This is a genomic window from Streptomyces sp. NPDC059909 (assembly GCF_042730885.1).
Taxonomy (GTDB): Bacteria; Actinomycetota; Actinomycetes; order Streptomycetales; family Streptomycetaceae; genus Streptomyces.
On the sequence record NZ_JBHWKX010000015.1, the window covers coordinates 88,753 to 130,003 of the forward strand.

The following is a 41,251-nucleotide window of genomic DNA, read 5'->3' on the forward strand; positions in this document are numbered from 1 at the left end:
GGGGCTCGTCGACGAGGATGCGCCGGACCCGTCCCGGCCCTCCTGCACGGCACTGGGCGCGGCCGGAACGGCGGAGCCGTCGCGCTCCTGCCCCCCGCAGGCCGACACCAGAACCATGGCTCCAGTTACGGACAGAACACCAGAAAAGCGGCGCGATGGGGGCAGCACGAAGTCATCCTCGGGTCGTGGGAACGGCGCGGCAGGACGTGGCCGCGCGACAGGGCGGGCCGGTTATACACGGCCTGACCAAACGAAAACCAGGCGACGCGCATTGCGGGCGGAAACCGCCGACGCAACAGTCCTGCTGATCAGTCGGACAGCGGCAGAAACCCATTGGGGTCCGTGATGTTTCGGCGACCGGGATCGCTGGATCGAACGTGCCGGCATGAGTCGGCGCTCGCTCCGCACCCCTAACCCGTAACCCGCAGGACTGACAGGAAGACTCATGCGCATCCGAACCACCGCCGTCGCCGTCGCCACGGCCGCCGCCCTGCTGGCCGGCTGCTCCGGCTCGGGCTCCGACACCGGCTCCGAGGGCGCCGGCGGCGCCAAGAGCCCCGCCACGGAGCAGCCTGCCGACGAGCAGCCCACCCAGCCGGCCGCCGCGGGCCCGGTTCTCACCGAGGCCCAGCTCAAGCAGGCGCTCGTCGCCAAGACCGAGATCGCCGGGTACGAGGCCGAGGACAACGACGTCGCGGCGGTACGCCCCAAGGCCGACAAGGAAGCGTGCCGTGCGCTGGCCGACATGACCGCGTCCGGAACCACCCGTACCCCCGTGGCCGGCGCCTGGGCCAGCCGCAACTTCAGCCCGGCGTCCGCGCCCGGCATGTCGGTGACCACCAGCCTGCTCTCCTACGAGGGCGACGGCGCCCGGCAGACCGTCGCCGACATCCGCAAGGCGGTCGAGGCCTGCTCCGACGGCTTCTCCACCACGGGCAACAACGGCGGCGCTACGGTCACGTACACATCGGTGACGGCCGCTCAGCAGCCGCTCGAGGGCGGCGATGAATCAGTGTCCTGGGTCATGACCGGCGAAGCGCAGGGCCAGCAGCTGCCGATGCATCTCACCGCGGTGCGCGAGGGCAACGCCCTCGCGGTCTTCTTCACGATCCACCTTCTGTCCCCGAAGGGGGCGAAGCTGCCGCAGGACCTCTTCGACGCGCAGCTCGCCAAACTGGCCGAGGCGGTCGAGTCGGCGTAACGCGGCCCGCTTGTACCAGATGTCGTTGGCGACGTCCGCGGCTTCGCCGATGACCGGGACCATGCCCGCCACATGGGACGGTGACGTGCACCGGATATCAGTCAGTCGGGTGGCCCGAGGGGGTCTCACCCACGGGCCACCCGACTGTCAATCCCTTCAGTTGGGAGGTCGAGCAACTGCTGTAGTTCGAGCCTGGAGACGCCGCCGGAGTGACGGCCGGGACGAGGGGACGATTCATCGGCCCGGCCGCCGGAACTCACCGCTCCCACGAGGATCCACCGCATCGGCTGCCACGCGATCTACAACTACTGCGAAGCCTCCCAACTGAAGGGTCAGTGCCCTGCCCCGTCGCCCCGCTGCCGACCGTGAACGAAGCCGAGCTGGAGCCTCAGGGCCCTTGTGCGGTTCGGCGTGCGACGCCCAGGCCGTCCAGGAATTCCTGGAACAGGTCCTCGACGAACGGGTCGGACTGCTTCGACAGGACCTCGGCGAGCGCCTCTGGCAAGGGGGTCAGGCCGGCCGCCCGGGCCCACGCCACAGCGTTCTCCGCAGCCTCCTCCGGCCCCAGGAACCATTCGTCGACGGACTGGCCGCTCTCCGCCATGTAGGCGGACATGGCCGTCCGGTCGAGACAGGTGCGCCAGGTGGCCCGGTCCTTGGTCCGGCCCTCCAGCACGATGCAGTCGCTGTCCATCACGAACCCGACGAGGACCGGCCCGCCGGTGGTCTCCACCAGCCCGGCGAGATCCTCGTCGTCGAGGGAACCCTGCCCCTCCAGCGACCAGATCCGCCAGTCACCGGCGCGCTCCTGGAGAAGCTCCACGCGCTGTCCGCCAGCGAAGGCAGGCGTCCCGCTCGGCGGCTGCGGGTGGTTGACGAGGATGAGGGAACCCCAGTACCCCATGTGCGTACTCCCTACACGAGGGCTGCCGGGTGGCGGCGGCTCACCGCCACCCGGTGTGCCCTGGATTGTGGCGATCTTACGGTGTGGTGCCGACGGTCCTACAGGGTGGCGCCGACGGCGGCACCGGCGATTCCGAGCACCGACACCACGGCGATTCCGACGCCCGTGGCGATGCCCTTGCCGATCTCACCGGCGGTGTCCCAGTCGACTTCCAGGTCGCTCACCCAGCCGTCGGCGTCGACGTACGTGCCGCCACCGGTGACCGCGGGCGCGGAGCCGGGCGGTGCCACGGGAGCCGGGCCCGGTGCCGGGGCCGGCGTCGGGACCTTGACCGGCTCGGGCGCCATCGGCGGTGGGCCCGTCCACCTGCCGGTGGTGTAGACGATGACACCCTGATCGGTCGGGTGCGAGGTCGCGATGACGCCCTCCAACTGCCGTGGCGGCAGAGCGTGCAGGTGCCGGTCGGCAAGGCCCCCACCGTCAATGTCGTCCTGGGGGCAAAGGGCGGTACGGCGAGCTGCACACTGGCGATCCGCGGCAAGCACGTCCAGCGTGCCACCGCCATGGGTGCCTACGGGCGTGCGACCTGCACCGGCGAGCTGCCCGCGCGCGCTGACCCGGAAGCGCGGAGGTCATGCCCTGCCCTTGCAGAAGCCGGCGGATCAGCCGAAGGTCTCCAGCCTGATGAACTCCAGCGGGTCGTCGTCCACGTCGAGCCCGGGGAAGCCCTCCCACCGGAACCGTCCCCGCAGCCACTCCAGCAGCGTGTCCGTCAGCCCCATCGGCAGCGGCCCGCCCTGGTCCGCGTGCCGGGGCACCACGATCAGCGGCCAGTCGTCGGGATCGTCGCCTTCGGTCAGCCAGCAGATCTGGTCGCCGTCGATGGTCGACGCGAACGGCAGGAAGCCACCCTTCTCCGGCCAGACCGGCAGGGGGTGGTACTGGGGGAAGTCCGCCCGCAGCCCACGGTAGGCGTCGCGGTACCACTGCTCGGCCACGAGCCCGGAGCGTCCCGTGTCCAGCGGCGTGGCCAGTTGCAGCCAGCCCAGCCACGCACTTCCGCCGTACGTCTCCATCAGCGTGACGTACTCGGCGGGCAGCCGTGTGCCCAACTGCTCGTACAACCACGGCCAGTCGGCGTCGCCGAGGTGCGGCTGAGCGGGCGGCGGCAGCAGGATCCGCAGCGCCTCCAGCCCCTCCCCCTCGGTGAGTGCGGCCCGGCGGCGCGCCTGCGCCGCGGCGTCGTCACTCCGGCTCGGCGGCGTCCAGGCCCGCGCTTCCGTGAGGAACGCCGTCCGCCGTGCCGTGGCGGGCAGCGGCCCGAGGGTCCCACCGCCGGGGAGCGGCAGCCCTTCCCGTACGAGCGCGACGAGGGTCTCCGCCAAGGGCATCCCGTAGCTGTGCCAGGGGTTCACGCCCCGGTACACCGCGTCCTTGTGGAAGATGACGACCGGCCAGGCGTCGGGATCGTCGGACGCCGAGGTGTCCCAGAACAGACAACTGGTCGCCCGCGTGTCCCCCAGCGCCAGCAGCCCGCCCGGCTCCGGCCAGAAGACGGGCGGCTCGTGCGGCGGGACGCCCCGCGAGCCGATACGGCAGCTCCGGTGGGTCGCCTTCAGCCAGGAGCCGTAGTCGAAGCCGCCTTCCTGCGCACACGGGGTGTGCAGCCAGACGAAGTCGCCGATGTCGAGCGGCCCGTACGCGGCCAGGGTCTTGTAGTCGGCGGGAAGCCCGACGCCGAGCCATGACTCGACCGCATCCCAGTCGACGGGTACGGGCTCGGGCGCCGTCGGCCCCAGCAGATCGTCGAGGAAGGAAGAGCGCGGCACGAGGTGACCCCTGACTCGTCGGAACAGCGCGGCGGAACGGGACCGCGCCTCAAGGCGGGCCGGTTATACCTCGCCCACGCGCCCGGGAACCAGGCCCCGGACATTCCGGACGCGGGCGCCGGCCGCGATGTCAGTGGGGTGGGGTACGTTCCCCTCCCCGCGGCCTGGCCGACAGGCCGCCGTCCGGGTGGCTCCCGTACATGTCGACGGGAGGTCGGCACAGAGACCGTCGCAGCGTGTCTTGTCGTCAGGCGCGGTCGTCCTTAGAGGTGTACTTCTCCTAACCACACTCCTAAGAGCCCTGGGCCTTCGAACGGCTCCGGCATCCCGCGGCCGACCGGGGTGAGGTCGTCCTCGTGGATCTGGAGCGGATGCACAGCGGCTCGTAGGACACCACGCGGGACGGGACCGTCGTCGCCCGGCAGTTCGCACCAGATCGTCTTGGTGCCGGCTCCCTGCCCTTGGTCCACGCCCCAGCGCAGAGTCAGGGCACCGAGCAGGGCGAGACCGCGGCCGGTCTCGTCGTCGGCGGCGGCCCGGCACAGCACGGGCCAGGCCCGGGGGTCGGGGTCGGTGACCTCCAGCCGCGTACGGCCCTGGACGCGGGCCAGACGAACGGTGATCGGTACGCCCTCGCCGAGATGGCGGATGACATTGGTGATCAGCTCACTGACGCAGAGCTGAAGGTCGGCGCAGGGCGCGCCCACGTGCTCGCGCACGGTGCGGCGGACGTCGGGCACGGCCTTCGGCGTGGCGAGGAGCTCCAGGGTCAGCGGTCGCATCAGGCGGCTCCCTTGCGCAGGGCGGCGACCAGGGCACAGGCGGTGGGCAGATTGCAGTTGCCCAGCGCGATCAGCGGCCGGGTGGGGCAGCGGGCCGCGAAGCTCGGCAGGTCGATGCCGAGGGAGGGCAGCGCGATGCCGTGGGCTGCGAGGGCGGCGCGGAGCTGGTCGGTGCACTCGTCCGCGTCCGTCGTGTCGTACATGGGGTACGCCTTCCTGTGCGCTGTGTGACGAACTGCTCACACAGTGACGTGGCGCGGCGTACCGTGAAAGGGTTTCGGCTTCCCGGCCGTGAACTGCGCCTATGCGCTGGGGTCGTTGGCAGTGCGCGGGAACACAACGGGGTTCGGCCGGACATCCTGTGGAACGGGCAGTACGCGTAGTAACGGCGGTGAACGATGGCACCACGCAAGGACATCGACGGCTCGGCGGGAGTCCCCACCTTCTACGGCAAGGAATTGCGGTGGAAGCGGGAGGAGGCGGGGCTCACCCTCCAGCAGCTGGTCGAGGGCAGCTTTTACGGTCCGAGCCACCTCAGCGAGATCGAGCGCGGCGAGCGGCGCATGCCGGCGGAGCTGGCCGAGCACGTCGACCGCGTGCTCAAGACGGACGGCTTCTTCACACGTCGCTGCGAGGACGTACGGAAGGCGAGACGGCGAGGGCACGCCAGGTACTTCGAGCGCGTGCTTGAAGCGGAGAAACACGCGAAGACGATCGAGGAGTGGAGCCCGACCCTGATTCCCGGTCTGCTGCAGACGGAGGCTTACGCGCGGGCGGTGGTGCGGGCGACGCATCCCCTGGCCCTCGACGAGGAGGTGGAGGAGAAGGCCAGCGCCCGGATGTTGCGAGCCCGTCTCTTCGAGGACGACCACAAGACACCGATGTACTGGTCGATCCTGCCCGAGACACTGCTGCGCCAACCGATCCTCCTCCCGGCGGAGATGGCCGAACAGCTGGACCGCATTGCGGCATTGGCGAAGCGTCGCCGGATCGTTCCACAGATCCTCCCGTGGAACTGTGGAGCGCATCCCTTCATGCTCGGCACGGCCAAGATCATGACCTTCCCCGACGCCCCGCCCCTTGTCTACACGGAGGCATTGCACAGCGGTGACACCCTCGACGATCCGGCCCTCGTGGAGGAGTACCGCAGGTCGTACGATCTGCTCAGGGCCGCCGCACTGCCGCCGGAGGCGTCCCTCGCCCTTATCGAGGAAGCGGCTGAGGATTACCGCAATGGCAAGCAACAGGATTGACTTGAGCTCTGCTGTCTGGCGCAAGAGCAGCTACAGCAACGGCAGCGGCGGAGACTGCGTCGAGGTCGCTGACGGCTTCGTCGGCGCCGCCCGCTGGCGCAAGAGCAGCTACAGCAACGGCACCGGCGGTGACTGCGTCGAGGTCGCCGACGGTCTCCCCGGCGTCGTCCCCGTCCGCGACTCCAAGGTCCCACACGGGCCGATCCTCACCATCCCCGCAGCCGCCTGGACCTCCTTCGTCACAGCCCTCCAGGACGACAGCCGCTGATCCGGCCTTGCCTCCCCGGACGGACGGAACGCGATTGTCAGCACCCGGGGGTAGGTTCCCGGCCCATGAGCTTCCACATGCACCTCCGTGCCGTGACCGAACCCGAGATCCACGGACGCGACTTCGCGTGGCTGCTGGAGTTCATGGGGGCGGCCTGGGACTGGGACGTACGCCAGGCCGAGCAGGCGGCCGGCATCGCGGAAGCCATCGAGAAGGATTTCGCCATGGTCCACGAACTGTGCGAGGCGGGCGCCGCCCTCCCCGAGGGTGGCCACGGAGCATGGGAGCTCCCGATATTCGGTGGCCGCGTGGTGCACGACCCCTCTGGCGAGCAGCCGCCGTTCGCCCTGCTCACCGCGGCCGAGACGCGGACGGCGGCGGCATTCCTGACGGACGTGCCGTACGAGACGCTGTGGGGCACCGCCGGTACGAAGATCCACGACCGGTTCGGCCCCGGCTGGGACGAGGGTGAGGTCAGAGACATCTTCGCCAGGCGCCACAGGAAGCTGCGCACTTTCTACGGCCGCACGGCCGGGGCGGGGCAGGCTGTCGTGAAGGCGTTCTGGTACTGAGGCCGTTGGGGCGTACGGGCCGTCAGTGCAGATCCACCCGGAACGGATGGTCATGACCGGCGGGGCAGACGAAGATCCGCAGGTCGCCGTACCTGCCCACGACCACGCCCGACTCGGCGTCACTGGCCGCGGTGAACAGCAGGGTCATCTCCGAATCGCATGTGGTGCAGCGGAAATCTCTGGGGTGATTCAAATGCCAGGTCGGCCAGCCGCCGAGCTTCCACCCCGCGACACGGGTGATCACGTCGCCGCCGTCACCGGTCCTGTGTACGAGCTCCTCCAGCGGCGGGCGAAGGTCCGGGGGCAGCACCTCGCGGAACGGGAAGTCGACCAGAGGCTCCACAGTGAGCGTGCACGGCTCGGGCATGCATCCCTCGCCGTGCCGTGAGGGCTCCGGCGAAACCCGCGGCGGCGTCCCGGCCATTTCGGCGGCCCGCCGCCATCGCACCTCGACGATGGGGCTGCCGTCGTCCTGGGGAGGCGGAACGTCCCAGTGCTCGTTGGGACACCACAGGATCTGCAGGAGGTCGATGCCGTCGGGCCACCAGGGCCCCGGCACGTCCCGTCGGAAAATCTGGGCGACGGGCACCATCGCCGTGGCGGGCATCCCCGTGGGGTCCTCCTCGTCGGGTACGGAACAGGTGGGCCACGGATCCTGACCCGGCCACAGCAGCGGCCCGCCGATCGAACTGTCCCCCGGCCCCGGCTCACCCCGCTTCGGATGCAGTCGCACCGCCTCGCGTGCGAAGGGCGCGAGGCCGGGCAGGGCGTCGAGTATCTCTTCGGCCGAAGGTCTCGGGGAGTACGTCATCACGCCTTCTTGTCGTCAGCCGGCCACGGGGCTCGCCACGTACAGGCCCATGCGTCACACGAGGTCTTCCACATCGGTGGACACACTGAGATCCTCTCGCCGGGCGGGCATGTCGGACCCCGCCAGTATGGTCGCCTCATGACACATGAGTTCGACCTGACCCGGTCGCTGGCAGCGGGCGTCGAGGACCGGCAGGGTGCCTGGCGGTTCATCCGCGACTTCGCCGCGCACTGGACGGACGACATCCTCGGCGACGCCGACGGATGTCCCGAGGCGGACCTCGCCGCCGCCGAGGAGCGGCTGGGGCTGCGGCTGCCGGCCGCACTGCGCGAGGCGTACGCCCTCCTCGGCAACCGCCGGGACCTGACCAGCAACCACGACGAGCTGCGCGCCCCGGCCGAGCTGTACGTCGACGAGAGCGGCGAAGCGCTCGTCTTCCGCGACGAGAACCAGGGCGCCGCACGCTGGGGCATCCTGCTCACCGATCTCGCTCAGGACGACCCCGCCGTCGTCATACGCCTCGACCTGGCGGACAAGAGCGCCGAAGCATGGGAGAGCTGGCTGGACCGCGTCTCGCTCACCTTCGTCGAGATCGTTCTCTCGGAGTCGCTGCACGCGCCCGACGAGCTCGTCGCCTACCTGGACGCGCCGGACGAGGCGGACCTCGACGAGCTGGAACGGCGCGGCAAGCGGCTGCCGTTGCCCGCCTACCCGCCGGACGAGGAGGGGGCCACCCGCTGGTTCCTGCGCGACGACGTCCTGCTGCGCGACGACGCCGGAGCCTGGCTGATGGCCCGCGGCCGTACGGAAGAGGCCCTGGACCGCGTCCGCGACCGGATCGACGGCGACTGGCTCAACGGCTGAGACAAGGACATGCGCACGCTCGCTGAACCGGTCGGCGTCGAACGGCCCGCCTGGCCCCTGCGCTTTGAACGGCTCGGCAGGACACACAACCACGCTTCAATGTTCCGGGCACGGCAGGACGATGGCCGACGTGGGCAGGTCGTCCGCGTCGCGCGCGGTCAGCACGCTGAACCCGGCGTCGGGGAAGACCAGTTCCGCTTCCCGGTCGACCACATGCAGCCCCTGCTCCAAGGCGTGCGCCCGCACGTCCCGCCGCGGGCGTCCGAGGAGCCGTACGCCGCTGTGGCCGACGGGCGCCCGTCCCGTGAAGGCCATCCGTACGACGGTCTCGTCCGCGTCGTACGAGAGCACAACCCCGGACGAGAAGAAGTTGTCCTGCCGGGCGGCGCCGAATTCGGGGACGGACCCGATGCCACCGCCCAGGAGCCGCCGCATGTCGCTGCGCGCCGAGCCGAGCCGTACCGGCCCGATCCCCTGGAACCGGACCACCTCCACGCCGCCGACGACTGCCAGGCCGCCCGCGCCCTCGTCCGTGCCGTCGAAGAACTCGAACGCATCGTCGCCTGCGGCCACGGCACGAAACCGCACGCTCTCGAAGCCGTCGTTGTCCTGCGCCGTCCCGCCGAGGACGACACCGAGGGCGGGCAGCGCCCATCCGGTGCTCCCCAGCTCCCCGACGGCCACCACGTCGTGCCTGGCGGCACGCAGCTCCGCGACCACCTCGTCCTGGGGCCGACCGAGCAGCCGGATCCCGGCCAGGGTGACGGGAGCGGGCGAGGCCACCTCTATTGCGTGGAGGGCGTCGGCGTCGTCGTACTCGAGAAAGACGACGGCGTGGTCGGCGTACATGTCCGTCAGCGTGGCGGCGGCGCCCCGCCGGAACGCGGAGCCGGGCACACCGCGCGCGGCCCGCACCGCGGCGCGAGACTGCCCGAAGGACACATCGGACATGCCGATCAGGGGAACGATCTCCATCGCTGTGCGCTCCGGGCCCGTGTCAGCGCGCGTCGGCGGGGAGCTCGATCTTCCCGCTGAAGGTGCCCTGGTTCTCCTGCAGCACCTTCTGCTCGAACGTGATGCCCTGTCCGCCGTACGGGACCAGGAAGCCGAACTCGAAGCGGTGACTCCTGATGCGGTACGTCTTCGCGTCCAGGACCAGCACCTCCTCCAGACCGGACAGCGTGAGTTGACCATCGTTCACCGGGATGCCCGCCTCGCGGAGCTGGTCGGCGGTGGGGTCGAACTCCCGTACCGCCTTCTTGACCCAGGCCCGGTCCCGGACGGCCGTCAGCTTCTGCTTGTCGCCGGCGACACGGAGCTCGATCGTGCCGTCCGCCCTGGTCAGTGTCACGTCGTCCCCGGTGGCGGCACGCGCGTACGCCCGGAACTCCTCGATGACCCCGACCGGGTCCTCGATCTTGTTCTGCATCTCGGGGTCGGAGGCAGGCGCGTCCTTCCAGGAGCCGCCCTCCTTGAGGTACGCCGTGCCGTCGACGACGTAGATCTCCTCGTTTTTCGTGGTGCCCTTGCTGCTGGTGCTGACGCCCTGCGAGTGAAGCGCCTCCGGCTCCATGCCGCGCCGGACCGTGGCCCGGTAGGTGGCGGCGCTCTTCCGGCCCTGGAGCGTCAGCCCTTCCTGGCCCTTGACGGAGAACGTCCACGCGCCTTCCTCCGCCATCGCCCTCTCGGCCAGGTCGAGGAAGTCCTCCGGGGACTCGGGCGCCGCCTCGGCGGGCTCGGAGGACCGCGTCACCTCAGGGCTCCCGGCCTTACCGGCCGGCTCCGCCGGCTCCTCTTCCTCCGCCGCCCCGCAGGCGGCCAGCGAGAGTGTGAGCGGGAGAACCAGTGCAGCGCACCTGAAACGAGTTCGCATGGACATCTTCCTTGGGTCACGACGGGGCGGGCGGACTGTACAGCAGCGATCGGCCCGCGATCACCCCGATGACCATTCCTCGCGAACCATCAGGAATGCTCTGCAACACCACCACACGGCCTTGCCGCCAGGCCCCGGAGGACGCCGCGTGGACGAGCATCGTCGTCTTCGCCCCCACGAGACCTCCACCACCGCGTCGACAGTCGCTCGAAGGTTGTCCAGCGGGACCGGCAGCAAGCGGCCGGGGTGCGCCGGCTCCCAGAGGAGATCCGGCACACCCCGGCCGTCGGGCACTGTGCGGCGCGATGTCAGCTGCTGTAGACGCCGATCTCATGGAGGGAGTAGCCCCATCCGGTTCCGCGCTCCAGCCCGTGGACGCGCACGTAGCGGGCCGATGTCGCGGCGAACTGCGCCGTGTCCAGGCCACCGTCACCGCCGGTCGTGGACCAGACGGACCGCCAGTCCGTACCGTCGTTGGAGACCTCGATCCGGTACGCCTTCCCGTAGGCGCGCTCCCAGTCGAGGACGACTCGCTTGACCGGTCTGGGCGCGCCGAGGTCGATCCGGAGCCACTGGTCGTCACTCCAGTCGCTCGCCCAGCGGGTGTCGGTCCTGCCGTCCACGGCCCTGTCCGGTGCGTAGCTCGTGAAGAGGCTCCACTCCGACGAGCTGGCCGAGGCGGAGGCCCCCGCGGCGAGGTTCACCCCGGCCTTGTGGTTCTCGGACGCCTCCCAGGTGGTGAGGTAGGACTCGGCGCCCCGGAAGAGGTCGTCCACGACGTCCTGGCCGCCGACGACCCGTATGTCCTCCAGCCAGTCCGGGACGAGCCCGTAGTGCGCGGCACCGTCGGTGTTGATGTCCCAGGTGCGCTGTCCGGTGGTCTGGCGGTCGATGACGGCGCCGCCGTCGGCGCTGCGGAAGGGGTAGCGCACCGGGTTCGGGGTGTCCGCGCCGCGCGGACCCGGCCAGCCGCCGACGCCGTTCATGTCGGTGCCGTAGCCGTACCCGACGCCGTACCTGTCGCGCAGCGCCTCCGTGCGCTTCGCCTCCGCGATGAAGCCTTCGGAGCCGTGCATGTACTGGGCGACGAAACCGCCGAGACCGTAGACCCGCTCGGTCCAGTCGAGGTCCATCCAGCTGTGCGAGGAGATCACGCCGGCGTAGGACGCCGAGTCGAGGATGTCGAGGGCGCGACCCGTGGCCTTGACGCTCATGTGGTCGATCTCCAGCATCATCCCGCGCTGCATCATGCCGCGTACGGCGTACTCGCCGAGCTCGGTGAGACCGCGGGTGTTGCACTGCGCGTCCGCCGCGTATGACGGGACCGTCACGCCCGGTGGAAGTTCCTTCTCGGCTTCGGGTGCCGACGCGAGGCCGATGGGGTTGTCGTGCTGCGGGCCCGCGCACTTCTCCGTCTTCCAGAAGGTGCCGGTCGACAGGAACTGGCCGACGTTGATCGCCGTGCCGAGGGTCCCCGAGTCGAAGCGGACGCCGCACAGCGCGTTGTCGAACTTGTGGCACAGGAACATGCTGCGTACGCCCAGGCCGTACAGCTCGTCCAGACCGCGGTCGATGTCGTCCTTCCCGCACTGCGCGATGTCCAGGATCTGCTTGCAGCCGAACGGTTCGGAGGTCTCGACCCCCAGGACCACGGCCAGCTTGCCCTGCTTGACGACCTCGCGGGCCTGCGCGCTGTCGGTCACGATCCGGAACCAGCCCTTGCCGGGGCCGCCGTACATCCGGTCGATGTAGGCCTGCAGGTCGTACGTCTTCTGCGCCTGCAGACGGATGGAGGTCATCTCGTCGCAGCTGCGGTCCTTGAAGAAGTAGACCGAGCAGATCACGCCGTTGGTGACGAGGTCGTTGACGAGCACCCGCTGACCGCCGCGCCAGGCCCGCTCGACCCAGGCGTAGTAGTTCTGCTGGTGGGTGAGCGAGTCATGGGCCGGCCAGTCCTTGAACGTCGGCCATCCGTCGGGGTCGTGCCTGCCGTCCCCGCCCTTGGTGATGAAGTCGAAGACCGCGAGCGAACCGTCGGGGTAGTGCTCGGGGCAGTCCTTGAGCGCGTCGGCGATGCCCTGCTCGGAGAACGTCTGGCCGCAGATGAGCCGGCCGCCGAAGGCCTCGTTGGACATCAGGTGGTTGTGTGCGTCGACGAAGCCCCGTACCCGTCCCTGGGAGTCGGTCCCCTGGAAGGGCTCGCCCGTGACGCCGATCTGCGAGTCGGGCGACGGCCGCGCGGCCGGGGTCCACCAGTCGGCGCCGGCCTCGGACACGGCCGAGGAACTGGGACTCGTGCCGAGGACCAGGGCAACCGCGGTGAGGATCAACACCAGGACGGCGAGGGGACGTTTGCCTGTGCGGTGCGAGCGTCGATTCGTGGTCATCATGCATGCCTTCGGTGTCATCGCTCGGAACTGCGGTGAGCGGGTGGGGGGTTGGAGGAGCCGAGGCGTACCGGGTCACGACCATCGGGTGGATTGTCATGACCGCGCAAGCAGTGCGACGAGAAAAGCGGCTGTGAGAATGAGAGTCAATAGTCTGGGAGGGCCACGTACCGGACCGGCCGATTCCCCAGGGACTCGATGGCCGGAAAGCTCCCGGGCGCCTGGCTCACCACAGGCCACGGGGCGCTCCGGGGGGCTGAACCGGACCGTGCGGCCGCGGAGCCGGCACCAGGACGGACCCGAGTCCTGGCCGACTGCCGCCATGACCGGAAGCGGGGCATCGCCGCCGATCACCCGGAATGTTCGTTATTTCCTGTCACTGGCGACACGCTCTCGGGGTCCTGTATAACCGCCGCGATCCATGACCAAGAGGGTCCGTTTTCCCGAGGGGGAAGAATCCATGGGCGCAGAGGCCCAGAAGTCCACAGCGGCCACGGCACATTCCGCGGAACCGTCCACGTCGCATTCCGAAGAAGCGGCCGCCTCGCATTCCGAGGAACCGCAGGCCCCGGTCGCGAGCGACTCCCGCGAATCCGCGGGCGAGTCGGGCACCGACGCAAAGCGTCGTGGTCCCGACCGCAACGGGCTCGTCATCGCCGGTGCGACGCTGGCCGCCTGCGCCGGACTCGTGGTGTACGGCGTGATCAACACGCCCGGGAGCAAGCCGGATGCGAAGGCCGCCCCCAGCGCCGAGGTGACGTACGAGGTCACGGGGTCCGGCACGGTCGACATCTCCTACCGGGCCCTCGGCACGTCCGGGACCGACGCCGCCAACACCGCCTCGGGCGTGCGCCTGCCCTGGAAGAAGACCGTCGACGTTCCGCTCGGCAAGGACCCCGTCATCAGCATCGTCCTCGACGAGAAGGGCGGTCAGGCCCGCTGCGCCCTGGCCATCCGCGGCCGGCACGTCCAGAGCTCCACGGCCTCGGGCGAGTTCGGCCGCGCGACATGCGCGGGGGAGCTCCCCGCCCCGGAGTGAGGACGACGACACCGCCGTGGTCGGCACCGCGTACCACGCGGAGGTCCGACGTCACTGGCACGTCCACCCCCGCACGATGGCCCTGCGCGGACCGATCGCGTACCCCTTCACCGTCCCGGGCTCTCCCCGACCGTGGGACAGGGTGCCTGGTACAGGTCTCCAAGGACCGGACGTCCCTGCAAACGGCCCGTCGTTCCCCGCGCGGCAGGTCCCACAGATCCGGCCGCCGGCGATGCCGGCAGAGGCCGCACCGGGCCCCGAGCCCCGTCGGCCTCCCCCCCGTAAGGTGGAGGCCTCAGGTACTCGCATCCCGCGCCATCCGTTGTCGGAGGACACCGTGACCGTCGCCGCTCGTCTCGTCGCCACCGTCGCTGCTCCGCTGGACCCGGCGTCGGCGGACGCCCCGCAGGTGCTGCACTGGCCCGGGCGCAGGCTGCTGGTGCAGCGCGGCGACACCGAGCTGGCCGTCCGCGACCTGGAAGGGGACGGGACGGAGGTCCGCTTTCCCGCGCCCTGGCCTCGCCGGTACGGATCGGTCACCGTCTCCCCCACCGGTGATGTCGCCGTGTTCGCCGGGGTGCACGCGCTGCGAGCCGTGGATCCGACCGGCGCCGTGCTGTGGGAGGTCCGGCACGGCTGCTGGTCCACCACCGTGTGCACCGTCGCCCATGCCTCGTTCTCCGAGTACGCCGAGGACCCTCGCCACCATCGCGCCGACAGCGGTTCCGCCGCGTTCTCCCCGGACGGCACATTGGTGTGGGCTCACGTCCGCGATCACGAAGGGGACCCCACGAAGGAGGAATGGCTTGTCCTGGACGCCGCCTCCGGCTCGGTCCTGGATCGAGCGGAGACCACGACCGTGGGCTCCCGTTCATGGCACTTTCCCCATCCGAACGGTGAGTACATGGGGCTGACCATCGGTCAGGGGGACGACGACTCCCCACTCCTCTGGGGACACTGGGACGGCGCCACACTCACCTTCGAAAAGCTCGTGGGGGAGATCTTCCTGGCCGTCAGCCCCTCCGGGCGGCACTTCCTCACAACCGATCCCGGGCAATGGGCCCTCTATCTGCACCGGACTTCCGACGGTGCGGAAGTGCGGCGGCTTAATGCAGCAGACGCCGTATCTCCTCTGCCAGACGACGAAATGGCCAGATGGCACTACGAGGCCGCATTCCCCTACGAGGACGGCGCTGTAGCCGGCACCGAGGACTACGCCGAAGTCCCGCGTCACTGGCTCGTGGATCCGCGCACCATGTCCGCGGGTGGCCCTGTCACTTACCCCTTCCCCATCTCAGGAGGCCCATGTTCCGCGGGCCAGGGCACGTGGTACACCCTCTCCAAGGACCACACGTCGATCCACCTGTGGAGCTTTGCCGGGAAGGATTGAACCACCGATACCGACGCGGAACGCCCGGCCGGAATACCCGGCCGGGCGTTCTTCTGCACGTGGTTGCCGGCTACTCGCCGACTCCCGTGGCGCCTAGCGCCTCAGACGCCAGAACGTCCGGAAGTCGGTCTTGTCGGCCGCTGCTCCCTGGACGACCTCACCGCCGAGATGCATCGTCTGCTCGACAAGCGGGGCGCAAATGTCCTTGCAGACATTCTTGGACGTGCCCCCGTAGAGGATCTCGTAGTCCGGATTCTTCTTCAGCCAGCTGAAGATCGCTTCTTCAGCGTGCTCGAAAGCAGGGTTGCCCTGCTTCGTCAGCCTTCCGGGGACCAACGAGCCCGGCACGAACTCCTCCCCCGACTTGAGCTTCAGGAGGTCACCCTTCTGACCGGAGCTCATCGCCACCTTCTCCACGATGTCGGTCGAGCCCTTCTTGCGGACACCGATCACCGCGACGGTGACCATGCTCTCCTTGATGAAGTGCAGCTGACCGGCCAGTTCCTCGGCCCGCGCCCGCGCGGCAACGGCTTCGTTCTTATAGCCGCAGTTGTGGACCAGGACCGCGGTCTCGCCGGCCACCGCGTAGTAGGTGTGGACGCCTTCGACCGAGAGGTTGTAGACGCGTGCCGTGCGGTGGGCGGTGTCGACCGCGGTGATCTGGACCCACGTGCCGGCCGAGGTCTGCAGCCACATGCCGGACCGCAGCTCAGCGGCCGCGACCCACTTGCCGTAGTCCGGGAGCCAGTACAGGTGGCCGGCGGTCGAGGTGATCGTGCCGGGCTTGGCCTCGCCGTCCTTGCCGTCGGGGTCGACGGTCAGGGTGACAAGGTCCTTGCCCGCCTCGTGGTTGCGCGTGTCGGTGACCATGCGGGAACGGGTGTCCCCGGTCTCCGGGTCGGTGGCCACGACCTGGTCACCGACCTCGAGCGACTCGATGTTCTTCGTGCTGCCGTCCGCGAGGACGACCTTGGTGCCAGGCACGAAGCTGTTCGGGCAGCTCGTCGGCTCCGACTTCTCCTTGGGCTTCGGCGGGGTCGCCGCGTCCGCCACGTCGTCGGCCTTGTCCTCGGCCTTGCGAATGTCGTTGGCCGAGTCAAGAGCGTCGACGCCCTTCTTGGCGTACTTACCGGCCTTGACCGCGGAAGCGGCGTAGCCGACGAAGGGGATCGCCGAGCTCATCGAGAGCGCGGCGTCGACATAGTTCCCCTCGGCCGCGTACCAGATGCCGTTGGCGACATCCGCGACCTCACCCACGACCGGGACCAGACCCACCACGTCGAGGGCCGCATGTCCGATGTCGGACAACGAGAGCCCGAAGAGGTGTCCGTCGAGCTCGACGAAGCTGATCGGATTGCCGCCGGCGAAGGAGTAGCGATTGCCGGTGAACGGGTCGGTGGCCAGGGACATGTCGGCCAGGGCGCCGCTGTACGAGTCGCGGGTGAGGAAGCGGTTCAGGCCCGGGTCGTAGTTGCGGAAGCCCATGTCGTACGTGCCCGAAGCGCCGTCCCAGCGCGAGGAGTTGTAGCGGAAGGAGTTGTAGTCGCCCTCAGCCGCTCCACCCCCGTCCGGATTGTCCGCTCCGGTCATCTGGGACTCGTCGTCGGAACCGTAGGCCGTGTAGCCGTAGGTGGCCCGGGTCTTGCCGTCCTCCTTGCTGATCGCCTCGACGTCACCACGTGGGCTGGTGATGTACTGGGAGTACTCCTTGGTCCCCCCGTCCTTGTGCTTGATCTGGGTGGCTCGCTGGCCGCCGGCGAGGTACTGGTAGTCCTTGTCGGCCTTGCCGTCGACCGTCTCACGCAGGAGCGTGCCGTCCAGGCCGAGGTAGGTGTACGCCGTGGTCTTGGACTCGGCGCCGGAGGTGGTCTGGGAGACCGTCCGGTCGAACGGGTCGAAGACGTACGACGTGGTCACCGCGGCTGCACCGAAACCCGAGCGGGTCTTCACGGTGCGGTCGAAGCCGTCGTAGTAGTACTTCTCGGTGGTCTGGCCGCTCGTGCTGATGGTGTCCAGCCGTCCGAGCGGGTCGTAGTTGTAGGTGGACGTCACGCCGTTGGCGCTGGCGGACAGCAACCGGTTGCGGTCGTAGCGCTGGGTCGTGGTGGTGTCGTCGACCGTCTGCGAGACGATGTTGCTGTTCCGGTCGTACGTGTACGACTCGGTGGACGGGTCGTCACCGGCCTTGTCGACGCCGGTGATCCGGTCCTGCGGGTCGTAGGTGAAGGTGTACGTGTTGTTGATGTAGGCCGAGTTGTCATCGGCGTTCATCAGCTTGAGCACGTCCTTGGAGCGGTGCCCGTTGAGGGAGTACTCCAGGTCGTGCTGCGCGACCACCGTGCCGCCCGACGTCTTCTCGACGGACTGCTTGACCGAGCCGTCGAGCTGATACTGCATGTCGAGCGTGTTGCCGTTGGGCTTGGTCTGCCTAAGCAGCTGCCCGCGGCCGGTGTAGGTCATCGTGGTGATCTGCTGATTGCCCGCGGTGGGCGAGTCGGCGTTGGTCACCTTCTTGACCATGTCGCGCTCGTCGTACTCGATCTGCGTCCAGGTCAGATCGTGGGTCGACGTGATCGGATTGCCGTTCACGTCGTAGGTCAGCGCGGTGGTGTTCTTCACCGTGCCGCCCGCGAGCTCCTCGACCTTCGTGATGTGGTTGAGACCGTTGTACGCGATCTTGTACGTGTCGATCTTCGCGCCCGGCGAGAGGTCCCGGATCTCGCTCATGTTGCCGTTCGCGTTGTACTTGTAGGTGAAGTCCTTCTTCTCGTCGTCCGACTCACCGGAGTTCGAGCGGACCAGCTTCACCGAGTCCGCCAGGACGGTGCCGTTCGCCTGGTCGGTGAGCGTGACCTTCTGCGGACCGTCCTCCACGAACGCGTACGAGCCCAGGGAAATCCACTCACCCGTACGCTGCGTCTGGTCGACCGTCCTGGTGGTCGTGCCACCGTTGTAGTCGACCTTGAACTTCGCGTCCGTGGCCGCACCGGTCATCCGCGGATGCCGGACGAGCACCTCGTAGGTGCCGTCCTGCGGGATGTTGAGCTGCCAGGAGAACGACGAGGTGCCGGTACCGGCCGCATGCGAGTAGGTGTCGTAGCCGTACTGCTGCTCGGCCGACGTGCGCGACCAGTTGCCCTGGGTCGCGGTGTTGTTGAAGTCCGAGCTGTCGACGAGGACGACCTGCTTGCCGACGGGGACACCGTCGTCCGAGCGTGCCTTCTGGTTGCCGGACGGGTAGTAGTCCCAGGTCATGGTGCGCTGCTGGGAGCCACCCGCCGAGGTCAGGGTGTTCTTGGTCTGCTGACCCAGGGGGTTGTACTCGTAGGACGTCGTGATGTCCCACGGGTCCTTCGCAGTCCTGGTCCAGCCGTTGTCGTAGTAGGTGTACTCGGTGACGTTCCGGACCGACTGACCGTCCGACGGCGGCGCGGAGACGGAACTCAGGTTGCCGACCGAGTCGTAGAAGTAGAAGGACGAGTCAGGTGTGGAGTAGCGGGCGTCGTCCTTGTCGAACGGCGAACGCTCCTCCTTGACCCGGTTCAGCTCGTCGTAGACGGTCTCCGACGTGAAGTCCGTGGCGTCGTCCGTGGTGGCGACACCGCGCGGAGTGATCGTCTTGGTCTTGTTGCCGACCTGGTCGTACTCGTACTTGGTCGTTCGGTAGGTGATGTTGCCCGAGCCGTCCTTGCTCACCGGGAGCTTGGACTCGGCCAGGGCACCGCGCTCGTCGTACGTGGCGAGCGACTCGTTGCCCTCCGCGTCCGTCTGCGCGATCCGCAGACCGTCCTTGTCGTAACGGACGGACGTGAACTCCCCGATCGCGTCCGTGGTCTTCACGACTCGGTGGTTCAGGTCGTACTCGTAACGCGTGGTGTAGTCGTCGGGGTTCGACGTGGCGTTCTTCCGGGCGTCGACGATCTTGAGGACATTGCCGACGTTGTCGTGCTCGACCGTGGCCTTGTTGCCCTCGGCATCCACCATCTCGATGGCCTGGTAGATGGCGTCGTACCGGGTCGTGGCGGTGAAGTCGCCCTCGGTTGCCGTCAGGTTGCCCTGCGGACCGGTGACCTGGACGAGGTTGCCCACCTTGTCGTACGTGGACGTGGTCTCGCGGACCGGCCCGGTCGGCTCGTCCGCCGGGTCGACCATGTGAACACGCTGGTCGGCCTTGTCGAACACCCCCGTGGTCTCTGTCCCGTTGGGGGCATAGGCCTTGGTGATGTTGTCATTGGCGTCGTACTCCAGCGCAGGAGTGACAATGAAGTCTCCCGCCGCCTGATCCTTGGGCTCGCGCTTCTCCAGCGGCCGGCCGAAGACGTCGTAGGTCTGGGTGACCTCGGCGCCCTTGGCGTTGACGACCTTGGTGACGTTGCCCCGGACGTCGTACACGAAGTGCGACGGGTGGTCGAGGGCGTCGAGAATGGTCTCCGGGTAGCCGACCGGGGTGTAGCCGTCGTACTCGGTGTCGTGGCCGTTGGCGTCGATCTCACGGGTGGCCTGGCCGTACGCGTCGTACTCCGTGCGGCTGGTGTAGTCACCCGCCGTCGCCGACGCGACGCCCTTCGGGTCGGTGACCGAGGTCAGGTTGCCGCGGGTGTCGTAGCCGAACTGGAAGGTGCGGCCCTCCGGGGACCTCTTCTGGAAGAGGTCCGCGATGTAGCCGTTCAGGCCGGTGGAGTAGGTGAAGGTCTGAGCCGCGGTGCTGTTCTTGTTGGCCTCGGCGTCCTTCTGCTCCAGCGGGTAACCCGTCTTGGGGTCGTAGGACCAGGTGGTGACGGCCCCGTTGGCCTCTTCCAGCCTCGTGACGTTGTTGTCGGCGTCCCACGCCGTCTTCGTCGTTTCCGACTTGGCGTTCCTCATCTCGGTGGCGCGGCCGTAGCCGTCCATCGAGTAGAACGTGGCGTGGTTCTCCGCGTCCGTGACCGTGGTGTTGATGACCGAACCCGCGGTGCCGTCCGGGTCCGCGTAGACGTATCCCGTGGTGCCGCCCAGACGGTCCGTGATGGTCTGGGCGTTCCAGTGGAACTTCGGGTCCTCGCCCTCGCTCGGGTAGTAGTAGTCGAGCGAGGTCGAGTTGCCGCGCGGGTCGGTGACCTTGACCAGCTTGACGTTCTTGTTGCCCTGGGTCGCGTCGTAGACGAACGTGAAGACCTTCGGCTGGGCCGAGCCCACACCGTCCGTCAGCTCGCCCAGAAGGCCCTTGTCGCTGTAGACGAACTCGAGCTTGCGGCCCGAGACGTCCGTCATCGACCTGACGTGGTCGATGATCTTCGGGTTGGTCAGGTTGGAGCCGGTGACCTTCGTGCCCGCGTCATTGATGTACGCGTACGACTGGCCCTTCGTGTAGTAGTCGACCGTCAGCGTCTGCCGGCCGGTCGGGTCGGTGATGTACTTGAGGAACTTCGTCGGCTTGTTGTTGGACTTCCGCTCCTCGTACGTGTACGACTGCGTGTTGCCGTTCTTGTCGACGACCGACGTCAGGTAGCCGTCGCAGTCGAAGAAGAACTGGGTACGGTCCGGGCGGGTCAGCGACCAGGCCTTCGGATCGCCGTCCTTGTCCGGGGTGCAGTCCACGCCCGCGCCCTGCTGCAGCAGGTAGTGGACGCCCGCCGGAGCCTTCCAGGTGCCGTCCTGCTCCTTGCGGAAGACGTGCTCGGTACCGTCGCCGTCCGGGAGGGTGACCTCGGTCGGGTTCGGGTTGGGGTGGAAGTCCAGCGCCGCGCCGAGCCGCAGCGGCATGGCGGCCTGCGCCGACCAGCCGTGGCCCAGGACGGTGTCCGAGGTGTCCTGCGAGTTGTACGCGAAGCGCACGAACGTCGACAGACCACGACCCGGGTTGTTGAAGGCGTTGTACTGCCAGACGGTGTTGCCCGCGTACAGGTTCGTCATCAGCGACGAGCCCGCGCCGGTGTTCTTCCCCGCGTACGAGTAGAACTTCTCCAGACCCAGCTGGTTCGACGTCGGGTCCTCGGTCCGCACGTTCTGCGCGAGCGGCGGGAGGGACTCGGTGGCCGACAGCCAGGTGCCGGCGGTGTTGTTGCGCAGGTCCCACTTGAGGACGTAGTCGAGCCGCTTGTTGCCGGAGTCCGAGTTGATCGGGGCCTTCAGTGACGCCTTCACCGTCACCGATTCGCCGGGGTTGAGGTCCTCCGGCAGTGCGGTCTGCAGCTGGTTGCCACCGTTCGTCGCGTCCGTGCCGTCCGGCAGCGACCAGGTGTAGGAGAGCGCGTGGTCAGCGGCCTTCCACACCGAGGTGGTGGTGTTGGTCAGGGTGACGTCGGTCGTGTAGGTGTCACCGGGAATCATCCGCGCCGGGGTGTACGGCGCGTAGTACGTCGAGTCCGTCGTCTTGGCGATGTACGTGACGACGAGCTGCGGACGCAGCTGCGGCTCCTCCGCCTCCGACGAGAGGAATATCGTCCGCTCCTGCGGGCCGGCCGTCGACTCGTCCTTGAGCCGGATCGCCACACCCTTGTTGCTCGCCGGGGTGTCCACCCAGTTCTGGGCGAGCGACGTCAGGTACCAGCTCTGCCGCGCCGGGTCGTTGGTGACCGTGCCCACCGTGTCGGCGACCGTGGCGTCCATGTCGCCGCCGGACGTTGTCCACGGGGTGGTGGAGGTGGCGTTGTTCCAGCTGGCGGCGGTCTCGTCGAAGTCCCGGGTCAGCCCGTGAGCCTCGTAGATCGCGCCCGCGCTCGCCGTCGTGGTGATGAACCCCCACATGTCGAGCTGCGCTTCCAGCACCCGCGACCCGGCCGGTACCGCGCTCACGCCGGGGAACTTCAGCAGTGCGCGGGTCTTGCCGTAGGTGGCCGAGTTGTTGCCCACCGACAGCCAGTTCCGGTTGACACCCGTGTCGGAGATGGTGTCGTGGCCGGTGGTCGGCTGCGCGGACGACAGGGTGGTGTCGGTCTGTCCGGACTGGAGCACCAGGGTCGTACGGCCCGCCTTCGGCAGCTTCACGAGCTGGGTGGGGGCCGGGACGACCTGCCCGTCCTTCGTCTTGACCGCGACCATGTAGTAGAAGACGTTCCCGAACGAGTCCGCCGAGTCCGCCGGGGTCGGCGTCGCCGTGGAATCCGTGAACGCCGTCAGGTCCTTCGACACCGGCGCAACCAGGGTCTGCGAGGACGGCGTGAACGTCTGGAAGACGCTTCGGTGGACCTGGTACTCGACGATGTCGTCACCGGTGGCGACGGGGTCCGCGTCCTGGTATGCGGACCAGTTCAGCTCGGCGCCGGTGGCGTGGACGACCTGCGGTGCGTTGAGGCCGACGCCCTGGCGGCCCCAGGTGAGCACCAGCTTCGGATAGTTGGCCGTCTCACCCTTGTACGCGTACTCGGACGCCTCGTACCGCGGACCGCCCTTGGGGCCGTTGGCGCTCTCGTCGCCGGCCTTGATGACGAAGCCGTTGTTGGTGTACGTGCCGTCGATCCACTGCTGGACGGTCTTGGTCACCGGGAAGGAGTGCCAGGTGTTGTACTCGTTCGGCTTCTTGGTGACGACGCCGCCCTTGGTGAAGCGGACGGCGTCGGCGAGCACGGCGGTGGTGGTGGAGGCGGGACCGTCGCCGAGGACGACCTTGCCCGTGGTGCCCGCCTTGAACGGATGGGTGCCCAGTGTCTTCCACACTCCGGCGGTACCGGCCTGCTGGTTGACCGCGTAGGTCTGGGTCCCGCCGTTGTAGGTGACGGTGTACGGGGCGTTGGTGGCCCGGTCGGAGGCCGGGACGTAGTGCGCCTCGACCTGGTAGTTGCCGTCCTCGGGAAGGTTCGGTTGCCAGGTGTAGGTGTCCCCGGCGACCGCGTCCTTGTTGAACACGTAGTCCTGGTTCACCGCGTACTGCGTGAACGCCGTGTTCGTGGAGGCCGGCCAGGCGCCCTGGGCCGCCGTGGTGCCGGCGTCGCGGTCGTCGACCAGGACGGAGGTGCCGGACAGCTCACCGGTGATGCCGTTGGCGTTGTTCCACGTCGCCTGCGACTCGGTCCACGACTGGGTGGCGCGGTGCGCCTCCAGCTGCACCTCGTTGGCGTCGGTGGTGTGCGTCTGGTCGTAGTACAGCTTGAGTTCGGCCGAGTCCAGCTTGGTGCCCGCGGGCACGCCGGAGAGGCCGAACCGCAGCAGGGCGCGGGAGGAGCCGGTGGTGGTGTTGCCCACCGAGAGCCGCCAGCTGCCGTCGTGGTTCGCCGCCGGGTCGTCCGAGGAGATCATGACGTCCTGGGACTGGGTCGGCGTCGGCGACACCGAGATCGTCGGGTCGACGACCACGGGGTACTGGCGCTCCGGCGCTGCGAGCCACTCGGCGTCGGGCCGCAGGCTCACGGCGTAGGAACCGTCCCGGCCGGTGAGCGACTGCCCGACGGCGTCCGTGCTCCTGTTCCCGTACGGAGAGCTCTTGTCCTTCTTCGCGTCCGTCATGAACGGTGCGGGGATGACCAGCTCGGGCCGGGTGGCACCCGCGCCCTCGCTGAAGAGCGCTATGGAGCCGTTCTTGCGGGCCTTGGCGCTGAGCCCGTTCGTGGCGAGCGTGAAGTCGTACGAGGGCGTCCCGGCGGGCCGCTCGCGCAGGACGATGCCCTCCTTCACGCTGCCGTTGCCGACGGTGTACGTCAGGTCCACGCCCTTGCCGAAGGCGTCGCGGTACGTGACGACGTTCTTGTCGACGTGCGGGGTCAGCCTGCCGCTGCCCGCACCCTTGATGCCGATGGCCACCCAGTGGCCCGGGTCGAGTTCGAACCGGACCAGCTCGGCGGACCTGCTGCCGAAGTACGTGCGCGTCAGGTTGGTGGTGTTGGCGTGGCTGAAGCCGGTCCGGTCGGTGGCGGAGACCGTGGTGTCGATCGGCTTCCAGGCCCTGGCCTTCCCCTTGCCGGTGGCGTAGTCCCTGGCCACCGCGGAGACTTCGGACTGGACGCGGCCGTCGGAGAGCTGCCAGTGCCGGGCGTAGGGTGTCCGGCGTTCCGTCAGCTCCCGCACCCTCTTGGGCTTTGCGGCCGCCTTGCCCTTGGCGAGGTGCTCATTGCTGGTGACGGCCGTGTCGGGAAGCCGGGGCGGCTTGGCCTCTTCGCTGTCGTCGGCGGCGAACCAGCTCTTGATGCCGTCGACGATTCCCTTGCCGTCGCCCGGTGGAGCGGCGGCGAACGCGGGTGCCGGCGCGGAGGTGGCCATGACGGCCAACACCGCACTCGTCACCAGGAGCCGCCTGGCTCGTGGTCTATACATCTGTTCCCTTTCGCGGAACGGGTGCAGGGCCTTGCTCGCGCGGGCCACCGACTCAGTGGGTGCGCGCGCAGGAAAAGGGCGCTCCGGTGGACGGAAGCGCCGCAGGGGGTCGATATCTGGTCGCGGGTCGGAATCGGCGACCGGTTGGCAGCCGACGGCTGCGATTTCTACTTCATTTCGAGAGGTACATGTCAAGCGTTGCGGCATATCCGGCAAGGCGACTGACCTGGCGTCAATAACCCTTAAATTTCTGGGAATTACTCCAAGTCAGGCGCGCGAAATCAGCCATTGGGGATACGTTTCGAGACACGCGACAGCTCAGGACGTCCGGTTTGTCTGCTCGGGTGTGCTGAGTCGAGGCCATCGTGTATAACCGCTGGGCCGTCCGACGGGAATGCGCGGCGGGAACTCCGCGCAAGCGAAGCATGATTGTGGCCCCATGCCGCCGAAACCGTGCTGCCTCCCCCTCTTTCCGTCCGCACGGCATGAATTTCCGCCGGCCCGCGACCGGCCGCGGATACCGATCAGCTGCGTACGAGGGATGGGCATGAGTCCTAGAGGAGCCCGCGCCAAGCGGGCGAACGGGAAGAAGCGTGCGGTCTGGCTGGCGGCGGGAGTCGTCCTCCTGGGAGGCACGGGTGTGACGGCCGTCGCCGTCACGGGTGGCGCCGAGGACTCCGGTCCCGGCGACGGGAACGGCCCGGCCACGGCGCATGTGCTGGCCCTGGACGGCAAGGACCCGAAGAAGCGGACGCTCCCGCGCACCGACACGCAGATGTTCTCGCTGGTCGGCGTCTCCTGGGAGGACAGCACCGACGGCTTCGAGGGCACCGCCCAGATACGCACCCGCCAGGCCGACAACGGTGACTGGTCCGAGTGGCGCGATCTCGACTTCGACGTTCGGGCGCCGGAGTCCACGGAGGGCAAGTCCTCGGGCGTGCGCGGCGCTTCGGAGCCGATGTGGGTCGGGCCGTCGGACGCGATCGAGGCGCGGGTGGTCGCGGACGGCGAGGAGACCGCGGTGCCCAAGGCGCTCCGGCTCGACATGATCGACCCCGGTGAGACCGCCAAGGGCAAGGGCAGCGACGGAGGCAAGGGGAAGCGCAGGCCCACCGCCTCCTCCCCCGCTGCCACGCAGACCTCTGCCGCCCCCGCGCCGGAGCCCTCGGCGTCCGTGCCGACCGGCGAGCCCACGACGGCTGCTCCCAGCGCCGACCCCGGCGAGACCACGGGCGGCTCGGGTGGCGGCGAGGCCTCGCAGCCTCCCATCGACGAGCCGACCGGTTCGGCCGGTACGCCCGTGGAGCCGACGCCGTCCACCGACCCGACCGAGCCGGCCCCGGGTACGGATCCGACGGACGGGTCCGCATCCGGAAGCACCGGCGGCCCCACCGATGCACCCACCGAGGAGCCGTCCGGTCAGCCCTCGTCCGAGCCCCCCACCAGCGAGGCACCCACAGAGCCGACACCCAGCACGGAGCCCACCGCCCCCGACCCCACCGCCGACCCGAGCGGCTCCCCCGAGCCGAGCACCAGCTCTCCGGCCACGCCCACCGCGCCCACCGCACCCGCCGTCGTCAGCCGCGCGGACTGGGGCGCCGACGAGTCGCTCGTCAAGGACCCGCCCTCGTACCTCAGCAAGGTCGACGCGGTCTTCGTCCACCACACCGCCGGTACGAACGACTACGACTGTGCCGAGTCGCCGGCCATCATCCGGGCGATCCTCACGTACCACGTGCAGACGAACGGCTGGAACGACATCGGCTACAACTTCTTCGTCGACAAGTGCGGGACCGTCTTCGAGGGCCGCGCGGGCGGCGTCGACCGGCCCGTGCTCGGCGCCCACACCTACGGCTTCAACAGCTACTCGTCGGGCGTCTCCGTCCTCGGCGACTACGAGAACGGCGGCACCCCGACCGCAGCGGCCCAGCAGGCCGTCGCCGACATCGCCGCCTGGAAGCTCGGCCTGCACGGCGTCGGCCCGGAGGCGAAGGTGACGCTCACCGCCGCCGCGGACACGGGTGTCTGGAAGAAGGGCCAGCAGGCGAACCTGTACACCATCTCCGGGCACCGCGACGGATACGCCACCCTCTGCCCGGGGGCGACCCTCTACTCCGCGCTGCCGTGAGCACGTGTGCACGCGAGCCGTCAGTCGCGGACCGCCCCGTACCACCGCCACGAATCCAGCCGTCCCCGGCCCGGCAGTTCGCCGCGGCCCGTCGCCCAGAGGAGGGTCGCCCAGCGGTCGGTGTCCTCAGGCGCGCCGGGAAACAGGCGGGCGAGGACGCGGTGGCAGAGGCCGGGCGGCGGGGTCCAGGAGACGCCGAGGCCCTCGGCGATGTCGTGGGTGTGGACGAGGGTCTCGACCACACCCATGGCGGCGAAGCCCTCCGGGTCCGACACCCCGAAGCCGTGGTGCGAGCGCACGTCGGCCGGCACCGTCCGGACCATCGCGGTGAGCATCGCCCCGCACGCCTCCAGCACCATCAGCAGCCCTGCGGGCCCGCCGGCCGGGTCCGCGAACGTCACGTTCGCGGGGCCGCCCTCCCGTCGCGCGAACCAGTGGAAGGGGACCTCCTTGTCCAGCGGGGGCGTGTCCGGGCCGATCTGGGCGGCGTACGCGAAGAGGTCGTCGGCGAGATGCTCGACGGTCTCCCAGCAGGTCCACTCCAGGGTCCCGGCCTTGGCGTCCCAGTCGCCGCCGATGCGGCTCCGCAGGGTCGTGAGCGCGAGCCGCACGGCGTGCTGGACGTCGTCGGCGGTGACGGGGCTTCTCGCTGATCCGTGATCGTCGGCCATGGCGGGACCGTACCAGCGGCATGTGACAGGCTGTCGACTCCCTTGATTCCCCGAATGAGTCACCGGCCCTCCCTCATCGCACCAGGGCGTCGGTGGCCGCACACACGGCAAGACCGGTGAGCAGAAACGCCGTTACGGCGCTCAGAAGTGCGACCTCGTAGTAGGTGCCGCTCCCCCATGAACCGGCCGCATACGCCGCGGCCGTCCCGACGACCGCTGCCGCGCCGAGCTGAGCGCCCAGCCGCGGACGGGACCCGGAACCGCCCTTCCGGAGCGCGTACGCAGCCGCCACGAGCAGGATCAGAAGTCCGGCGAGGGCCGCCAGAGCGGGCGTCCCGAAGGCCACCCCGTACCGCACGGGAAGCGCGGGCACGAAGAACAGGACCAGCCAGCGGCGCAGGCCCTCGCCGACCACGGCCACCGCGCCGCCCGGGACCGGTCGGCCGCGGAGCCTGCCGGCGGCCCGGCGCGCGAGGAAGAGGACGAGCAGCGCGCCGGCCGCGTAGGGCGCGTTCCGGTCCACCTTGCCGAGGTTGTAGAGGAGGAGGGTGTCGTACACCAGCAGCACCAGCGCCCCCAGGGCGGCGAGCGACACGAAGAACAGCAGCAGACCGCCCGCGCCGAGCGGCCCTCCGCCCGCCTTCTCCTCGTCCTTGTCCTCGTCCTTGTCCTCGTCCTGGTCCTCGTTCTGGCGCGCGGCGAGCCACCTGATGAACAGCGGTGTCATCACAGCCGCCACCAGCCGGACGGCGATGTCATCGACCGTGTACGGATTGCGCAGATCCCATTCGACGAGACAGAAAACGGCGGTGTACGAACCCGACGCGGCCCAGAGCAGCGACGACCGGGCCACCCTCGGGTAGAGGGCCGTATCCAGCCACCGCAGCACGACCATGAAGGCGAGGAGCACGAAGGGAAGTTCGAGAAAGGCCTGCACGCGCAGCACGGACGGCGCGAGGAGTTCCGGTGCGGGGAAGTGCGCGGCCCCCCAGCCCAGCGGCCCGCTGTCGGTGGCAGCCAGGGCGAACCAGCCGTCGGGGAGATACCGGGCGATGAAGGACGCGTCGCCGCCGTGCACGCGCGCGACGTGGATGGTGAACAGCGCCTGGTTCAGACAGACCAGTGCCACCACCGCACCGAGCGCACCCCCGGGACCGATCCTGCGCCCGTGGGCCGTAGCCCCCGCCGGCGTCGCCGGCACCCGGCGCCCCGCCGCCAGGGCGACGAGGACCGAGAGCACGACCACCACATCGACCGCGCCGCCCCACCGGCTCACGAGCGCCTCCTGTCCGCTGTCCCCTGTCCCCTGTCCCCTGTCCCCTGACCGCTGTCCCCTGTCCCTCTATCGGCAGACGGCCTCGCACGCATCGTTTCCGGCCGGGCGGCGGGACCGGCCGTGGAGGGTGAGATACAGCCGCTGGACCGACTCCTCCGCCCCGGCCTCGAAGCGGTTCACGACCTTCCCGAGTGGATTCCAGACCCGCCCGTCGGGCATCCGGACCCCCACGGGCTGCCGGAACAACTCGCGCTGCTCCGCGTCGAAGTCCATCCAGATCCCGCCCGCCCTGCGGACCAGCACCTCACCGGTGTACGCCCCGAGCCCCTGCAGGGTCCCGGCGACCCGCGCCCGCTCGGGCCGGTCGCGGCGCAGCCCGTCGACGACGAAGTCCACCAGCCTGAGGCTGGCGACGGAGTAGTCCAGAGGCAGCCGGCTGCGCCGGGTCAGCCGTGTGACGAACTCCGCAGTGAACGCGCGCATTCCGGCCGCCTCCGGCAGCCCCGTCCCGTAATCCCCGTCCATGCCCCGACCTACCCCTTCGCACCGTCGCCGCTGCGCCGCCGTTGTCGACCGACACTGATCCAGCGGAAACGGGCGCACGAACATCACGCGAAGGGCGGTGTGTTCGTTCTCACGTACGAAAACCTGCCGTTCTCGCGGCGTGGGTACTTGCCCCCGAGACGTCGGCGGAGCCGGGGCACCGAGCGGTCGTGCCGTGTCCGGGGAGTGGTCCATGCCTCGGCCCGTTCGGACCCGTATTCCGATGGCCCGTCAATCACCTGCTCATTTCGGGCGATCATCGGCAGGGCCGCGGCCCGTCCCGGGCTTTTTGCGGGTGTTCGGTCCCTATGCTCGCGCCTCATGAGAAACCGCCCCACGAGGCGCTCCCGCACCGCGCTGGTCGTCGCCGCTGCCCTCTCCGCCGGGTTCTGTCTCGCCGAACCGGCCGGCTCCGAGCCCGCAGCCTCCGAGCCCCCAGGCGGCTCCGCACACACAGCCTCCGAACCCGTCGCGACGAGCGGCGACGTCCACACCGTCCCCGTGCGGGCCGGTGACGACCCGACGCTCATGGCGGTCCCCGCCCGGACCACACCGCCGTTCAGCATGATCGGCCTGACCTGGAACGACGCGTCCGCGCAGCTGGCCGGCACCGCCGAGGTCCGCACCCGGGACAGCCGTACCGGTGCCTGGTCCGAGTGGCGGACGCTCGACGCCGATGTCCGTGGGCCCGAGTCGGGGCCCGAGCGGGCCGGGACCGCGCTCCGTGGCGGGACCTCGCCGCTGTGGACGGGACCGTCCGACGGGTTCCAGCTGCGCGCCCGGGGCGAGGCGCTGCCGGAGGGGCTGCGCGTCGAACTGGTCGACCCGGGGAGGAGCGACGAGGTTCCCGTGCCCCCGTCACCGCGCGCCGAGGCACCGGCCCGCGCGCCGGCCATCACGTCGCGTGCGGGCTGGGGCGCGGACGAGTCGATCGTCATCGACCCACCCAAGTACAACAGGACCACCAAAGCGGTTTTCGTCCACCACACCGCCGGGACGAACGACTACACCTGCGCCGAGTCGGCCGCGGTCATCAGGGGCATCTTCACCTACCACGTGCGGAGCCAGGGCTGGAACGACATCGGCTACCACTTCCTCGTCGACAAGTGCGGCAAGATCTTCGAGGGCCGCGCGGGCGGCATCGACAAGCCCGTCCAAGGCGCGCACACGTACGGCCTCAACACCGACACGAGCAGCATCTCGGTGCTCGGTGACTACATGACGGCCGAGACCGTTCCGGCCGTACGGCAGGCCATCGCCGCGGTCGCCGCTTGGAAACTCGGGATCTACGGACACGACCCGGCGGGGACCGTCACCCTCACCCCGAGCGTCGACAACGGGAAGTACAAGGCGGGCGAGTCGGCCACGCTCCACCGGATCTCCGGGCACCGGGACGGCTCCGCGACCGACTGTCCCGGCGACAATCTCTACGCCGATCTGCCCGAGATCCGGGCGCTCGCCGCGGCCATCGCCGCCGGGGTCCTCCCGGACGCCTCCGACGTGGACGGCACGGGCACCGACACGGGGACCGGCACCGGCACCGGCGCGGATACCGATGTCGATGCCGACGTCGATGTCGATGCCGACGACTGGGAGACCGTGGACGCCGACGTCGCCACCGGCGACTTCGACTCCGACGGTTTCCCGGACGCCGCCCTCACCTACCGCACGGCGCAGGGCTCCCTCTCCCTCGTCCTGCTGAGGGGCACGGCGTACGGGTTCGACACCCGCTCCCCCGGCTTCCTGCACGGCGCGGGCGGACGGGCCGTCACCGCCGGTGATCTCAACGGCGACGGGTACGACGACCTCGCGGTCATGACCACCCGCGGTTTCGCCACCTTCCACGGCTCGGCCGGCGGTCTCACCACCACGGGTGCGCCTACTCTCCACGGCAGCAGCCGGGACAGCCGTGAGTCGTTCACGGCACGTGACACGGACGGCGACGGGTACGACGAACTCGTCGCCGAAGGAGCGGTCGTGGCACGGGGCGGACCGGACGGAGTCACTCCGGTGACGGGCGCCCGGGTCCCACGTCCCTAGGACGCGCCCTGGGCGGCCCTCGCCCGACGGGACAGGGCAGCGCGGAGCACGCGCTGCCCTTCCGTCGAGAGGTCGAGGGCCCGGCGAAGGCCCGCTCCGCCCGGGGTGGCCGACAGGACCTCGAGGATCTGGATCTGGCGGCGCTGCTCCCCCGCCACGAGCGGGCCCTGCGTCCCGCCCGACGGATCGAGCTCCTGGTGGAGTTCGATCGCCAGGGCCGAGCACGCCGTCGCCCACTCGGCGAGCGGCCCCACGGCCCACTCCGACGGCGCGGCGCCGATCATCTTCCGTACGGGGGCGGCGGCCTCGTCGGTGTCGGGGGTGTCGTCCAGCACGGCTCTGGCCGCCGCAAGTCGCTCGGCCCAGCCGTCCTCGCCCGCGGCGATGCCCGCCCAGAGCGGGCGCAGCACATCGGTCTCGTCGATCAGCAGGGGCAGGCAGCGGTCGAGACAGGCCAGACCGCTCGCGGCCAGGCTCCGCTCATCCGCTTCGGCGATCAGTTCCGCCAGGCTCATCGACGCCTCCAGTCGGGTGCGGACCGCAGTACGACGCAGTACGGCGCGGTGCGGACGAAGGTACCGCTCTTCTCTGCGCCACATGGCCGAAAAGCGTCACTCGATCGTTCGACGAGGCGTCACACCGTGGCCACGGTGCGTCCCTGGAGGGCCTTGGCGTGCTGCATCGCGGTGAGCTTGCGGACGAAGAGGATTGCCAGCACCGCCGCAGCGATGTCGGCCGCGTTGCTGAGTATCAGGAGTCCCATGGCTTCGTGGATCTCCGCGGCATCCTCCGCGTGGTTGTCCACGCCGGTGGCGATCCGGTCGACGGCCCACGAGCCCAGCCACGCCGCCCACCAGGCATTGAGGACCGCGCGCGACGTCCGCCGCCCCGGCGTTCCGAGGTCGCGGTCGCTCGCGTCCCAGACGTCGGCGGCGACCCCGTACGGAATCCAGAGGTTGGCGATGGGAATGAACCAGGAACCGACCGCCCAGCCTGGGCCGCGGCGCTGCAGATCCGGCCCGAAGACCCCGGCGTTGATGCGGGCCCGGTGGAACCAGAGGATGAACACGATGGCGGTCACGAGAAAGGCGACCGCGGAGAACCCGGGGTTGAGGTTCAGCAGCAGTTGGGCGCGGTCCAGGCCCTCGTCACCGTAGGCGCTCAGGTCTCCCTCCGCCACATCGCCCATCAGCCCACGCATGAGCGCCGCGGCGTAGATCCACACCAGGTCGACGAGCACGACAAGACCGAGCAGGGCGACGACGGCGTACGACAGACCGACGGGTGCCCGCAGCACCGGACCGGTGACAGGCGGACGCGCGGAACTCATCACAGAGGTACCCCCCACGGGCAGAAGAACGGGAAACCGGAAACGGCGAACGAGAAACGGCGAACGGGGAAGCCGCAGCGCGCCCCCTCCCCCGGGGCCTGCGGAAGGGCCGGACACCGGCCGTTGGGCCGGACCCTATGCGGCGCCGCCGATCGCCGTCCAGCGACAAAGCGCCAGTACAGCCGCCGTTTGCCAGCGTCGCGCTCGGCCTGCCCGCGCTCAGCCCAGCTGGTTCGCCAGTGCCGTGAACTCCGCCCAGTTCATTGCCGGCTGCCCCGGTGCCCAGGTCTTCTGGGCCAGCGCCCGCAGCGGCATCCGGATGCCCGCCGCCACCTGGTCCTGGGTCTGCGCCTGGGCGAGGTCGGACCAGATCGCGAGGCGGGCGCCCAGGATCTGGTCGGAGTAGCGCGCGGGGACGGCGGTCGTGCCGCGCATGACGAGCGGCGTCCACTGTTCGTAGATCCGCCGGCCGGTGGGGTACGTGAACTCGTTGGGCTCGCCGAGCACGTAGTAGAGGTATTCGTCGTTGAGGTTGACGACCTTGCGGCCCTCCGCCAGGTACTCCTGCGGCTGCCGCGCCCCGATCTCCTTGCCGGTCCAGTACTCGACCTCGACGTTCTTGTCGCCGGACACGACCCCGTCGCGGAAGAAGCCGTCGTTCCACGCCTTGGGCCGCTTGTCCGCCGCTCGCACGACCGCCGCCCGGTCGTTGAGCCAGCCGGTCGCCAGGTCCTGGACGCCGGCCTGCGGCCCGTACGTCTGCTGCGCCGCGCGGGCCAGCTGCGGGTACGAGGCCGCCGGGTCGCGCACGGTCAGCGCCTGGTACTCGTCGGCGCCGATGTGGAACCAGTCGCCGGGGAAGAGGGCCGCGTACTCGCGCAGCAGATCGTCCACGATCCGCGCCGACTCCGGCTTCGAGATGTCGATGGCGCCCTGCCGCGGCACGCCCTGCGTGTTCCGGAGCTGGAGATCCGGATGGGCCCGCATGACCGCGCCCAGATGCCCCGGCGAGTCGATCTCGGGCACGACCGTGATGTGCAGGCTCTGCGCGAGGGCGATGATCCGGCGCACCTGCTCCTTGGTGAGGTGCTGGGCCGAGACGACCTCGGGGTGCGAGTCGGAGGCGATCCGGAAGCCCTGGTCGTCGGAGAAGTGCAGCCCGAGCTGGTTGAGCTTGAGGTCGGCCATCTCCCGCAGCCGGTCCTCGATCCAGTCCGCGGTGTAGTGCTTGCGCGCGATGTCGAGGTTGAGCCCGCGCTGCGGCCGCTCAGGACGGTCGCGTACGACGCCCTCGGGCATGACGCCACCGGAGCGGAGGGCCTGCTTCAGGGTGCGGGTGCCGTAGAAGACGCCGGCCTCGTCAGGGCCGGTGATCCGGACGCGGTTGCCGCGGGTGGTGATGGTGTACGACTCGGGCCCGCCCGCCTGCGCCGGGCCGAGCGCCAGCTCGACGTCGCCCGCGCGTGCCGGTCCGCTGTTGCGCACGTCCGTCTTCAGTTCCTGGGACAGCAGCCTGGCCTCGTCGGCGAGCACCTCGCTGCCCTTGGCGACGACGATGGCGCTGCCGGGGCCCGGCCGCCAGCCGGGCCCGCGTGCCGCCTCGTGCGCCCGTACGGACGGGATCGTGCGGGGGGCCGTGGAGAGCGGATACGTCTTCGTGGGGGCGGGTGCCGTCGGCGAGGGAGTGACGGCCGTGGGCGCGTCACCGCGCGCGCCCGGCTGCGTACCGCTCCCGGAGGAGCAGGCCACGACCGTGGTCAGTGCCGCGGCGGCCACGACCGCCGAGCCCGCGAACCGCCTGCTCCTGGACATTCCCCGCGACGTACCCCTGGAGTCCCAGATCATCCCATCAGCCTCCTCTTACGGGCGAAGTATGGCCAATCAAGATGAACCATGCGAAGAAGGTCGCGTTCGTCCACAATGCGCGCCGAAACGCTCCCGTCAGGGTGAAATTCACGCATCCGTCGGACGGCTCCCGGCGCGCCTCGATAGCGTTACGGTCCATCCACCCCAGCCTTCCCGGTCGCCACGCGACTGCCCCTCTCCAGGAGCCGAGGAGCCCACGCTGTCCAGCGAATCGCACACCGGCGTCCTGCGGATCCCGGCTCCGGCCCCACCCTCCCGGCCTACACCGCCACTGCCGTCCCGCAGCCCCGTGCCCGCCGCCGCGGGCCGCACCGCACCGCCCGGCCTGGAGCACTTCAACACGGCCCCCGCGGGTGCTGCCGAGGCCGTCCTGCTCGCCTGCTGCGGCAGCCGCCGCTGGTGCCGCCGGATCGTCGCCCACCGCCCGTACCCCGACCTGGACGCGCTCCTCGCCGCCGCCGACGAGGCGAGCTACGACCTCGGCGCCACCGACCTCGACGAGGCCCTCGCCGACGAGTCCTCCTCAGGGCTGCACCCGGGCGCGCCCGCGGCCGCCCACACCGCCCTGCGCGCCGCGCACGCCGCGTACGAGAGCAGCTTCGGCCATGCCTTCGTCATCTGCCTGGACGGCGTACGGCCCGACGAGCAGCCCGACCAGGTACTGGCCGGGATCCGCTCACGACTCGGCAACGATCCGGACGAGGAGCGGGTCGTCGCCGCCGACGAACTGCGACGACTCGCCCGAGCCCGGCTGTCACATCTCGTGGCGAATCCGCACGAGATTCGCGATCCGGAGCACTGCGCGGCCCCTCGGAGCCCTGGTCCGGAGCCCCGGCACCCCGCCAGGGAAGCGTCCCGATAGCCCGTCCGTGCCTGTTTGATTGCCGGTTTGATCACACCTGTGGACCCGGCGCGAGGGATCCGACATCTCGTCGCTACGATGGCCAGGGCCGGTGGACCGTACCCGGCCGGGCCAGACCGACAGAGCTGTCACTTTTGGTAGAACGCTGGCGGCCGGCTCCAATCCCCGCTCCCGGAGGGTTTTTCCGTGCCGGCTGGAACGCTGTACCGCGGCCGGGAAGGTATGTGGTCCTGGGTGGCTCATCGAGTCACCGGCGTCCTCATCTTCTTCTTCCTGTTCGTACACGTGCTGGACACCGCTCTCGTCCGCGTCTCCCCCGAGACGTACGACGAGGTCGTCGCCACGTACAAGAATCCGATCGTCGCGCTGCTGGAGTACGGCCTCGTGGCCGCCATCCTCTTCCACGCGCTGAACGGCCTTCGTGTCATCGCCGTGGACTTCTGGTCCAAGGGCCCTCGCTACCAGAAGCAGATGCTGTGGACCGTCATGGCCATCTGGGTCGTGCTGATGGCGGGCGCCCTGTACCCGGTCCTCGGCCACGCCGCACGTGAACTGTTCGGGAGCTGACGCCAGACATGTCTGCTGAGACCTCTTCCGCTTCGGCGATCGGTGCCGTCGAGGGTGTCGGACCGTACGACGTCGACAACCCCGCCCCCCTCATCGAGGCGCCGCGCAAGCGCACCGGGAAGACCCCGAAGGCGACCCGCGGCAACTTCGAGATGGCCGCGTGGCTCTTCATGCGCCTGTCCGGTGTCGTCCTCGTCGTCCTCGTCATCGGCCACCTGCTGATCCAGCTCGTGCTCGACGGCGGCGTCTCCAAGATCGGCTTCGCCTTCGTGGCCGGCCGCTGGGCGTCCCCGTTCTGGCAGACCTGGGACCTGCTGATGCTGTGGCTGGCGATGCTGCACGGCGCCAACGGCCTCCGCACCGTCATCAACGACTACGCCGAGCGGCCGAACACGCGTCTGTGGCTCAAGGGCCTGCTGTACACCGCCACGGTGTTCACCATCCTTCTGGGCACGCTGGTGATCTTCACCTTCGACCCGAACATCCGCTAGGCACGGGGCTGAGGTAATCCACGTCATGAAGATCCACAAGTACGACACCGTCATCGTCGGCGCCGGCGGCGCCGGCATGCGCGCCGCCATCGAGGCGACGAAGCGCAGCCGCACCGCCGTGCTGACGAAGCTCTACCCCACCCGCTCCCACACGGGCGCCGCGCAGGGCGGCATGGCCGCCGCGCTGGCGAACGTGGAGGAGGACAACTGGGAGTGGCACACCTTCGACACGGTCAAGGGCGGTGACTACCTGGTCGACCAGGACGCCGCCGAGATCCTGGCGAAGGAGGCCATCGACGCCGTCCTCGACCTGGAGAAGATGGGCCTGCCGTTCAACCGGACCCCGGACGGCACCATCGACCAGCGCCGCTTCGGCGGCCACTCCCGCAACCACGGCGAGGCCCCGGTCCGCCGGTCCTGCTACGCCGCGGACCGCACCGGCCACATGATCCTCCAGACGCTGTACCAGAACTGCGTCAAGGAGGGCGTGGAGTTCTTCAACGAGTTCTACGTCCTGGACCAGCTGATCACCGAGGTCGACGGCGTCAGGCAGTCGGCCGGTGTCGTCGCGTACGAGCTGGCCACCGGTGAGATCCACGTCTTCCAGGCGAAGGCCGTCATCTACGCCTCCGGCGGCACCGGCAAGTTCTTCAAGGTGACCTCCAACGCGCACACCCTGACCGGTGACGGCCAGGCCGCCTGCTACCGACGCGGTCTGCCGCTGGAGGACATGGAGTTCTTCCAGTTCCACCCGACGGGCATCTGGCGCATGGGCATCCTGCTGACGGAGGGCGCCCGCGGTGAGGGCGGCATCCTCCGCAACAAGGACGGCGAGCGCTTCATGGAGAAGTACGCGCCCGTCATGAAGGACCTCGCCTCGCGTGACGTCGTCTCGCGCTCCATCTACACGGAGATCCGCGAGGGCCGCGGCTGCGGTCCCGAGGGCGACCACGTCTTCCTGGACCTGACCCACCTGCCGCCGGAGCAGCTGGACGCCAAGCTCCCGGACATCACCGAGTTCGCGCGTACGTACCTCGGCATCGAGCCCTACACGGACCCGATCCCGATCCAGCCGACCGCGCACTACGCGATGGGCGGCATCCCGACGAACGTCGAGGGTGAGGTCCTGGCGGACAACACCACCGTCGTCCCGGGTCTGTACGCCGCCGGTGAGGTCGCGTGCGTGTCGGTGCACGGCGCCAACCGCCTGGGCACCAACTCGCTGCTCGACATCAACGTCTTCGGCAAGCGCGCCGGTATCGCCGCCGCCGAGTACTCGGCGAAGAGCGACTACGTCGACCTCCCGGAGAACCCGGCCTCCTTCGTGCAGGAGCAGGTCGAGCGGCTGCGCAACTCCACCGGCTCGGAGCGGGTCGCAGTGCTCCGCAAGGAGCTGCAGGAGACGATGGACGCCAACGTGATGGTGTTCCGCACCGAGCAGACGATCAAGACGGCGGTCGAGAAGATCGCCGAGCTGCGCGAGCGCTACCTGAACGTGTCCATCCAGGACAAGGGCAAGCGGTTCAACACGGACCTGCTGGAGGCCATCGAGCTGGGCAACCTGCTCGACCTGGCCGAGGTCATGGCCGTCTCCGCGCTGGCCCGCAAGGAGTCCCGCGGCGGTCACTACCGCGAGGACTTCCCGAACCGCGACGACGTCAACTTCATGCGCCACACCATGGCGTACCGCGAGGTCGGCGCCGACGGCACCGAGACCGTCCGTCTCGACTACAAGCCCGTCGTCCAGACCCGCTACCAGCCGATGGAGCGTAAGTACTGATGGCTACCCCGACCATGGACAAGGTGGAGGCGGAGGCTGCCACCTCCCCGTACATCACGGTCACCTTCCGGATCCGCCGCTTCAACCCCGAGGTCTCGGCCGAGGCCGAGTGGCAGGACTTCCAGATCGAAATCGACCCGAAGGAGCGCGTGCTCGACGGTCTCCACAAGATCAAGTGGGACATCGACGGCTCGCTGACCTTCCGGCGCTCCTGCGCGCACGGCATCTGCGGCTCCGACGCGATGCGGATCAACGGCAAGAACAGGCTCGCCTGCAAGACGCTGATCAAGGACATCAACCCGGAGAAGCCCATCACGGTCGAGGCCATAAAGGGCCTGACGGTCCTCAAGGACCTGGTCGTGGACATGGAGCCGTTCTTCCAGGCGTACCGGGACGTCATGCCGTTCCTGGTGACCACCGGCAACGAGCCGACGCGTGAGCGTCTGCAGTCCGCCGAGGACCGCGAGCGGTTCGACGACACCACCAAGTGCATCCTGTGCGCCGCGTGCACGTCGTCCTGCCCGGTGTTCTGGAACGACGGGCAGTACTTCGGCCCGGCGGCGATCGTCAACGCGCACCGCTTCATCTTCGACTCGCGTGACGAGGCCGGCGAGCAGCGCCTGGAGATCCTCAACGACAAGGACGGCGTGTGGCGTTGCCGCACGACCTTCAACTGCACGGACGCCTGCCCGCGTGGCATCGAGGTCACGAAGGCGATCCAGGAGGTCAAGCGCGCGCTGATCACCCGCCGCTTCTGAGCGAAGAGTCACACGCTCTGCCACGGGCCCGTTTCTGTACGCTCGCCGTACAGAAACGGGCCTTTGTCATGCGAGAGCGGGGACCTGATGACCGAGCCGAACCCGAACCCCTATGTGGACGGCGGCGACTACCAGTGGGGCCCGGCCCAGCCGTACGGCCAGTCCAACGGCTACGGCTACGGCTACGGCTATCCGCAGGGGCCGCTCGCTCCGACGGGCGCGCCGGGAACGGGTGCGGGGGTTCCGCTGCTGGTGCTCGGGGACATCACGGTCCTGCAGGACTCGATCGTGACGCCGAACGGGACGATGCCGCTCAAGGGTGCGGTGTGGAACGCCACGGACATGTCGCGGACCGAGGAGCACATCCCGACGCACTCGATCGTCCTGGCGGTCGTCTTCTCCGTGCTGTGCCTGCTGGGCCTGCTTTTCCTGCTGATGAAGGAGAAGAGGACGACGGGCTTCGTCCAGGTCACCGTCTCCAGCGGCGGCCGCCACCACGCGACGATGATCCCGGCGACCGGCCCGGACACGATCCACTGGGTGATGGGACAGATCAACTACGCGCGGTCGCTGAGCGTCTAGGACCTGTCATAGCTGGGCTGTGCCAAGGAAGCCCGTGAGGAGGGCGGTCACCTCCGAGGGGCGTTCCAGGGACGGGAGGTGGCCCGCCCAGGCGAGTTCGGTGGAGCGCGCGCCGGGGATGAGGGCGGCGAGGCGGCTGCCCATGGTGCGGAAGTCGGGCAGGTCGTGGCCGCCCGTGACGACGAGGGTAGGGGCCTCGACAGCGGTGGGGTCGATGACGGGCTCCGCCGGGGCCGGGGCAGGAGGCTCCGCAGCGGTCTCCGCCGCGGCTGCGTCCGCCGCCAGCTGGACCTCGAAGGCGTGCCGTTGCATGGCCCGTACGCGCTCGCGCACCGGCTCGTCCGCCTCCGGGCCCAGCCAGGTGGTCACGTTCAGCTCGACGGCGCCTGCGAGGTCGCCCGCCTCGATCAGTTCGTCCTCCCGAGCGCCGAACTTCCGTAGCGCCGGGCCCGGTTCGCATCCGGGCAGGCCGGCGCAGAGGAGCACGAGCGAGGTCACGCGCTCGGGGCGGCGGGCCGCGATCTCGACGGCGACGCGACCGCCGAAGGACGCCCCGACGAAGGCGGCACCGTTGATGCCGAGCGCGTCCAGCAGGGCGAGTACGTCGTCGGCGTCGCGATAGGGACGTACCGCCTCGGCAGGGGTCTCACCGAAGCCCCGGAAGTCACAGCGCACGACCCGGTGACCGGCGTCGATCAGGGCCTGCCACTGAGCGTCCCACATCCGCCGGTCGCAGACGGACGAGTGCAGGAGCACCACCGCGGGGCCGTTCCCCGCCACATCGTGAAAGAGCGTCATACGGGCGACCTTAGGGGCGCGTACGCCCAGGCGCCCCTCCATTTCCCCAACCGGCTTGAACGCGTTCAAGAAGAGGTCTACAGTCCATGACAAGACCTTTTGAACACGTTCAAGGGAGGGTGGGGCATGGACCTCACTGTTGTCGCGTACGCCGTCTACCTGCTGGTCAGCGTGGCGCTCACCATCTGGGTGGCCCGCACGCTCAGCCAGAACGGCCGGATCTTCCTGGCCGACGTCCTGCACGGGAACGAGAAGCTCGCCGACGCCGTGAACCACCTGCTGGTGGTCGGCTTCTACCTCGTCAACCTCGGCTTCGTCGCGCTGCACCTCAGCCAGGACAGCGCCGTCGCCGACGCCCGGGGGCTCTTCGAGGCACTCTCGGTCAAGCTCGGCGTCGTGCTGCTCGTCCTCGGCGTCATGCACCTCGTCAACGTCTACGTCCTCAACAAGATCCGCCGCCGCGGGGTGATGGAGCGTCAGCAGATGCCGCCCGTCCCGCCGCAGGGCTGGACCGGCACCGCCGACAAGGGCCCCTGGGCCGCGCCTGCCGCGGGAGCGTGAGCAGCCATGGGCGGGGCACAGGGGGGACCGGGGGTGCACGTGGAACCGGCGGTGCACGCGGTGCAGGCGGTAGACACGGTGCAGGCGGTGCACGCGGCGCAGGCAGTGCACGCGGTGCCGGTGAAGCATCTGACCGTGCTCTACGACGCGCAGTGCTCGCTCTGCGTCCATCTGCGGCACTGGCTGATCCGGCAACCGCAGCTCGTCCCGCTGGACCTGGTCCCCGCCGCGTCGGACGAGGCCGGGCGGCGCTTCCCCGGTCTCGACCACGAGAGCACCCTGCGGGAGATCACCGTGGTCGGGGACCGGGGGCAGGTGTACCGGTCCACCGCCGCCTGGATCGTCTGCCTCTGGGCCCTGGCCGAGCACCGGCCCAGGGCCAACTGGCTGGCGACGCCCGCCGGCGCGCCCTTCGCCCGGGTGACCGTCCTCGCCGCCGCGAAGTACCGGGAGGCGACCGCGGCACCGTGTGAGGACGGGCGGTGCGAGGTCCCGGGTCCGCCCGACTAGGCCCGTCTTTCGCAGGTGGGGAAACGAGTGTCCAGCCAGCGTGGGCGGGTTGGGTCGACGTCGAGTAGGTCGAGGAGTTGGGCTTGGATG

At 69.5% G+C, this 41,251-nt stretch carries 34 protein-coding genes; 17 read left to right on the forward strand and 17 right to left on the reverse strand.

The features are described from left to right. Window positions 1-445: 445 nt before the first annotated feature. Window positions 446-1,201, forward strand: coding sequence for a hypothetical protein (locus tag ACFV9O_RS13500; protein WP_385416501.1), 756 nt, complete (start codon window positions 446-448; stop codon window positions 1,199-1,201). Between the two features lie 388 nt (window positions 1,202-1,589). Here the strand turns inward: ACFV9O_RS13500 and ACFV9O_RS13505 are convergent, their stop codons facing one another. The 5 genes from ACFV9O_RS13505 to ACFV9O_RS13525 all read right to left on the reverse strand — a co-directional run bounded on the left by ACFV9O_RS13505 (window position 1,590) and on the right by ACFV9O_RS13525 (window position 4,919). Then, window positions 1,590-2,105: a hypothetical protein gene (locus ACFV9O_RS13505; RefSeq protein WP_385416504.1), complete on the reverse strand. Its 516-nt coding sequence runs from the start codon at window positions 2,103-2,105 to the stop codon at window positions 1,590-1,592. Window positions 2,106-2,203: 98 nt separating this feature from the next. Continuing rightward, entirely contained in the window at window positions 2,204-2,650 is a 447-nt protein-coding gene (locus ACFV9O_RS13510; protein ID WP_385416506.1) for a hypothetical protein, read from the reverse strand. Window positions 2,651-2,767: 117 nt separating this feature from the next. After that, window positions 2,768-3,934, reverse strand: coding sequence for an SMI1/KNR4 family protein (locus ACFV9O_RS13515; RefSeq protein ID WP_385416510.1), 1,167 nt, complete (start codon window positions 3,932-3,934; stop codon window positions 2,768-2,770). A gap of 263 nt (window positions 3,935-4,197) precedes the next feature. Then, on the reverse strand, window positions 4,198-4,716 hold the full coding sequence (locus tag ACFV9O_RS13520) for an ATP-binding protein (RefSeq protein ID WP_385416513.1): 519 nt from the start codon (window positions 4,714-4,716) through the stop codon (window positions 4,198-4,200). Then, window positions 4,716-4,919 carry a hypothetical protein gene (locus tag ACFV9O_RS13525; RefSeq protein ID WP_385416515.1) on the reverse strand — a complete coding sequence of 68 codons (204 nt, stop codon included), beginning with the start codon at window positions 4,917-4,919 and terminating at the stop codon, window positions 4,716-4,718. Before ACFV9O_RS13525 ends, ACFV9O_RS13520 begins: the two co-directional genes overlap by 1 nt. A 195-nt stretch (window positions 4,920-5,114) precedes the next feature. Here ACFV9O_RS13525 and ACFV9O_RS13530 point away from each other — a divergent pair, with 195 nt between their 5' ends. The 3 genes from ACFV9O_RS13530 (at window position 5,115) to ACFV9O_RS13540 (ending at window position 6,809) form a co-directional block, all read left to right on the forward strand. Beyond that, complete coding sequence (locus ACFV9O_RS13530; protein WP_385416518.1) at window positions 5,115-5,969, forward strand: helix-turn-helix domain-containing protein; 855 nt, start codon at window positions 5,115-5,117, stop codon at window positions 5,967-5,969. 1 nt (window position 5,970) lies between these two features. Next, window positions 5,971-6,237 carry a DUF397 domain-containing protein gene (locus tag ACFV9O_RS13535; RefSeq protein WP_385416520.1) on the forward strand — a complete coding sequence of 89 codons (267 nt, stop codon included), beginning with the start codon at window positions 5,971-5,973 and terminating at the stop codon, window positions 6,235-6,237. A gap of 65 nt (window positions 6,238-6,302) precedes the next feature. Beyond that, window positions 6,303-6,809, forward strand: coding sequence for a DUF1877 family protein (locus tag ACFV9O_RS13540; RefSeq protein WP_385416523.1), 507 nt, complete (start codon window positions 6,303-6,305; stop codon window positions 6,807-6,809). Window positions 6,810-6,831: 22 nt separating this feature from the next. Here the strand turns inward: ACFV9O_RS13540 and ACFV9O_RS13545 are convergent, their stop codons facing one another. Then, window positions 6,832-7,620: a hypothetical protein gene (locus ACFV9O_RS13545; RefSeq protein ID WP_385416526.1), complete on the reverse strand. Its 789-nt coding sequence runs from the start codon at window positions 7,618-7,620 to the stop codon at window positions 6,832-6,834. 138 nt (window positions 7,621-7,758) lie between these two features. Between ACFV9O_RS13545 and ACFV9O_RS13550 the strand changes: the two genes are divergently transcribed. Then, window positions 7,759-8,484 (forward strand): SMI1/KNR4 family protein, encoded by a 726-nt coding sequence (locus ACFV9O_RS13550; protein ID WP_385416529.1) that lies wholly within the window; start codon window positions 7,759-7,761, stop codon window positions 8,482-8,484. 96 nt (window positions 8,485-8,580) lie between these two features. On the opposite strand, the gene ACFV9O_RS13555 is transcribed toward ACFV9O_RS13550, so the two are convergent. The 3 genes from ACFV9O_RS13555 to ACFV9O_RS13565 form a co-directional block, all read right to left on the reverse strand. Then, window positions 8,581-9,459, reverse strand: coding sequence for a hypothetical protein (locus ACFV9O_RS13555; RefSeq protein WP_385416532.1), 879 nt, complete (start codon window positions 9,457-9,459; stop codon window positions 8,581-8,583). Between the two features lie 22 nt (window positions 9,460-9,481). Next, window positions 9,482-10,357, reverse strand: a complete 876-nt coding sequence (locus ACFV9O_RS13560) for a hypothetical protein (RefSeq protein ID WP_385416534.1) — start codon at window positions 10,355-10,357, stop codon at window positions 9,482-9,484. 308 nt (window positions 10,358-10,665) lie between these two features. After that, window positions 10,666-12,744, reverse strand: a complete 2,079-nt coding sequence (locus ACFV9O_RS13565) for a discoidin domain-containing protein (RefSeq protein ID WP_385416537.1) — start codon at window positions 12,742-12,744, stop codon at window positions 10,666-10,668. A gap of 460 nt (window positions 12,745-13,204) precedes the next feature. Between ACFV9O_RS13565 and ACFV9O_RS13570 the strand changes: the two genes are divergently transcribed. Together ACFV9O_RS13570 and ACFV9O_RS13575 are read left to right on the forward strand one after the other, a co-directional pair. Next, on the forward strand, window positions 13,205-13,783 hold the full coding sequence (locus tag ACFV9O_RS13570; RefSeq protein ID WP_385416540.1) for a hypothetical protein: 579 nt from the start codon (window positions 13,205-13,207) through the stop codon (window positions 13,781-13,783). Between the two features lie 337 nt (window positions 13,784-14,120). Then, window positions 14,121-15,173, forward strand: coding sequence for a hypothetical protein (locus ACFV9O_RS13575; RefSeq protein WP_385416542.1), 1,053 nt, complete (start codon window positions 14,121-14,123; stop codon window positions 15,171-15,173). A gap of 93 nt (window positions 15,174-15,266) precedes the next feature. Here the strand turns inward: ACFV9O_RS13575 and ACFV9O_RS13580 are convergent, their stop codons facing one another. Next, window positions 15,267-24,344, reverse strand: a complete 9,078-nt coding sequence (locus tag ACFV9O_RS13580; protein ID WP_385416545.1) for a DNRLRE domain-containing protein — start codon at window positions 24,342-24,344, stop codon at window positions 15,267-15,269. 601 nt (window positions 24,345-24,945) lie between these two features. On the opposite strand from ACFV9O_RS13580, the gene ACFV9O_RS13585 reads away from it, so the two are divergent. Further along, complete coding sequence (locus ACFV9O_RS13585; protein ID WP_385416548.1) at window positions 24,946-26,526, forward strand: N-acetylmuramoyl-L-alanine amidase; 1,581 nt, start codon at window positions 24,946-24,948, stop codon at window positions 26,524-26,526. Between the two features lie 20 nt (window positions 26,527-26,546). Here ACFV9O_RS13585 and ACFV9O_RS13590 read toward each other — a convergent pair whose 3' ends face one another. The 3 genes from ACFV9O_RS13590 to ACFV9O_RS13600 all read right to left on the reverse strand — a co-directional run bounded on the left by ACFV9O_RS13590 (window position 26,547) and on the right by ACFV9O_RS13600 (window position 28,998). Continuing rightward, complete coding sequence (locus tag ACFV9O_RS13590) at window positions 26,547-27,197, reverse strand: hypothetical protein (protein WP_385416549.1); 651 nt, start codon at window positions 27,195-27,197, stop codon at window positions 26,547-26,549. 73 nt (window positions 27,198-27,270) lie between these two features. Further along, entirely contained in the window at window positions 27,271-28,473 is a 1,203-nt protein-coding gene (locus ACFV9O_RS13595) for a hypothetical protein (protein ID WP_385416552.1), read from the reverse strand. 66 nt (window positions 28,474-28,539) lie between these two features. Further along, window positions 28,540-28,998 carry a hypothetical protein gene (locus tag ACFV9O_RS13600; RefSeq protein ID WP_385416554.1) on the reverse strand — a complete coding sequence of 153 codons (459 nt, stop codon included), beginning with the start codon at window positions 28,996-28,998 and terminating at the stop codon, window positions 28,540-28,542. Between the two features lie 339 nt (window positions 28,999-29,337). Between ACFV9O_RS13600 and ACFV9O_RS13605 the strand changes: the two genes are divergently transcribed. After that, the gene (locus tag ACFV9O_RS13605; RefSeq protein WP_385416557.1) at window positions 29,338-31,056 is read left to right on the forward strand and encodes an N-acetylmuramoyl-L-alanine amidase; all 1,719 of its coding nucleotides are present in this window, start codon (window positions 29,338-29,340) and stop codon (window positions 31,054-31,056) included. Here ACFV9O_RS13605 and ACFV9O_RS13610 read toward each other — a convergent pair. The 3 genes from ACFV9O_RS13610 to ACFV9O_RS13620 all read right to left on the reverse strand — a co-directional run bounded on the left by ACFV9O_RS13610 (window position 31,053) and on the right by ACFV9O_RS13620 (window position 34,198). Further along, entirely contained in the window at window positions 31,053-31,571 is a 519-nt protein-coding gene (locus ACFV9O_RS13610) for a hypothetical protein (protein ID WP_385416559.1), read from the reverse strand. The two genes, ACFV9O_RS13605 and ACFV9O_RS13610, sit on opposite strands and share 4 nt — an antisense overlap. A 119-nt stretch (window positions 31,572-31,690) precedes the next feature. Continuing rightward, window positions 31,691-32,386, reverse strand: a complete 696-nt coding sequence (locus ACFV9O_RS13615) for a DUF4328 domain-containing protein (protein WP_385416562.1) — start codon at window positions 32,384-32,386, stop codon at window positions 31,691-31,693. 219 nt (window positions 32,387-32,605) lie between these two features. After that, on the reverse strand, window positions 32,606-34,198 hold the full coding sequence (locus tag ACFV9O_RS13620) for a glycoside hydrolase family 20 protein (protein ID WP_385416564.1): 1,593 nt from the start codon (window positions 34,196-34,198) through the stop codon (window positions 32,606-32,608). A gap of 280 nt (window positions 34,199-34,478) precedes the next feature. On the opposite strand from ACFV9O_RS13620, the gene ACFV9O_RS13625 reads away from it, so the two are divergent. From ACFV9O_RS13625 to ACFV9O_RS13650, 6 genes are all read left to right on the forward strand, one after another. Continuing rightward, the gene (locus tag ACFV9O_RS13625) at window positions 34,479-35,114 is read left to right on the forward strand and encodes a 2-oxo-4-hydroxy-4-carboxy-5-ureidoimidazoline decarboxylase (RefSeq protein WP_385416608.1); all 636 of its coding nucleotides are present in this window, start codon (window positions 34,479-34,481) and stop codon (window positions 35,112-35,114) included. A gap of 186 nt (window positions 35,115-35,300) precedes the next feature. Next, window positions 35,301-35,681, forward strand: coding sequence for a succinate dehydrogenase, cytochrome b556 subunit (gene sdhC / locus ACFV9O_RS13630; RefSeq protein WP_385416566.1), 381 nt, complete (start codon window positions 35,301-35,303; stop codon window positions 35,679-35,681). Between the two features lie 8 nt (window positions 35,682-35,689). Then, window positions 35,690-36,172 carry a succinate dehydrogenase hydrophobic membrane anchor subunit gene (locus tag ACFV9O_RS13635; protein WP_385416568.1) on the forward strand — a complete coding sequence of 161 codons (483 nt, stop codon included), beginning with the start codon at window positions 35,690-35,692 and terminating at the stop codon, window positions 36,170-36,172. Window positions 36,173-36,197: 25 nt separating this feature from the next. Beyond that, a complete protein-coding gene (gene sdhA, locus ACFV9O_RS13640; RefSeq protein WP_385416569.1) occupies window positions 36,198-37,952 on the forward strand; it encodes a succinate dehydrogenase flavoprotein subunit in 1,755 nt (584 codons plus the stop codon). Then, entirely contained in the window at window positions 37,952-38,710 is a 759-nt protein-coding gene (locus ACFV9O_RS13645; protein ID WP_385416571.1) for a succinate dehydrogenase iron-sulfur subunit, read from the forward strand. Before sdhA ends, ACFV9O_RS13645 begins: the two co-directional genes overlap by 1 nt. A gap of 87 nt (window positions 38,711-38,797) precedes the next feature. After that, complete coding sequence (locus ACFV9O_RS13650; RefSeq protein WP_385416573.1) at window positions 38,798-39,292, forward strand: hypothetical protein; 495 nt, start codon at window positions 38,798-38,800, stop codon at window positions 39,290-39,292. A gap of 6 nt (window positions 39,293-39,298) precedes the next feature. Here ACFV9O_RS13650 and ACFV9O_RS13655 read toward each other — a convergent pair whose 3' ends face one another. Next, window positions 39,299-40,090 carry an alpha/beta fold hydrolase gene (locus ACFV9O_RS13655; RefSeq protein ID WP_385416575.1) on the reverse strand — a complete coding sequence of 264 codons (792 nt, stop codon included), beginning with the start codon at window positions 40,088-40,090 and terminating at the stop codon, window positions 39,299-39,301. 126 nt (window positions 40,091-40,216) lie between these two features. On the opposite strand from ACFV9O_RS13655, the gene ACFV9O_RS13660 reads away from it, so the two are divergent. Further along, entirely contained in the window at window positions 40,217-40,651 is a 435-nt protein-coding gene (locus ACFV9O_RS13660) for a hypothetical protein (RefSeq protein WP_385416578.1), read from the forward strand. A gap of 120 nt (window positions 40,652-40,771) precedes the next feature. After that, complete coding sequence (locus ACFV9O_RS13665) at window positions 40,772-41,161, forward strand: thiol-disulfide oxidoreductase DCC family protein (RefSeq protein ID WP_385416610.1); 390 nt, start codon at window positions 40,772-40,774, stop codon at window positions 41,159-41,161. Window positions 41,162-41,251: the final 90 nt, after the last annotated feature.

Bases quoted from the DNA above. Each gene is read 5' to 3' on its own strand.
- ACFV9O_RS13500 (WP_385416501.1), top strand. From the start codon at position 446: ATGCGCATCCGAACCACCGCCGTCGCCGTCGCCACGGCCGCCGCCCTG.
- ACFV9O_RS13505 (WP_385416504.1), bottom strand. From the start codon at position 2,105: ATGGGGTACTGGGGTTCCCTCATCCTCGTCAACCACCCGCAGCCGCCG.
- ACFV9O_RS13520 (WP_385416513.1), bottom strand. From the start codon at position 4,716: ATGCGACCGCTGACCCTGGAGCTCCTCGCCACGCCGAAGGCCGTGCCC.
- ACFV9O_RS13525 (WP_385416515.1), bottom strand. From the start codon at position 4,919: ATGTACGACACGACGGACGCGGACGAGTGCACCGACCAGCTCCGCGCC.
- ACFV9O_RS13530 (WP_385416518.1), top strand. From the start codon at position 5,115: ATGGCACCACGCAAGGACATCGACGGCTCGGCGGGAGTCCCCACCTTC.
- ACFV9O_RS13540 (WP_385416523.1), top strand. From the start codon at position 6,303: ATGAGCTTCCACATGCACCTCCGTGCCGTGACCGAACCCGAGATCCAC.
- ACFV9O_RS13545 (WP_385416526.1), bottom strand. From the start codon at position 7,620: ATGACGTACTCCCCGAGACCTTCGGCCGAAGAGATACTCGACGCCCTG.
- ACFV9O_RS13550 (WP_385416529.1), top strand. From the start codon at position 7,759: ATGACACATGAGTTCGACCTGACCCGGTCGCTGGCAGCGGGCGTCGAG.
- ACFV9O_RS13555 (WP_385416532.1), bottom strand. From the start codon at position 9,459: ATGGAGATCGTTCCCCTGATCGGCATGTCCGATGTGTCCTTCGGGCAG.
- ACFV9O_RS13560 (WP_385416534.1), bottom strand. From the start codon at position 10,357: ATGCGAACTCGTTTCAGGTGCGCTGCACTGGTTCTCCCGCTCACACTC.
- ACFV9O_RS13565 (WP_385416537.1), bottom strand. From the start codon at position 12,744: ATGACCACGAATCGACGCTCGCACCGCACAGGCAAACGTCCCCTCGCC.
- ACFV9O_RS13570 (WP_385416540.1), top strand. From the start codon at position 13,205: ATGGGCGCAGAGGCCCAGAAGTCCACAGCGGCCACGGCACATTCCGCG.
- ACFV9O_RS13580 (WP_385416545.1), bottom strand. From the start codon at position 24,344: ATGGCCACCTCCGCGCCGGCACCCGCGTTCGCCGCCGCTCCACCGGGC.
- ACFV9O_RS13585 (WP_385416548.1), top strand. From the start codon at position 24,946: ATGAGTCCTAGAGGAGCCCGCGCCAAGCGGGCGAACGGGAAGAAGCGT.
- ACFV9O_RS13590 (WP_385416549.1), bottom strand. From the start codon at position 27,197: ATGGCCGACGATCACGGATCAGCGAGAAGCCCCGTCACCGCCGACGAC.
- ACFV9O_RS13600 (WP_385416554.1), bottom strand. From the start codon at position 28,998: ATGGACGGGGATTACGGGACGGGGCTGCCGGAGGCGGCCGGAATGCGC.
- ACFV9O_RS13605 (WP_385416557.1), top strand. From the start codon at position 29,338: ATGAGAAACCGCCCCACGAGGCGCTCCCGCACCGCGCTGGTCGTCGCC.
- ACFV9O_RS13610 (WP_385416559.1), bottom strand. From the start codon at position 31,571: ATGAGCCTGGCGGAACTGATCGCCGAAGCGGATGAGCGGAGCCTGGCC.
- ACFV9O_RS13615 (WP_385416562.1), bottom strand. From the start codon at position 32,386: ATGAGTTCCGCGCGTCCGCCTGTCACCGGTCCGGTGCTGCGGGCACCC.
- ACFV9O_RS13620 (WP_385416564.1), bottom strand. From the start codon at position 34,198: ATGTCCAGGAGCAGGCGGTTCGCGGGCTCGGCGGTCGTGGCCGCCGCG.
- ACFV9O_RS13635 (WP_385416568.1), top strand. From the start codon at position 35,690: ATGTCTGCTGAGACCTCTTCCGCTTCGGCGATCGGTGCCGTCGAGGGT.
- sdhA (WP_385416569.1), top strand. From the start codon at position 36,198: ATGAAGATCCACAAGTACGACACCGTCATCGTCGGCGCCGGCGGCGCC.
- ACFV9O_RS13645 (WP_385416571.1), top strand. From the start codon at position 37,952: ATGGCTACCCCGACCATGGACAAGGTGGAGGCGGAGGCTGCCACCTCC.
- ACFV9O_RS13650 (WP_385416573.1), top strand. From the start codon at position 38,798: ATGACCGAGCCGAACCCGAACCCCTATGTGGACGGCGGCGACTACCAG.
- ACFV9O_RS13655 (WP_385416575.1), bottom strand. From the start codon at position 40,090: ATGACGCTCTTTCACGATGTGGCGGGGAACGGCCCCGCGGTGGTGCTC.
- ACFV9O_RS13660 (WP_385416578.1), top strand. From the start codon at position 40,217: ATGGACCTCACTGTTGTCGCGTACGCCGTCTACCTGCTGGTCAGCGTG.